This is a genomic window from Paenibacillus sp. FSL P4-0176 (assembly GCF_037975265.1).
Taxonomy (GTDB): Bacteria; Bacillota; Bacilli; order Paenibacillales; family Paenibacillaceae; genus Paenibacillus; species Paenibacillus amylolyticus.
On record NZ_CP150242.1, the window covers coordinates 7,146,910 to 7,204,580 of the forward strand.

General features: G+C 44.6%; 43 protein-coding genes (2 of these 43 only partly in view). 8 read left to right on the forward strand and 35 right to left on the reverse strand.

The genetic code is table 11. The annotated features are described in order from the left end of the window. A protein-coding gene (locus MKY95_RS32545; protein ID WP_339196177.1) for an ATP-binding protein crosses the window boundary here: on the forward strand, nucleotides 1–742 show its final stretch. It extends 2,339 nt beyond the left edge of the window; only the last 742 of its 3,081 coding nucleotides appear in the window; its start codon lies beyond the left edge, outside the window; the stop codon is at nucleotides 740–742. 247 nt (nucleotides 743–989) lie between these two features. On the opposite strand, the gene MKY95_RS32550 is transcribed toward MKY95_RS32545, so the two are convergent. The 10 genes from MKY95_RS32550 to MKY95_RS32595 all read right to left on the reverse strand — a co-directional run bounded on the left by MKY95_RS32550 (nucleotide 990) and on the right by MKY95_RS32595 (nucleotide 11,488). Next, a complete protein-coding gene (locus tag MKY95_RS32550; protein ID WP_076252082.1) occupies nucleotides 990–2,495 on the reverse strand; it encodes a malate:quinone oxidoreductase in 1,506 nt (501 codons plus the stop codon). A 379-nt stretch (nucleotides 2,496–2,874) separates the two neighbouring features. Then, the gene (locus MKY95_RS32555; protein ID WP_339196179.1) at nucleotides 2,875–3,834 is read right to left on the reverse strand and encodes a dipeptide/oligopeptide/nickel ABC transporter ATP-binding protein; all 960 of its coding nucleotides are present in this window, start codon (nucleotides 3,832–3,834) and stop codon (nucleotides 2,875–2,877) included. Continuing rightward, the gene (locus tag MKY95_RS32560; protein WP_339196181.1) at nucleotides 3,831–4,631 is read right to left on the reverse strand and encodes an ABC transporter ATP-binding protein; all 801 of its coding nucleotides are present in this window, start codon (nucleotides 4,629–4,631) and stop codon (nucleotides 3,831–3,833) included. Before MKY95_RS32560 ends, MKY95_RS32555 begins: the two co-directional genes overlap by 4 nt. Then, nucleotides 4,628–5,482: a nickel transporter permease gene (nikC, locus tag MKY95_RS32565; RefSeq protein ID WP_036671814.1), complete on the reverse strand. Its 855-nt coding sequence runs from the start codon at nucleotides 5,480–5,482 to the stop codon at nucleotides 4,628–4,630. Before nikC ends, MKY95_RS32560 begins: the two co-directional genes overlap by 4 nt. Further along, a complete protein-coding gene (gene nikB, locus MKY95_RS32570; RefSeq protein WP_036671816.1) occupies nucleotides 5,479–6,426 on the reverse strand; it encodes a nickel ABC transporter permease in 948 nt (315 codons plus the stop codon). Before nikB ends, nikC begins: the two co-directional genes overlap by 4 nt. Further along, nucleotides 6,426–7,976 (reverse strand): nickel ABC transporter substrate-binding protein, encoded by a 1,551-nt coding sequence (nikA, locus tag MKY95_RS32575; protein ID WP_084650330.1) that lies wholly within the window; start codon nucleotides 7,974–7,976, stop codon nucleotides 6,426–6,428. Before nikA ends, nikB begins: the two co-directional genes overlap by 1 nt. A 236-nt stretch (nucleotides 7,977–8,212) precedes the next feature. After that, the gene (locus MKY95_RS32580) at nucleotides 8,213–8,734 is read right to left on the reverse strand and encodes an SUKH-4 family immunity protein (RefSeq protein ID WP_339196185.1); all 522 of its coding nucleotides are present in this window, start codon (nucleotides 8,732–8,734) and stop codon (nucleotides 8,213–8,215) included. A 105-nt stretch (nucleotides 8,735–8,839) separates the two neighbouring features. After that, nucleotides 8,840–9,250 (reverse strand): hypothetical protein, encoded by a 411-nt coding sequence (locus MKY95_RS32585; protein ID WP_036671821.1) that lies wholly within the window; start codon nucleotides 9,248–9,250, stop codon nucleotides 8,840–8,842. A gap of 28 nt (nucleotides 9,251–9,278) precedes the next feature. Then, nucleotides 9,279–10,499: a WXG100 family type VII secretion target gene (locus MKY95_RS32590; protein WP_339196187.1), complete on the reverse strand. Its 1,221-nt coding sequence runs from the start codon at nucleotides 10,497–10,499 to the stop codon at nucleotides 9,279–9,281. A 185-nt stretch (nucleotides 10,500–10,684) separates the two neighbouring features. After that, the gene (locus MKY95_RS32595; protein ID WP_339196189.1) at nucleotides 10,685–11,488 is read right to left on the reverse strand and encodes a DNA-binding protein; all 804 of its coding nucleotides are present in this window, start codon (nucleotides 11,486–11,488) and stop codon (nucleotides 10,685–10,687) included. 165 nt (nucleotides 11,489–11,653) lie between these two features. Here MKY95_RS32595 and MKY95_RS32600 point away from each other — a divergent pair, with 165 nt between their 5' ends. Together MKY95_RS32600 and MKY95_RS32605 are read left to right on the forward strand one after the other, a co-directional pair. Continuing rightward, nucleotides 11,654–11,992 (forward strand): helix-turn-helix transcriptional regulator, encoded by a 339-nt coding sequence (locus MKY95_RS32600; RefSeq protein ID WP_339196191.1) that lies wholly within the window; start codon nucleotides 11,654–11,656, stop codon nucleotides 11,990–11,992. Between the two features lie 31 nt (nucleotides 11,993–12,023). Further along, nucleotides 12,024–12,725: a hypothetical protein gene (locus MKY95_RS32605; RefSeq protein WP_036671826.1), complete on the forward strand. Its 702-nt coding sequence runs from the start codon at nucleotides 12,024–12,026 to the stop codon at nucleotides 12,723–12,725. Between the two features lie 194 nt (nucleotides 12,726–12,919). Here MKY95_RS32605 and MKY95_RS32610 read toward each other — a convergent pair whose 3' ends face one another. The 6 genes from MKY95_RS32610 to MKY95_RS32635 all read right to left on the reverse strand — a co-directional run bounded on the left by MKY95_RS32610 (nucleotide 12,920) and on the right by MKY95_RS32635 (nucleotide 21,981). Next, nucleotides 12,920–14,890 carry a hypothetical protein gene (locus MKY95_RS32610; protein WP_339196193.1) on the reverse strand — a complete coding sequence of 657 codons (1,971 nt, stop codon included), beginning with the start codon at nucleotides 14,888–14,890 and terminating at the stop codon, nucleotides 12,920–12,922. An 84-nt stretch (nucleotides 14,891–14,974) separates the two neighbouring features. After that, entirely contained in the window at nucleotides 14,975–16,669 is a 1,695-nt protein-coding gene (locus MKY95_RS32615) for a diguanylate cyclase (protein ID WP_339196195.1), read from the reverse strand. 334 nt (nucleotides 16,670–17,003) lie between these two features. Continuing rightward, complete coding sequence (locus MKY95_RS32620) at nucleotides 17,004–17,774, reverse strand: AAC(3) family N-acetyltransferase (protein ID WP_339196197.1); 771 nt, start codon at nucleotides 17,772–17,774, stop codon at nucleotides 17,004–17,006. A gap of 160 nt (nucleotides 17,775–17,934) precedes the next feature. Beyond that, nucleotides 17,935–19,353 (reverse strand): L-arabinose isomerase, encoded by a 1,419-nt coding sequence (gene araA / locus MKY95_RS32625; RefSeq protein WP_017691494.1) that lies wholly within the window; start codon nucleotides 19,351–19,353, stop codon nucleotides 17,935–17,937. 314 nt (nucleotides 19,354–19,667) lie between these two features. Then, entirely contained in the window at nucleotides 19,668–20,363 is a 696-nt protein-coding gene (locus tag MKY95_RS32630) for an L-ribulose-5-phosphate 4-epimerase (protein WP_036611813.1), read from the reverse strand. A 1-nt stretch (nucleotide 20,364) separates the two neighbouring features. Beyond that, complete coding sequence (locus MKY95_RS32635; protein ID WP_339196199.1) at nucleotides 20,365–21,981, reverse strand: FGGY-family carbohydrate kinase; 1,617 nt, start codon at nucleotides 21,979–21,981, stop codon at nucleotides 20,365–20,367. A 434-nt stretch (nucleotides 21,982–22,415) separates the two neighbouring features. On the opposite strand from MKY95_RS32635, the gene MKY95_RS32640 reads away from it, so the two are divergent. Continuing rightward, nucleotides 22,416–23,507, forward strand: a complete 1,092-nt coding sequence (locus tag MKY95_RS32640; RefSeq protein WP_339200078.1) for a GntR family transcriptional regulator — start codon at nucleotides 22,416–22,418, stop codon at nucleotides 23,505–23,507. A 154-nt stretch (nucleotides 23,508–23,661) separates the two neighbouring features. Here MKY95_RS32640 and MKY95_RS32645 read toward each other — a convergent pair whose 3' ends face one another. The 6 genes from MKY95_RS32645 to MKY95_RS32670 all read right to left on the reverse strand — a co-directional run bounded on the left by MKY95_RS32645 (nucleotide 23,662) and on the right by MKY95_RS32670 (nucleotide 33,340). Then, nucleotides 23,662–24,429, reverse strand: coding sequence for a leucine-rich repeat domain-containing protein (locus tag MKY95_RS32645; RefSeq protein ID WP_339196201.1), 768 nt, complete (start codon nucleotides 24,427–24,429; stop codon nucleotides 23,662–23,664). A gap of 22 nt (nucleotides 24,430–24,451) precedes the next feature. Continuing rightward, the gene (locus MKY95_RS32650) at nucleotides 24,452–26,398 is read right to left on the reverse strand and encodes a hypothetical protein (protein WP_339196203.1); all 1,947 of its coding nucleotides are present in this window, start codon (nucleotides 26,396–26,398) and stop codon (nucleotides 24,452–24,454) included. Between the two features lie 359 nt (nucleotides 26,399–26,757). Continuing rightward, nucleotides 26,758–27,897: a 5-methyltetrahydropteroyltriglutamate--homocysteine S-methyltransferase gene (locus MKY95_RS32655; RefSeq protein ID WP_339196205.1), complete on the reverse strand. Its 1,140-nt coding sequence runs from the start codon at nucleotides 27,895–27,897 to the stop codon at nucleotides 26,758–26,760. Between the two features lie 192 nt (nucleotides 27,898–28,089). Next, nucleotides 28,090–29,943 (reverse strand): hypothetical protein, encoded by a 1,854-nt coding sequence (locus MKY95_RS32660; RefSeq protein ID WP_339196207.1) that lies wholly within the window; start codon nucleotides 29,941–29,943, stop codon nucleotides 28,090–28,092. An 11-nt stretch (nucleotides 29,944–29,954) separates the two neighbouring features. Further along, complete coding sequence (locus MKY95_RS32665) at nucleotides 29,955–32,246, reverse strand: glycosyltransferase family 2 protein (RefSeq protein WP_339196210.1); 2,292 nt, start codon at nucleotides 32,244–32,246, stop codon at nucleotides 29,955–29,957. After that, nucleotides 32,246–33,340, reverse strand: a complete 1,095-nt coding sequence (locus MKY95_RS32670; protein WP_036611825.1) for a bifunctional glycosyltransferase family 2/GtrA family protein — start codon at nucleotides 33,338–33,340, stop codon at nucleotides 32,246–32,248. The genes MKY95_RS32665 and MKY95_RS32670 overlap by 1 nt, the downstream gene beginning before the upstream one ends. Before the next feature lie 287 nt (nucleotides 33,341–33,627). Here MKY95_RS32670 and MKY95_RS32675 point away from each other — a divergent pair, with 287 nt between their 5' ends. Then, on the forward strand, nucleotides 33,628–33,756 hold the full coding sequence (locus MKY95_RS32675; protein WP_339196213.1) for a hypothetical protein: 129 nt from the start codon (nucleotides 33,628–33,630) through the stop codon (nucleotides 33,754–33,756). Between the two features lie 37 nt (nucleotides 33,757–33,793). Continuing rightward, nucleotides 33,794–34,516, forward strand: coding sequence for a YheC/YheD family protein (locus MKY95_RS32680; RefSeq protein ID WP_036671837.1), 723 nt, complete (start codon nucleotides 33,794–33,796; stop codon nucleotides 34,514–34,516). Between the two features lie 84 nt (nucleotides 34,517–34,600). Here MKY95_RS32680 and MKY95_RS32685 read toward each other — a convergent pair whose 3' ends face one another. The 8 genes from MKY95_RS32685 to MKY95_RS32720 all read right to left on the reverse strand — a co-directional run bounded on the left by MKY95_RS32685 (nucleotide 34,601) and on the right by MKY95_RS32720 (nucleotide 47,442). After that, nucleotides 34,601–34,942, reverse strand: coding sequence for a hypothetical protein (locus MKY95_RS32685; RefSeq protein WP_051447236.1), 342 nt, complete (start codon nucleotides 34,940–34,942; stop codon nucleotides 34,601–34,603). Between the two features lie 257 nt (nucleotides 34,943–35,199). After that, nucleotides 35,200–35,760 carry a DUF4303 domain-containing protein gene (locus MKY95_RS32690; protein WP_339196215.1) on the reverse strand — a complete coding sequence of 187 codons (561 nt, stop codon included), beginning with the start codon at nucleotides 35,758–35,760 and terminating at the stop codon, nucleotides 35,200–35,202. A gap of 28 nt (nucleotides 35,761–35,788) precedes the next feature. Further along, nucleotides 35,789–36,067 carry a hypothetical protein gene (locus MKY95_RS32695; protein ID WP_339196217.1) on the reverse strand — a complete coding sequence of 93 codons (279 nt, stop codon included), beginning with the start codon at nucleotides 36,065–36,067 and terminating at the stop codon, nucleotides 35,789–35,791. A 12-nt stretch (nucleotides 36,068–36,079) separates the two neighbouring features. After that, nucleotides 36,080–36,514: a hypothetical protein gene (locus MKY95_RS32700; RefSeq protein ID WP_339196219.1), complete on the reverse strand. Its 435-nt coding sequence runs from the start codon at nucleotides 36,512–36,514 to the stop codon at nucleotides 36,080–36,082. 519 nt (nucleotides 36,515–37,033) lie between these two features. After that, nucleotides 37,034–37,579, reverse strand: a complete 546-nt coding sequence (locus MKY95_RS32705; protein ID WP_339196221.1) for a 50S ribosomal protein L25 — start codon at nucleotides 37,577–37,579, stop codon at nucleotides 37,034–37,036. A gap of 502 nt (nucleotides 37,580–38,081) precedes the next feature. After that, nucleotides 38,082–38,858, reverse strand: a complete 777-nt coding sequence (gene srtB, locus MKY95_RS32710) for a class B sortase (RefSeq protein WP_339196223.1) — start codon at nucleotides 38,856–38,858, stop codon at nucleotides 38,082–38,084. A gap of 22 nt (nucleotides 38,859–38,880) precedes the next feature. Continuing rightward, nucleotides 38,881–44,931 (reverse strand): SpaA isopeptide-forming pilin-related protein, encoded by a 6,051-nt coding sequence (locus MKY95_RS32715; protein WP_339196225.1) that lies wholly within the window; start codon nucleotides 44,929–44,931, stop codon nucleotides 38,881–38,883. A gap of 387 nt (nucleotides 44,932–45,318) precedes the next feature. Next, nucleotides 45,319–47,442: a 5'-nucleotidase C-terminal domain-containing protein gene (locus MKY95_RS32720; RefSeq protein WP_036611844.1), complete on the reverse strand. Its 2,124-nt coding sequence runs from the start codon at nucleotides 47,440–47,442 to the stop codon at nucleotides 45,319–45,321. A 592-nt stretch (nucleotides 47,443–48,034) separates the two neighbouring features. Between MKY95_RS32720 and MKY95_RS32725 the strand changes: the two genes are divergently transcribed. Beyond that, nucleotides 48,035–48,661, forward strand: coding sequence for a hypothetical protein (locus tag MKY95_RS32725; protein WP_051447237.1), 627 nt, complete (start codon nucleotides 48,035–48,037; stop codon nucleotides 48,659–48,661). 56 nt (nucleotides 48,662–48,717) lie between these two features. Here MKY95_RS32725 and MKY95_RS32730 read toward each other — a convergent pair whose 3' ends face one another. The 4 genes from MKY95_RS32730 to MKY95_RS32745 form a co-directional block, all read right to left on the reverse strand. Further along, complete coding sequence (locus tag MKY95_RS32730; RefSeq protein WP_036611847.1) at nucleotides 48,718–49,833, reverse strand: response regulator; 1,116 nt, start codon at nucleotides 49,831–49,833, stop codon at nucleotides 48,718–48,720. Then, entirely contained in the window at nucleotides 49,830–51,560 is a 1,731-nt protein-coding gene (locus tag MKY95_RS32735) for an ATP-binding protein (RefSeq protein ID WP_076252125.1), read from the reverse strand. The genes MKY95_RS32730 and MKY95_RS32735 overlap by 4 nt, the downstream gene beginning before the upstream one ends. A 164-nt stretch (nucleotides 51,561–51,724) precedes the next feature. Beyond that, the gene (locus tag MKY95_RS32740) at nucleotides 51,725–54,100 is read right to left on the reverse strand and encodes an S-layer homology domain-containing protein (protein ID WP_268748586.1); all 2,376 of its coding nucleotides are present in this window, start codon (nucleotides 54,098–54,100) and stop codon (nucleotides 51,725–51,727) included. Nucleotides 54,101–54,500: 400 nt separating this feature from the next. Further along, a complete protein-coding gene (locus tag MKY95_RS32745; RefSeq protein WP_051447239.1) occupies nucleotides 54,501–55,865 on the reverse strand; it encodes an extracellular solute-binding protein in 1,365 nt (454 codons plus the stop codon). 161 nt (nucleotides 55,866–56,026) lie between these two features. Here MKY95_RS32745 and MKY95_RS32750 point away from each other — a divergent pair, with 161 nt between their 5' ends. After that, complete coding sequence (locus MKY95_RS32750; protein WP_036611854.1) at nucleotides 56,027–56,218, forward strand: hypothetical protein; 192 nt, start codon at nucleotides 56,027–56,029, stop codon at nucleotides 56,216–56,218. 130 nt (nucleotides 56,219–56,348) lie between these two features. On the opposite strand, the gene MKY95_RS32755 is transcribed toward MKY95_RS32750, so the two are convergent. Beyond that, nucleotides 56,349–57,671: the final stretch of an Ig-like domain-containing protein gene (locus tag MKY95_RS32755; RefSeq protein ID WP_036611856.1), read on the reverse strand. 4,968 nt of this gene lie beyond the right edge of the window; the window shows 1,323 of its 6,291 coding nt (coding positions 4,969–6,291); the start codon falls outside the window, past its right edge; its stop codon occupies nucleotides 56,349–56,351.

Genomic DNA, 57,671 nt, shown 5'->3' on the forward strand with positions numbered 1-57,671 from the left:
AGCGGATGTATACGCCGGATTCATGGCCGGTGCTACGGACTATGTCACCAAGCCCGTGGATGCCGTTGAATTAAGGCATCGCATCGGGTCTCTGATCGTACTGAAACAATCCATTGATGAGCGACTGCGCATGGAGGCTGCTTACTTACAAGCACAGATTCAGCCCCATTTTCTTTTTAATACGCTCAATTCAATCATGGTTCTTAGTGAGATGGACACGGAGCGAATGCAGAAACTGGGCGATGCTTTTATCGAGTACCTTCAGACCAGTTTTCATTTTGTTAATTCGGAGAAAATGGTTGAGGTCACTCATGAGTTGGATCTCTCCCGCGCCTATCTCTACATTGAGAAAGAACGATTCATGAATCGGTTGAACGTCATCTGGGATATTCCCGATGATCTTGATCTATCCTTGCCGCCACTCACCATTCAACCGCTCATTGAGAATGCTGTTCGACATGGTATTCTCAGCAAAGTGGAGGGTGGAACCGTGCATATCCGAATCATCAACCAAACAGCGTCCACCCTGATCGAAATCGAGGATGACGGTGTGGGGATGCAGCCCGAGCAGATCGAACGGGCACTAGCGTGGCCCAAGAAAGGTCCCGGTGGAACTGGAGGCATTGGATTAACCAATACACATCGCCGGTTGACCCAGATGTACGGACAAGGTTTGACCATCGTCAGCTCGCCGGGCCAAGGTACGAAAGTTTCCTTTGTCATCCCTTTGGACCGCAGTTGAGAGCCTGAGCATTAAGATCGTTCTATAACTCTACAGCGGCATATTATTCGATCCATATCCGTTTGCTCTGTGTAAGGTCTACGGGGAGCGCTGTGATAGCGGATATGTTCAAGTTCAAGTTCAAGTTCAAGTTCAAGTTCAGGTTCTGACATACCAAATAAACCAAAAGAGAGCTAAGCACGGGTTTCGACCCGGCTTAGCTCTCTTTTCTATGACTTCATTATGATCTAACACAATAAGCTAAACGTTATACGTGCAGGACATGTTTTTCATCCGATAATCCCAGTGCCTTGGCTGTTGAAGAATGAACCTCTTTGAGAAGATCCAAGTTCTCCACAAGGGATATGCCGTAGGAAGGAATCATTTCCTTGATCTTTGGCTCCCATGCCTCCATATGCTGCGGGAAACACCGCTGAAGAATCTCAAGCATGACCTGAACGGCAGTGGATGCACCCGGTGATGCACCTAACAGAGCCGCAATCGTTCCATCTGCAGACGTGACCACTTCCGTACCAAATTGGAGCGTACCCTTGCCACCCTGAACGGTATCCTTGATCACCTGCACACGCTGCCCCGCCAGAACCATATCCCAATCCTCGCTCTTCGCACCCGGAACAAAGTCACGCAATTCTGCCATACGTTGTTCTTTGGATAACATCAGTTGTTGGATCAGGTACTTGGTCAAAGAGATTTCTTTGACACCTGCTGCGAGCATCGTAAGCAGATTATGCATCTTAACAGACGTGATTAAGTCGGCATTGGAACCCGTCTTCAGGAACTTCGGTGAGAATCCCGCAAACGGTCCAAATAACAGCGACTTTTTATTGTCGATAAATCGAGTATCCAGATGCGGAACCGACATCGGCGGAGCTCCTACCGAAGCTTTGCCATATACTTTGGCGTGATGCTGTTCCACGACTTTTTGATTTTTGCACACCATAAAGATCCCACTGACCGGGAATCCGCCGATATGTTTACCTTCCGGAATGCCCGTCTTCTGGAGCAAATGTAGACTTCCGCCGCCCGCGCCGATGAAGACAAATTTTGCCTTATGGCGTTCAACTGCACCACTCTTCAGGTTTTTCACGGATAATTCCCATTGTCCATCACTGGTGCGTTTCATATTCTTCACGCTATGTTGGTAGTGGACGCCCACTTGTTGTTCCTTCAAATGTTTGATCAGCATACGCGTTAAAGCACCAAAGTTAACGTCCGTACCGGAGTCAATTTTGGTCGCTGCAACAGGTTCATTACTGGTACGATCTTTCATCATCAGCGGCATCCATTTCGCCAGCTCTTTCTTGTCATCCGAGAATTCCATGCCTGCGAACAACGGGTGATTCGACAAGGAGTCATAACGTCTTTTCAAAAACTGGACATTGCTCTCTCCATGTACATAACTCAAATGAGGAATCGGCATGATGAAGTCCCGCGGATTACGAATCAGACGGCTATTGACAAGATAGGACCAAAATTGCTTTGAGATCTGAAATTGTTCATTCACTTTAATCGCTTTGCTAATATCTACGGTTCCGTCTGGTCGTTCAACGGTATAGTTAAGTTCGCACAATGCAGCATGCCCGGTTCCGGCATTATTCCATTCGTTGGAGCTTTCCTCTCCTGCAGTGGCTAGCTTTTCGAAAACCTTAATATTCCAGTCTGGTGCCAATTCTTTTAGCAAAGTTCCCAAAGTTGCACTCATAATTCCGGCACCAATCAAGATAACATCTGTACTCGTTTGTCCCTGGCTCATGTCTACCGTCCTTATATCCTATATTTGCCAAAAGGATGTAAGCGTTATCGATTTGGCATTTGCAGCAAGCCCATTCTTGAACGGGATCGCACCTTCTCTGAATGATTATAACCTTGATCTAGTGTATCAATAATATAGAGCAATTTAAATATGCAATTTCAAGATATTTGCTATTCCATCAGTATACGCTAGTTTACATCGGAACGTTAGCCCGGTTATAGGCCTGAAAGATATATTTGTTCAAAACAAAGAAAGGAACCCGGTTTTAGGGGGACTTTGGATGATCAAATGGATGCACTAAAAGCCGCTCTCGAATCTCTTCGTAAGGCGGCTTCATATATAAATTAACGATTACCACCCCCGGCGTCTCCGGGAGTACTCAGAAGATTGAAATCAATTCCTTTGTATAGGGATGGCGTTCTTCAGCGAACAACGCATCTGCACCAAAGCGGTCAACGATCTGACCTTCCCGCATAACGATGATGCGCTGGCTCATGCGATGTACCGCGGCCAAGTCATGCGAGATGAACACGTATGACAGACCAAGCGACGTTCGGAGATCGGTGAGCAACTGCAAAACTGCTCCTTGCGAGATCACGTCCAGGCTGGCCGTTGGTTCATCCAGAACAACAACGTCCGGTTCAATGCCAATAGCACGTGCAATCGTGACGCGCTGACGCTGTCCACCACTTAGCTCATGGGGGTAACGTCCAGCCAAATCGCTAGGAAGCTCCACCGCTTCAAGCAACTTTTGGACGTAAGCCTCCTTCGACGTATAGGTAAAGTGGGACAGCTCGGCGTTCCGTCCAAGTTGTTCGTACGGATCAATCAGCGAATCAGCAATCTTGAGCTTCGGGTTTAGTGCAGCCATTGGATTCTGGAAAACAATCTGAATCTTCCGGCGATGAGGTCGCAACCGTCGGCCGCTCAGCCGTGCAATATCCTGTCCACCCAGTGTAATCGAGCCTGTATCTGCATCCTCAATCCGTAGCAGACAGCGGGCGAGCGTACTCTTGCCGCACCCGCTCTCGCCAACTAGGCCAAGACATTCGCCGTGGTTCAGGGTGAAGGAAATATCGTTCACAGCCGGTCGGTCTGCACCCGCATACGTTCGGCTCAGTTGTTCCACGTGAAGCACAGGATTGCCAAGGGTGCTGAGCGATGAAGCATTGTCTGAACCGGCATTATCTGTATCCGCATGATCTGAATTTGTAGTATTTTTGACTGCATTGTCTGTGTCTGCATGGTTTACCTCTTTTACAAAATCGTGGCTTCGCACACCAGATTCTTCTTCGGACTGCACAAGTCCACGGCGTTCAGCATCTGTGGTTTTCTTCATTCCGTTCCTGCCTCCTTCAATCCCGACTTCAGTGAGCGACTCAGAACGGGGGCCGCATCAATTAGCTGGCGCGTATATTCATGCTGGGGATGGTCAAGAATGCGATGTTTCCCGCCAGATTCGACGATCTGCCCTTCCTTCATCACAGCCAAGCGGTTGGCATAGCGACGTACATGGCGCCAATCATGTGTGATAAACAGAATGGCACATCCCGTCTCCGCTTGTTTGCGTGCCAGCAGTTCCAACACGCGATGCCCAGACACACTATCGAGTGCCGTCGTTGCCTCGTCTGCAATTAGCAGACGAGGAGACAGCATCAGCGAGGTGGCAATCGAGGCCCGCTGAAGCTGTCCACCGCTCAACTGGAACGGATAGCGGCGCAGCAATTCAGCGCCAAGGCCAACCGATTCCAGCGCTTCCTCCGCTCGTTTCTTGCGGATGGCAGAAGACTTTTCTCCATGTACCTTCTGGTATTCATCAAAGTGCCCACCAATGCTGCGAAAGGGCGTAAATGCTCCCTGATAGTCTTGAAAAATATATGAGATGCGGCTTCCCCGCAGGGCGCGCATCTCCTTTGGCTTCCGTTCGAGCAGGTTGCTACCTTCGAACATGACTCGCCCCGACGCATGCAAGTTGGGCGGCAGCAGACGACCAATCGCTTGCGAGAGCAAGCTTTTGCCACTACCACTCTGTCCAACCAATGCCATGAACTCGCCTTCGCGAACAGCCAGAGAGACTTGATTTACAATCGTACGATCCCGACTGGAGATGCTCAGTTCCTCAATGGAGAGAATCATGGCTGCACCTCCTTCTTCACGTCAAACCGGTCTCTTAGATAGTCGCCCAGCATGTTGGCAAGCAGCACTACCGAGACAATGGCAAGACCCGGATAGATCATCAGCTCCGGCCGAGACTGGAAGTAAGGCCGTGAGTCGTTCAGCATCGCACCCCATTCAGGTGTTGGCGGCTGTGCGCCAAGGCCGATGTAGGACAACGAAGAGATGAGCAGGATGATTTTGCCCAGATCAAGACTGGCCAGCACGAGCACATGGCCTGCGATATGTGGAAGCAGATGTTTTCTCATGATACGACCATCCGACAATCCGTTGGTACGGGCAATCCGAATGTAATCCTTTTGTGACTCCGATAAAACCGTACTTCGAACGAGACGCGCATAGCTGACCCACTTTACGATCACAATCGCCAATACCAGATTACCGATTCCCGCGCCAAGCAAGCCACTTAGCACAATCGCCACGATGGTATCAGGGAAAGCGAGAAAAGCATCAGCGATGCGCATGAACAGCTTATCGACCCAGCCACGTTTGTATCCTGCTATCAGTCCAAAAGGAATACCGATCAGCAGTGCAGCACCGAGTGCCAGCAAGCTATAACCAAGCGTTTGGCCGCCACCAAGCAACAGACGTGTCAGTACATCGCGGCCCAGATGGTCGGTGCCGAACGGATGGAGAGCACTTGCACCCTGCAATCGTCCGCGCAGATCGGTTAAGGTATGATCATGCTTCAGAACTAAAAAGGCATACAAGGAGGCCGCGATGACCAGCAGGGCAAATAGCAGACCAATGATCGCCTGCCAGCTATGTTTTTTAGATTTTGTAGTTGGAATGGGTAGGGGTATGGTTTTCATCGGTGGGCCTCCTTTTCCTTGAGTTTCATTTCGGGATTCAAATAACGGTACGACAGATCAACCGCCGTATTCACGAGGAATACCACGATGGCCATGATCAGAATGTAACCCTGAATCAGTGGATAATCACGCTGGCGGATGGCGTCGACGACAAGCTTGCCAATACCCGGATAAGCGAACAACACTTCAATTACAACAACTCCGCCAATCAGGCTACCGAGACTGACGCCGAATACTGTAATGACAGGCGGCAGACTGTGCCGGAAGGCGTGAAGCATGAAGATCCGGCCTTCGGATAACCCTCTTGCCCGGGCGGATCGAACGAACTCCTGGCTAAGAGAATCTAGCAGGCTGGAACGCAAAAGACGCACATAAACGCTGGAGATGGCAAGTCCCAGCGTCAGAGATGGCAGAATAAGCGAGGTGAATCCATCCCGGCCCATGGTTGGCAGATTGCCGAAGCGTACGCCGAACATGTCGATCAGGATTAGACCCAGCCAGAAACTTGGCACCGCCGCACCCACAATGGAGAGCATCCGGCTGCCGCGGTCAATCCAACTGCCACGATGGAGTGCAGATAGCGAGCCGAGCGGGATAGCTATAACAAGCATGACCAGCAGTGCGCCAATCGTCAGTTCAGCCGTAGCAGGCAGCGCACGCAGCAGGGTCTGCATAACTGGCTGGCCTGTTGAATACGATACGCCGAAGTCGAGACGAACAAAATCGAGCAACCAGTTGCCGAACTGGACAGGAAGCGAATCATTGAATCCCATCTCCTCGCGTACAGCTTCGACCTGCTCCTGACTAACAGACAGTTCGTCCACATTCAGGATCGTCAGCACGGGATCACCCGGAGCCAGACGAATGAACAGGAAGCTCACAAACATAATGAACAACAGAAAGATAAATACTTCAAGGAACTTCCGAAGCAAAATGCGAAACATTACATCACATCCAGCTTATTGGTAATCATGTAATATTCACTGCGAGTGGTAACCCAGTTCTTGATCTTCTTGCCGTTGTAGGCAACGATCGTACCTGGATGCAGCACGAATGAATTCAGTACGTTATCATGCACATAGTTGGCTGCCTTCTCGGCAAGCTCTGCGCGCTTCTCCGGTGCAACTGTGAGATTCAGTTCGTCGATGATCTTGGTCAGCTCTGGATCTTCCGATCCGCTGAAATTAAGGGCACCCTTCGGATGGTATGTTGCATTCAGGTAATAACCAGCATCTCCACGAGGGGCCGTCAAATTACTGTACGTTGCAATATCCCAGTCGCGATTAGACGCCATATAATCTTCTGGCGTGTCAATCTGACGAATCTGTACGTCGATACCGATCTTCTTCGCATCAGACTGGAACACTTGAGCGATCAGTGGTAGATCGGCACGAGCTGAATATGTCAGCAACGTCAGCTGCAATGGTTTGCCATCCTTGGTCATCACGCCGTTTTGCTGCGTGTACCCTGCTTCGTTGAGATATTTTACAGCGACATCAGCTCCGGATTCCGTTGCTGTATCCGTATAGGTTGGTGCAAATGGCAGCGATGGCAGGAACGGCCCGATGGCTGCTTCGCCATAGCCGAGCAGGATCGTGTCCACGATACCCTGACGATCAATCAGCGCGTCCAGCGCACGACGAACATTAAGGTCCTTCATACTCTCCCGCTGCATGTTCATCGTTAGCTGATGCACGCGGAATGTCGATGTGGACTCAACCTTCATGCCGTCCATCGCTTTGAGCGATTCGAGGCTTTCGACTTCCGGACGGTATACGATATCTACCTGCCCAGATTTGAGCGCTAGTGTACGGGCATTGGCATCTTCATTGAATGAGAACGTGATGGAATCCAGAGGCGATGCTCCATCCCAATATTCATCATAGCGATCCAGTTGCAGCTTGCTGCCTGGGGTAAAAGAGGTCAGTTTGAACGGGCCCGTACCAATGGGCTTGTTCACAATGTCCGGCTCACTCACGTCGATAATCGCCGTGTTGGGGTTCACCAGTTCCGAAGCGAACTCCGGGAACGGCTGAGTTGTAGTGATCTCCAATTTGTCGCCCTCGGCTTCAATCGTATCAATCTTCAGCGCGTTCTGGATGGCTACATTCTCTTCCAGTGCCCGCTCAAGGGATGCCTTAACGGATTCACCCGTCATTGGCTTGCCGTTCTGGAATGTCACATCATCTCGCAGGTCGATCGTCCAATGCTGCCCATCTTCGCTCTCCCAGCTCTCGGCGAGCCATGGAGCAACCGTCAAGTTCTCTTCATCGAGACGAACCAGCGTTTCCGTAATGCCCGCGCGCAGCGGCACATAGCTGGAATCCACATGTGGATCTAGCGAACTGGTGGAGAAGTTATATAGGAAGTGAACATTTTTATTATCGGTGGATGGTTGCGCAGCGGGACTGGACTCAGATGATCCGCAGGCGCTCAACAGTCCAGCGCTCAAGGCCAAGGAGACCAGCGCTAGCAGTGGCGTTTTTTTATTCAAGGTAATGCCCCTCTCTCTTAATCGTAATCATTATGATCTAAACAATGAGTATTATCATATCGTAATGATTACGTTTTGACAAGAGTTATGTTAGTGTTAGAACGAGAAAGAATCCGACTCTCGGATGAGAGCGGATTCTTCATGTTTTTTGTTACATATGAGGGCTTTATTATGGTTTATTTCCTTTGCGATCCGCGATTGTTTAGATGTAGAACCATGCAGGGTTTCTCGAAAAGTTACAATCCAGTTTCGTAGTCTTCCAGCATATGTGACCAGTAACCTTCGACATTATTCATTGCTATCGGATCAATCTTCTCAAAATAACCACGAAGTGCTCTAGCATACTCATCTGAGGTATATGTACCTTCCAGTCTCATTTTAGTTGCCAGTTCACTTCTAATTAGATGAAACAAAAAGAAGGTTCCCAAATTCTTATTGAGCATATATACGTTGGAGTTATCCAGTGATGATGTTGTGAAAAACATATCGCTCCCTTGTTTTAGATAGAGACCATACGAGTCACGCATACCATAACTTGCGAAGTGACCAATCTGAATATATTCCTCTCTTTCAAAAACTTTCACTTGGAAAGCTTCAGATTCATAAAAGGAAAAATCATCATATTGTTCTGGAACTCCTATGTCGATTAAAAAATGAGCATTCTCTTCACTTATGCCCAAATCTTTTAGAATAGTAAAGTCATAATTAATTATTTCCGTGTCATAGTAGTCCTTTATCTCTACGATATCAAAATCCATGCTCTCATTCCTCTAAGAGTTACGTACAAAGTAACGACTAAATAACGCAGCCCTAACAACTGCGTTATCGTTTGATGGTGAATTTTTTCATTCTACCTATTTCATCTATTTTAACCCCTTAAGAAATTCCTCTAATATTTTTTGGCTGGCAGTGCCTGCTCCTGAAATTGCATTATGCACACGATCTAATATCATTGGATGATTTATAATTCGTTGCTTATGTTCAGTAGATGTGTAACTTCTTAATGTATCTATACATATTTCAAACAACTCGCTGTCTTCAACAGAAAGTAGAGAAAGCAGGATTTCAAATTCTTGTGTGTGCTGTGTACTATCTAGACAGTAAGCCAGCTTTTTCTTCCAGTACAGTGGTTTATTCAACACCTCAATGGTTAACTGATCCCAATCACTTTGTCCGAAATCCTCCAATATTTCTGCTGCTATAATACAACCGTCATCATACCAGGAATCAACTGTGGTCACAGCTGATAAAAGATTATCTAATTGTTTGTACATATTTTATAGTTACCTTTCATTTTATAAGTTAGAAACCTGCTGGTTGGGGTGCGTTTACATCACCTGTAGGATAGGCGCTACTAACTTCATCCCCATTTTTAATTACATCAACTTCTACACCATCAACCTTCTCACGATGCCACGTAGCCCTATCTCTTATTCTTGATGATATGGCGGGCGTATCTCCAACATCTTTTATACTTCCAATAATCTTATCTTCACTCCACCAATTTGGAAACAAAGTACTATGCTTAAGTTTAGAAATATTTCCATCTTCGAATTGTTTAGTAAAGAGAACATACTTAGTTCCATCCGGATTACTTCTTACTACTTCTACAGCATAACTATTGTTGCTATTGTTTATATTGGGTGAGTGTCCACCTATCAAACTATTTTTTGGGACTTTTCGCTGCCCTTCCAATATTTTAGATTCCATTTCTGAATTGATAATAGTTTTTGGAGTCGCTCCCAAGCTGTTATCGGTCTGAGTATTCTCAACTCTGGATTCAGTCTTCTTTATATTATTCTGAATCTTAGATGCCAAGCCAGTTGACGAAGTTTTAAACGGTCCTGAACGTCCCGGCATACTTCCTCGAACCATCTGAATCGCCATGAATATCTGACTAAACTTCAGAGAGGTCACCATCATCTGAGCATACTTATCTGATACAGGCTCTCCCGTCGTAGGATGAATGCCCATCTCAAATGCCTTGATCTGTAACGCAAAAATATCTTCCCCAGGCGGTTCAACGTTCACAGCTTGCATGCGATTAAAGTCTAGATTTCCCTGATCCCTCTGATAAGCCTGAAGAGCAGCCTGATCCGCAACACCATTCTCGTTGACAGGCATCCATACCCACTTACCGAACATATTGATTTGAGCCATCCGATAGCCCTTATCACCCGAACCTGAATCACCTGATGATTTGGTCATCATAGCTGCGGCACCGACTGCTCCAAACGCACCACCCAGACTTACCTTTTGAGCATCTGCATCTTGGAAACGCGTGGCGATATCCTTCAATTCCTTGGATGTATTCACCATACTCTCCAGCGCTTTATCCAGTATAGGTCGTGACTGCTCGAACTCATAGTAAAATCGCTCCTGCGTCGCGCCCATCCACATCATCTGAACGAACATGATCTGTCTCGTCAGATCACTTCGTATACTCTCCAACTGTTGTCTGGCTTGATCCACCTGATTTGATACGTGATGTAGTTGTTCAGGGGTAACTTTGATTGTACTCATACGTTTCTCCGCTCATTCGAAATAGGATTATCCTATGTTAGCAGAAGTGTAATATGTAAACTATCCGGCTAACATCCTGATTTCACCATGATAAAAACACAAGCTGTGCTCCTCATCGGTGCTATGGTCCTATATGCATATACCCACTTCAAGGCATATCCTACCAGTTTCAGTAAATACCTCTCCTACTTCATTTCCTCCAACATCACCCGATATCGTCCAATCTGCTCCGCTGTCGCCTCTTCCCGCAATACTTCCAACAATGCCATGCACTTTATAAAATACCGATCCATCCCAAGCTTATCCGTTAACTGAATTGCCTGCAAAATGAACTCCACGGCCTCCTGTGGTCTTCCCATCCACTGTTCATACAAAGCCCGCTGATAACAGTAACAGTACATATCAACGTTGTTTGAAGAATCCATTTCTCTACCAACACCCTGTATCTGATCCTCGAACACATATAAAACCCGATCAATCTGCCATCTATGCCGCACTGCTGCTTCCGTAATCACTTTCAGACCTACCAACCATTCCTCCGGATGCTCAAGCAAAAAGTTCACAAACTCCTCCAGCAGTTCCACCTGCCCGGCTTCAATCTCAAGAGCATACCGATTTACCTGTGCCTTATGCCTGAACTCCTGCACCGCCTGCATGCCTACCTCATCCAGATCCTCCATCCATCCCAGTTCTGCATATTGATCGATACATGCCCTCGCCTGATCTACCTGTCCCATCTTCTGGTGAGCCATACCCCGCATCAAATGGCTGAACCCGTAATAGTAGACCAAGGGCCGCTCGATGTGTATATGTGGTGCAGGCACTCCCTTTGACCGATACTCCTGCCGCTCTTCATGGATAGACTGAACACATTGATATAACATGTCCGCCCTCTCCATCACCTTGCTCCAATTTTCAAAAGCCACAGCCATCTCCAACATTTCAACAATGATGTCCGGTTTGAGTGATTTTAGGATAGATTTTCGCAAGGATGATTCCTCCTTAATTATCCATTTTCTTATAATTGTATAGATAAATCAAAAGAAGATCAACATAAATCGTACTTATAAGTACTTTTATTTAACAATACAGTTTGCACATATTAGTCTGTAAGGATTCTATAACCTCTTCTAACCTTAAGTGGAGGTGATCAAATGAGTTTACCAGAGGACGTAGGAAACCGAATACGTGAGTTAAGAAAGGCAAAAGGCTGGACTCAGGAACAACTGGCGGAAGCAGCAGGTCTTCATTACAGCTATATTGGTGGAGTTGAACGGGGAGATCGGAATATTTCACTTGAGACTTTGGAGAAAATAATTAACGCATTCAAGGTACCAGCTGTTGAGATCTTTAAATTCGAGGAGGAGACAGATTATCGTAAAGCATTCGATGAACACATTACATTAATTTCAGCTCTGGATGTCGAAGAACTTCTATCTATAACTAAAATAAACAGAGAAATCATCACTAATTTTAAAAAGATTAGTAATTAGGTACTTTCAACAATATATAAGGAGTATTCTGATGCTAGAACTTATATTTTCAATTGTATTGATTGTAATAGGTTTGGTACTTCCATTTTTATTATTCCTAGTAGGTAAGCATTTTAGTAGTTATAAAGAAGAAGTTCTAATTTGGACGCTATTCTACTTAGTATCCGCTGTGATCGGGCTTTACCTAATATCAAAAGGAGTTTTATTGAATTATTGGCTAATACAGAATGGACAACTAATAGGGTATATTATATTCCTATTGAGTATTCTTCAAATAACACTATTAATAATTTATATTATTTACCTTTTTTCTAGATGGGCTATTAGTTTCATTAAGAACCCCAACCCTTGGTCAAAGATAGGCTTACAAGCGAATGTTACACTACAAATAATGTTCTTAATTTTATTCTTGATAATGCCAAGTATGATGTTTTCACTTTTGTATAATATCTGGGCTATTACATCTGATCAAGAATACATTATGGATACTTTTGATGCCTTTTTCTATACTTTTTCGATAAATTTTTCTCTACCCCTGACAGGTGTTTTTGTTACTTTTCAACATCAGGTTAACAGTACTGGTTTATTAAGGACAATTCAGATTTCACAAATTATAACCTCAAAAATAATCGAGTTTGGAGTAATTGGTTACATAGCGGCAAACTTAGGATATCTCATTTCTTCAGAAAAAAACTCGATTCAAAACAGAAAGAGAATTAGAAATCAAAAATGAATGTGCAACCTCTCATATTACACAAATATCGGATTTTAATAATTTAATCACAAAATACACAACCCTAATTCAAGGCTTCTTTTATCTGAATTGAAAGCGATATGTAAACTATTAGAACCCTCTGAATTAGTACAGAGGGTTCTAATAGTTTTTTATATGAGTAGATTTTATTAAATTCAAGACGATACTTCCTGTTAATTTTCATTATTATATAACTCATTTAGTTCAGTTGAATTAACATAATGTCTTTCTGCTAAATCTGCAGTGAACTTATCAATTTCTTGTCCTATATGCATTGTACTTTGAACTTGGAAAAGTCTGGTCAAAATGATATTCCCTAATTCAATTGTTTGTTCAGATATAAATTCTTCCATTATCTCTACTTGAGGAGGATTTTTCAAAAACTCAAGTATCTTCCCAGTAGTAATTTCACCATTATATATTTCATACTTGTTTGAGTTAATTTCACTAAATTTATCCTTATTCAATAATTTCATTGATGGCTTACTCCTACTAATGAATGTATTAAACGAAGATTCATCTACAATATACACACCATTTATATATAATGGTGCTCCTACCATTGAAGTTGTAATTATTAATCTATGTGTGTTTAATATTTGTTCATTATCGTTTATTTTCAATTGATCTTTTACATAATCTAAATGTTCCACAAAATAATCTGCAATTCTATTTATTTGAGATGTTTCTTCATACAATTTGTATAAATGATTTGCATGTTGTCTTGTAGTGTAGGGTTGCACGTGGGACTTACATTCAACAAAGAACACATCTGAACCTATTTTAAATACTACATCACATTGGTATTCTGTCTCATTATCTCTTTTATATAAGGACCCTGTTTTGATATTCCTCATCTTTAAACCTACTTTAGTTCGTTCTTCAAATCCAGTTCCTCTAAATGATAATTCTAACTTCCTATTAAGGAAGTTAGATGCCAATGCACGAGGAATATCACTGTTTACTAATAAAGAAGGTACTACAACAAATAAGTCATCAAACTTTATAAAAGGGGTATCTGTGATATCCTGTGAATTTTTACTGAAAATGAATCCTTCAAAAATTACGCTGAATTCAGATTTATTGAGACCATGTCTTGTAAAAAATTCTTTCCATTGTTTTTTAGTTTTACTTAAACAGTACTCCTTTAAACTATACTTTTCTTCGTTTCGTTTTTTTAGAAATCTTTGGCACTCTTCTACCAAAAGTTGATATGCCGATAACCATCTATGAAGTTTTACATTATCAACAGTTTCTTCGAGAGTAACTGTTCCAAATAATAAACCAGATACTAAATACGTTATTTTATTTTTTTGTTCTTTTAAAAGCTCTTCTTTGGCTTTTATATCATTTAATTCATATTTAGAAACTAACTCTCCTAAAATTGAAAATTCCCAACTGTCCTTTAAATTTATATATCTGGCGTTAGATACTATATTATTCAATTGAAATTCCTTGTCTTCAATATTTACTTTAAAGATTTCAAGTTCAGAATATTCATCAATCTTAACAGAAGAGTACTTCCATAGATTAATGATATTATCAATCTCAACCCAGAAAATGCTAAAATCAATGTGCTTGTTAGATATGTCTAATAACGAATCTGAAATATTGTTATTATGACGACAAAAATCAATATTGTTATACATAAAACTTTTTAGAATCATACCTGTAGACTCTACTGCTGAATCAAATAAACCTACTCTTGTTCTCCAAATTTCAGAATCAAATTGCTCACTATGCAATGAGCTTAAAAACCTTTCTAGAGATAACACATATGAACTGACCATATTGTTAGGATTAAGCTCAACAAATCGATTAAAATATTCATCTTTCTTTTCATTAAACTGAACTACTAATTTATACAGTTTATTTGCTTCATCTATTAATTTATTTAATTGTTCAAATTCATGATTATTCAACCTCTTCCTCAGATGCTCAGTAACTTCTTTAATTAACTGATTTTGCTTATCATTATTATATAAATTTAAGTATAGCCCTGAAGATTTTATAGTTGTTAATAAATACTTGATCCCTTTTAACTCATACACTTCATCTAGAAATCTAATAAATTTCTTATTACCTTTCCTCATAACATTCTCTATTTCGTGTATGTTAAACCTTTGGAAATCATTAAGCGCCATTCATCTCACTCCTAAAACAAATTAATTACTATGCTTCGTTCGCCAACTCAAGAGGGAGAGAGTATATATCTCAATCCTTATAACTCAAATAACTTCCCGCTCAAACTCAGCAAACTCCACTCTGTTCCGCCCATTCTGCTTCGCCTGATACAACGCCTTATCCACCGCAGCGAATAACTGAGTCAAATACCCCTCCGGATTGTCTGGCACATGCACAACTTCAAAGTCCTCAAAGGAAAGAATCCCAATACTAATCGTAATCGACACCTGCATAATTTCGTGATCCACCATAATGTTGTTAGACTCCACAGCTGTTCTCACGCGCTCTGCGATTTGGTTCGCCAAGTCATGCTCCGTATGCGGAAGGTAGATCATGAACTCTTCCCCGCCATAACGCGTCAGGATATCGGTACTGCGAATCGATTGTTTGACCGCCTCCGCCGTGCGAACGAGCACTTCATCCCCGATGACATGTCCATAACGATCATTGATGGCTTTGAAGTAGTCGATATCGAGCAACAGGAGTGAAAATGGTGTTTTGTATTGAATATTGGTAATGACCTCGTGATTCAGATGTTGGGTCAGATAACGACGGTTGTAACAGTTGGTTAAACTGTCCGTCAGCGCGAGTTCCTCCAGTTTGCGATTGGCCTCGGATAACTCCTGACGGATCAGGTCCAGCGCCTGATTTCGCTCCTGAAGCGTTACGTTCTGGCGATTCATCTCTTTCACGTAGAAACGCTCCTGCGAGACGTCCTGGAACGTGAGAATATGACCGATCGGCACAAGAGCCGAATCCACAATCGGAGACGATTGCAGGATATAGTGCCGGATATTGTTGTCCCGCTCCACGATCACTTCAATGTGAGAGAGGGTATTTTCTTTTTTCTTATAGTGATTCACGAACTCCCGGCAGCTGCCCACAACATGAACAGACTCCAGAAAGGCTTCCATATCAAAAGAATCCCCCACATGCAGATCCATAAAGGATCGAGAGGCTTTGTTCGCTTCAACAATGACTTCATTCTCATCCAGTACCAGGATGCCATATGGAATGGTATTGATTACATCCTCATGGGCGATGGAGACCAGATCGAACACATTGTATCTTTTGATCACATAGACAAAGAACAGGTTCGATAGAAAGATCCCCAGCGAAGTCATGCCAGGAATGATCGGCAACCAACGGGCTAGAACGACATTCAGAATCGCATCAATTGTTGCAAACACAGCCAACACCAAGATACCCAACAGGGTGATTCTCACCTGTTTTTTGATCATGGCAGACGTCTTCGAAGAATACACCGCCCGGAATAGAACCACGAGAGAAGTCAAGAAATAGCTCACCAGAATAGTCATCACAACCCAGAACCAAAGGCCGTAATCCCGCTCGATGTACCCGCCCTCCAGTGGAATGACGAACTCGTTCCATGGATTAGCGACCACACCTATAGCCCCGATCACCGCAGGGACAAATAGCAAGAAGGTTCCTTTTGCACTCAGACGCTCTGAATAACCGGTAATAAAGATCGTCAGTAGAAGCCACCCGCTCCCAAGCAAGGAGACCGCAACGAAAGATAAGGTAACGTAGAACAATTGCAGACCGGAATCATCCGTGAGCGTACTCGCAAATTGACAGAAAGGCCAGAGCATCATCAACCCGTGAAACAAAAAGTACACTTTATGTAAGTTCGTAATTCTAACCGTAGCAAACACATATACACCTACACCAAACAATAGGACAAATAAAAAGAGATCATACCATACTAAAGGGTTCACGAATCTTCTCCTTCTTAGATGCTACAATGACAACGTGGTTGTTCATGATTCTATGTGATACTTATATATAACTTCAATAAACACCTATACAATTCTGCTACGCCAAACTTATTGGTTAATTTAACCATATCTTATCACACCACCATAAGGGTGAGTAGCCCATACACTGGAAGTCCGACCAACCTCTGATCGAAATGCTGATCTATTTCTGATATTTATGAATGCTTTTGAAGGTTTAGAGTACAAACAGGAGAGGAGATCATCTGCTCGGGAGTTATTCAGCTATCATCAAGTGGTCGATATCGAGCCATCCGGCTACCGGACGGCCCTTGTATCATTCGGTTACTGCATGTAGAGGGAGATTGTCCGTGAATAGATCGGGGTTATGCTTGAGCATCTCCGTAATTACCTCTGCTGTCTTAGCCGCATCACACACTCTTACGACCGCATCGCTGAGCTTTCCTGTACGCATCGCACCTTCGCGAACCAATACCTCGTCTACTTTCCAGAAATGCTCCGACCATGGCAACCCACAATGTCTGCGGGATGGTACTGAAATCTGACTTCCATCCGGTAAAACCGTATACAGCATCTCATGCTCGTCCGTCATTCTGCCAGGGATGTCCACCCACTCTTCGACCCCGTGGATAAATGTATTCCGCTTCAAATCAACGCCTACTAACAAGATCGTCGCTTTCCGATCAAGAAGTTTCCCCCATGCTGAACCTCTCGCACACGGTGTATCGAAGAGATGATCATCCTTCGTAAATGCCTCTGCATCCCTTCCCAGTGCCGATACCGAATGCGTAGGGTGCCACGAACGAACTACGCCCGGACGTTTACGAAAAAGTTCAGGCAGAATGCCCACGCAACAGGTAGAATTTTCCACGTGGAACACTGGGTTATCCGCATTAATGGTAGACCACGTATGAGTGGGAAGCACCAACAATCCCTCTTTCATATAGTCGCTAAAGGCATCCAACACTGTGTCTGCTCCACCTTCAACCTCGCCTATACTTTTCATGGAAGAGTGAATGAGCACCGTGCCTTGCCTATCCACACCAAGCTGCTCTAGTTGCTGCATCAAGCTTTCTTTTGTATACATGTCCTTCCTCCTTCATTTCTTATCCCTTTTCGATGAAAAAGCAAATCCTTGCTCAGCTTCACATCATGCTTCTCAGCATAACAAACAAAGGGCCGAGGGTTAACCCCCGGCCACAGAGAAAAAAATTGGTTGAGTTCAGGCAGTAGCTGCCACTCAACTTTTACTTAATAATAACGTACTCCAGATTCACCAGCTTCGCATACGTCACGATCTGATCTGTCGTCAGGTTCAAGGATACAACCGTATGGTGACCACCACCATTTTCGATCCATGCCTTCACTCCATCTTGGAAGTTCGGCTTCACGCTCCACAGAACACGTGCTACTGGCAGATTAGGTGCTGGAACGGTTGGTTCAAAAGCAGATACTTCGTTGATCAGCAGTTTGTAATGTGTACCGAAGTCTGCCATGGATACCACGACACCTTCGCCTGCTTTACCATCGAATACGAGACGTGCCGGATCTTCACGATCACCAATGCCCAGTGGGGACACGATGATTCTTGGTTTCGTGCTGGCAAGTGTCGGATCTACTTCAAGCATGTGAGATTGCAGAATAGCTTCCTGTCCGGCAGCCATCTCGTATGTGTAATCTTCCATGAAGCCTGTGTTCTCGTTATGGGCCATGATTTTCAGCAAGCGATCCAGCGCAGCCGTTTTCCAGTCACCCTCACCGGCAAATCCGTACCCTTGAGCCATCAGGCGTTGCACTGCCAAGCCCGGAAGTTGTTTCATGCCATGCAGATCCTCGAAGTTCGTAGTGAAGGCACTATATCCACCTTCGTCCAGGAAACGTTTGATCGCAATCTCATAGCTCGCTTGCACACGTACGCTGGCTTCCCAAGCTTCCTTGCTGTTCGTGCCGTAATCGAATTCGTAGAGGTCTCCATACTGAGCGATCAAATCATCGATTTCCTGCTCTGTTACAGCGTTCACGTATTGCACGAGGTCGCCAATGCCAAAGTAATCAACCGTCCATCCGAATTGGATCTGTGCTTCCACTTTATCACCTTCGGTTACGCCCACGTTGCGCATGTTATCGCCGAAGCGCGCTACTTTGATGTTAAAGCTTTCATTATAAGCTACCGCTACGTCCATCCAGTCTGCGACCTGCTGTTGCACTTCTGGGCGCTCCCAGTAGCCAACAACGATTTTATTTTGTTTTCTCAGACGGGCATTAATGAAGCCATATTCGCGGTCACCGTGTGCCGCTTGGTTCAAGTTCATGAAGTCCATATCGATGGTTGCCCAAGGAATGCTTTCGTTGAATTGGGTTGCCAAGTGCAGCAAAGGTTTTTGTAGCAATTTTGTACCACGAATCCACATTTTCGCTGGGGAAAACGTATGCATCCATGTGATCACACCTGCTACTTCGTCACGGTAATTGACTTCTTTCATCGTGCTCGTGATTTTATCTGCGCTTACCGCCAGATCCTGCAATACGAGCGGGTACGGCAGTACGCCGCTTGCATTAAGGGCATCCGTAATTTTCTGTGCGTTGGCTTTTACTTCACCCAGTGCTTCTTCTCCGTACAAGTGCTGTGAACCGACCACAAACCAGAATTCTTTTGCTGCTGACATATAATCATCCTCATTTCATTATTTTATAGTTGAACATTTGGGTTTACACTAGAACACTGCGATTGCAGTACCATCTTCCGATCGCTGGTTATCCCCGGATTTCTTTGATCAATTTTAATAAGGATGATATCCGGTTATAAAGGCGCAGTACATCCTTCCGAAGTAGCTTTCTTGCAGAAAGCTTTTAGCTTCGCTTCTACAGATTGGTTCTGCACTCTCCGTTATCGTGTAAAAGTTTGATACAACTTCATTGGTAGTAGTAACAAACAACCTATTCGCTTGAATTATTATCAACCGATCGCTACATAACCTAATTACTTCTGTCCGTAATACGCGTCTTTTCCGTGTTTTCGCAGATAGTGTTTATCCAAAATGCCTTGTGGCAGTTCCTTCGCGAAGTTATTCAATTGCCGCGCGTACAGGTTCATTTTGCACACTTCCTCCAGCACGACACTGTTCACCACCGCAGACTTGGCATCTTTCCCCCACGTAAACGGCGCATGCCCATGAAGCAATACTGCTGGAACAGCCATAACATCAATCCCACGCTGTTCAAACGTTTCAATAATGACGCGTCCTGTCTCTGCTTCGTATCCACGATCAACCTCGTCCTGGTTCAGGAAACGTGCACAAGGCACCGCCCCATAGAACGTGTCCGCATGCGTTGTTCCCATAACAGGTACGTCCAGTCCGGCTTGCGCCCAGATGGTCGCCCATGTTGAATGCGTGTGCACGATGCCGCCAATCTCCGAGTAATGCTTATATAGTACGGCGTGTGTTGCGGTATCCGAGGAAGGTCTCATCTCACCCTCCACCACGTTACCGTCCAGATCGACCACAACCATGTCACTTGCTTTCATCGTATCGTAGCTGACGCCACTTGGTTTGATCACGAACAGACCGCTTTCCCGATCGATTGCGCTGACGTTACCCCAAGTGAATTTTACAAGTCCGTGCTTTGGCAGTTCCAGATTCGCCTGGAATACCTCTTCTTTCAGTTGTTCTAACATGTTATTCCCTCCCGTTCTCTACCAGATGATCCACGGCTGATTGCTCAATCGCAAGTCCACTCCGATAGCGTTCGATAAATGCTTCAAACCCTTTCACATCCGATGCATCCGGCGCCACTTCGACTCCCTCAACATCGTTAAAGACTTTCTGCTCTAGGAACACATCCAGGCTCTCCTCTTCATCCTTGTTGATCATGTACGAAGCCAGAAGTGCCATGCCCCATGCCCCGCCTTCACCAGCGGTAGACATCACCGATACCGGTACGTTCATCGCAGCAGCTACAATCCGTTGTCCGACGACAGGGGTCTTGAACAGACCACCGTGAGCCAAAATGCTGTCAATCGCCACATTCTCTTCCTCCGTCAAAATGTCCATACCCAGCTTGAGTGCACCGAAGGCACTGAACAGATGTGTCCGCATGAAGTTTGCCAGACTGAAGTTGCTTTCCGGGGAGCGGACGAACAATGGACGGCCTTTCTCAAGTCCCGTAATGTTCTCACCTGAGTAATAACCGTAGCTGAGCAAGCCACCACCATCAGGGTCTGCCTCCAAAGCCTTGTTAAACAACATGCTAAACAACTTTCCGTTGTCCACTTCATATCCCATCGCTTGAGAGAATTCACGGAACAATCCAATCCATGCGTTGATATCACTGGAACAGTTGTTGGCATGCACCATCCCTACTGGGCTACCATCCGGCGTGGTGACCATATCGATCTCGGGATACACTTTGGATAATTCCTTCTCCAGTACGATCATCGCAAATACGGATGTGCCGACGGAGATGTTCCCCGTACGTTTTCTCACGCTATTTGTTGCCACCATACCCGTTCCGGCATCGCCTTCTGGCGGGCAGAGCGGAATGCCTGCTTGCAGATCTTGCGAAGGGTCGAGCAGCTTGGCTCCCGCTTCCGTCAATGCACCTGCATTTTCACCAGCGAGATATACCTTGGGCAGAAGGTCCTCGACTTTCCACGGATAACCTTTGCCTGCGACCTGTTCGTTGAACTGTTGGATCATGGATGGGTGGTAGTTATGTGTAGACTCGTCAATTGGGAAAATCCCTGAAGCATCGCCGATCCCAATCGCCTTATTGCCCGTCAGCAACCAGTGGATGTATCCAGCCAAAGTTGTCAGGTGATCGATCTGTGGCACATGCGCCTCTTCGTTCAAAATCGCTTGGTACAAGTGGGCAATGCTCCAGCGTTCCGGAATATTGAATTGCAGAAGTTCCGTTAGCTCTCTTGCAGCTACCCCCGTCGTAGCGTTACGCCAGGTGCGGAAAGGTACCAACAGTTCACCAGCGCTATCCAAAGCGATATATCCGTGCATCATGGCCGAGAATCCGACAGACCCGACCGTGCGCAGCGTGATTCCGTATTTCTGTTCCACATCTTGCTTCATCTCACGATAAGCCGTTTGCAGACCTGTGATGATATCCTCCTGGTTGTACGTCCAATATCCATCTTTCAGGAGGTTCTCCCATTCATAACTACCTGAAGCGATGGTCTCAAAACGCTCGTCAATCAACACCGCTTTAATCCGCGTTGATCCGAATTCTATTCCGAGCGAAGTAGCGCCCTTGGTAATGGCTTCTTTCAAGTCCAATTGACTCATAATCACGTGTATCCCCTCTCCGGTCGCGATTTCACATCCTAAAGGATGCATATATAAGGTGAAGCTCTTACTTATGGCGATAGCTAATAATGAATTTTGTATAGATGCTTCCTGTTGTGTTTTCAAAGAATGCGCTTTCCTTTTCTGACAGCCTTAGTATATTTTTTGTACGTACATTTGTCAATAATATATAATAGTTATACTTACAAAGGACATATATTGTAGTCTATTCAACCATTCAAAGGTCTTATATGGCTATAAATTGGCTATGCTGTAAGGTACACCTCCATTCAAAAAGGCCGGATATGTACGGTTTATTTCGAAAAATGTTCGGTTTTATTTTCATCCTATCTGAATCATGCTAAAATATGTACGTACAACTATTTGAACAACAACGTTGATATAGATGAGTAACGATGAAAGAAGTGGACTACGTGAAGCCAAAATATCAGGTCATCATTGATGATATAAAGAGTCATATCCTCTCGGGGACATATAGCATAGGGGAACAGATCCCCACCGAGTTGGCATTACAGGAAAGCTACACCGTAAGCCGCCAGACGGTGCGGAAGGCTATTTTGGAGTTATCAAACGAAGGATTTTTACGAAGCGAAAAAGGTTCAGGGACCTACGTTAGCAATCAGTATCGCTCTCGATCAGGCGGCAACACATCGAAGAAAACGATTGGTGTGATCACGACATACATCTCGGATTATATCTTTCCGTCCATTATCCGCGGTATTGAGAGTCGTCTGAATGAGGACAACTACTCGTTACTGCTGGCCAGTACTAATAATGATGTAGCGCAGGAGAAAAAAGCCCTCGAAATGATGCTCTCCTACGGCGTGGATGGCCTGATTGTCGAACCGACCAAAAGTAATCTCTACAACCCAAACATTGCATACTACCTGTCGTTCAAAGAGCAGGATGTGCCGTTTACGATGATTAATGCATTTTATGAGGAGCTGGAGGTTCCGTTCTTCTGCCTGGATGACGTGCAATCTAGTTATCTTGCCACTCGGGAATTGATCTCTAAAGGCCATACCCAGATCGGCATTATTGCCAAAATGGATGATCTACAAGGCAAGTACCGGATGAAGGGGTACATCAAGGCGCTGGGTGAAGCGAAGTTACGGTTCCATCCTGAGCAAGTGCTTTCCTTTGATACCGCATCGAAACCAGAGTTATCCTCTAATGTAGCAGCGTATCTGGACGAAAATAGGGATTCGCTCACCGCAATCGTCTGTTACAACGATGAGGTGGGACTGGAGGTCGTGCACGCCTGCAGACAACTGGGTATCTCGATCCCGGATGAGTTATCCATCATTGGGCAGGACAATTCGTACATCGCCAAGAACGCCAACATCAGGCTAACAACGCTAACCCATCCCCAAGAACAAATGGGCCGCGATGCTGCCGACTGGGTGATCAAGAATCTGCAAGGCAAAAAGGATCTGCCAACAAACACCTACTATCAGCCGGTGCTGGTTGAGGGAGAGACGGTGAAGGAGATCGTAGTGGAATAATATTGTTGTGGGACGGGCGTTAAGTTGTTACCGAGCGTTTCTGTCCAACATAATTAAAGAAGGCCGTCAGAATATCTGCGGCCTTCTTTGTTTTTGTTCACTATTAACGAGGGATTACTTCTTCTTACTATATATACATCTTCTCTAATCAAAACTACTTCGCCTGATCCGCTTCTTCTTCTTCGCTTACCAGACTTACAAGGACGCCTTTCTTCTCCAACTTTTTCACAACCTGTTCTGCTCGATCATTCAGCGGATTGTTAGCCAAATATACTTCTGTTAGATGTGGGATGGTTTCGAGCACTGCAATATCCTCAATGAGGTTATCTTCTACATATAGATACTCCAAGGTTGGATGGTTCTTGAAAGGTGTCAGATCTTGAATTTTATTATCATTCATAATGACCCATTCCAACTTTAATTTCTGAAGCGGACTTAGATCGGTCACCTGATTCCCACTGGCGAGTAAACTGGTCAGCTTATGCATATTTTTTAATGGAGCCAGGCTTTTGATTTTGTTATCATCCATAACCAGATTTTGCAGATTAGTCAGACCTAGAAGTGGCGAGATATCTGCAATCTGATTGCCTTCAACAGCTAAGAACGTCAATTTCTTTAACTTGTAGAGTGGCTTAATATTTTTTATATTTTGACCAGGCAAGAATAGATCCGTCATATTAACGGCATGTTCAAGACCTTGCAGGTTAGAAATCTTACTTTTTGTTTCCATAGCATATATGGATTTTAATTTTTTCAAATCGGCAACCTTTATTTCCTTCTTAGCCGACATCTTCAAATCTGCTCGAATAACTTTGGCCAGGACCGGGTCTTTGATAAGCGATGCAGCCGAGATAATAGTGGTCGGTAATAGTACAAAAACCAAACATAAAACGATCATACTTTTGATGAATTGATTACGCATATAGATTCTCCCTTTAAGCATCTTAATTATGGCTCCGTTTCAAGGAGTTGAGGTCAGCCGTAACGATTTTACCTGTATTTCCAAAGACGTACACTTTCCCTTTAAACTCCACCGCATCGTACCAATCGTCTACCGTCAAGACATCCTGCTTGGTCCATTTCTCAGCGTCATCGGAAAGGAAGATGGAACCTTCACTGCCGACAGCAATGAAGAGATTGCCCACGTATGAGATGCCAAAGAATCCAGTGTTCATTCCACGAGCATATAATTCGTCACGGAACTCTGTCCTCGCCCATTTCTTACCGTCCTCTGAAGTCAAAATAACCGCACTCTGTGCATTCCCATAGTAACTGGCAGTGGTCACGACAAATTTTCCGTCACCCCATACCACATCGAAATTATGTCCAGGAAACCGTGCCGGGATTTCGTTCCACTTCAGACCATCCTCGGAGACGAGCAAAAGCCCTTTTTCTCCAACGGCTACCAGTGTTGTGCCGTTTGATGCCATCGCATTGATTTTTTTCTTTACATTAGTGTTTAGGGTCCTCCACGTCTTCCTATCCTTGGAAGAAAGAATCGTGCCGGCCTCACCTGCCACGTAATACGTATTATTGGCATACAGCACGCTCGTAAGTGATTGAGTTGTCGGGGATTTAATGTCCTTCCACTTTACCCCATCAACAGAGGACATCATCTTCCCGTTATCTCCTACCGCAAAAAAGTCCTTCCCTGACCATACAACTCCCCGAAGTGGATACGCTTGATCCACATAAGAAGATTGCCATTTGCCAGCCGTGTTCATCTTTGCAGAACCCTGCGAGCTGACGGAAAGGAAGTTAAGCTTGCTACGATACCCACCCACCAGCACCAGCCTATCCTTGCTCACTGCTGCTTCATATACGTTACTCGGAAGCACAAAAGGATATCGTTTTGTCAGCTTCCACTTGCGCCCATCCGCAGATGTCTGAATACCAGCATCCGTAATCGTTATATACTGTTTACCGTTGTGAATGGTAAAAAACGGGTTCTGCTTAGGGCTAGTTGCAAACCCAGCATCGCTCCAGCTCTTACCATCCTTGGATGTCCAGTTGACCTCCTTCAGGACATGATTGGCTTTATTCACATATTCAAAACCAAAAATATAAAACCTGTCCTTTGCCCAGTACACCTTGGACCAAAAGACTTTGGACGATACGTATGTCCATTTCAGTCCATCCTTCGAGGTCATGATCGTTGCATCCCCTACAGCAACAAAAGCTCCACCGCCATAGGTCATATCCCAAACTTGCTCATAATTAGGCTGATTGGTCTTCACCTTTTTCCAGGTGATTCCGTCTTTGGATACCGCTACGACTCCGCCTTCATAACCTTGAGCCACGAAGGTATTATTGCCCCATGCTACGGCTGTAAAATTGGTGGAGATCCCTGTTTTTCGCTCGGTCCACGTTAATCCATCCTCTGAAGAGAAAATCTTTCCTTCATATGTTGTTCCACCAACTGCAATATATCGTTTCCCGTTCCATACGGCGTCTTTTAAAAATCTTATATGTATTGAATTATTTAACTTCTCCCATGACAGACCATCAGTGGATGTCCATACGGTTACGATATCTGCTTCCTCACGAAAACCCATGAATTCTGACTTTCCATGAATAATCAAACTAAAATCTACTGGATTCCCGGTATAGATTGTCTTCCATGTAACTCCGTCCTTAGAGGTTTTCACATAACCTCCGGCAGCTGGCATCATATAAATCCCTCCACCATAGGCAATGGAATGGGAAACTCCACTATTTAACTCATCCAACGAAGACCAATTAAGGTTCAACTGACTTTTTACTACAGCATCCTCAATGTTCGCATCTTCACCCTCTGCCTGGGCAGGATGTACAGAAATTAGGGAAAACAGCAGAATCGTAGTTAACAGCAGAGGTATTACTTTTAGTGAAAAAACTAGTGTGCGACTCATAGTTATCTCCTTACATTATTTAATACTACAAATATACCATGATCTGGAATGTAATACATGGATATTATCTTCATCCTAATTTAATAGAAACCCTATCGGTCTCATCCTATAACTATTCCGTTAAGAACGGATAATGGACTACTTCATCAAGGAATGTAACCCTAATATAATATGGGCTGATCCGTTATTCTCATCTCTACCCATGGCTTCACTCTCTTGGCTGATATGGGTTCTGATCAAACATCCACTCAAAAGTGAGGATACACCAAAAAGCCATACGGATGATGGTCCGTACGGCTTTTTAGCGATTTTTTCTTATACATAAACACATGCGTAAATGATGAATGACGCTGCAAATGTTACTTCCAAAGCTCTTCAGCAATTTCCTTAATGAAGGCAAGTTTGCGCCATTGCTGTTCCTCGGTCAGATGGTTGCCTTCTTCCGTGGAAGCGAAGCCGCATTGCGGGCTCAGGCAGATTCGATCCAGATCAACATATTGTGTAGCTTCCTCAATCCGTTTCAGGATGTCATCCTTGTTCTCCAACTCTCCGAATTTGGAAGAGAAGAGGCCAAGTACAACCTGCTGATTGTCCTTCAGGAAACGAAGTGGCTTGAAGTCACCAGCCCGTTCCGTATCAAACTCCAGATAGAAACCAGAGTAGTTATCGATGCTCAGTAGTGTCTGCGCAATCGGCTCATAACCGCCACCGACTCCTGCAAATGTCGAAACATAATTACCGCGGCAGACATGAGTGGTTACCACGAGGTCTTCCGGCAGGCCAGATACCACTTCTTCGTTCAGTTTTGCAAGTTCGTTTGCGTACTCTTCCACATTAACGCCAATCTGTTCCATCACTGTGATGAACTGTTGGTCACACAATGCACCCCACGTGCAATCATCAATCTGGATGCTGCGGCAGCCGGCTTCATAAAAGGCCAGGATGGATGCTTTGTACGCCCCGACAATGTCCGAGAGAAGCTCTTGGCGGTTCGGATAGATGGCCTGCGTGCTTTCCTTGTTATCTGCCCGGTCCAATTCGAATAGGAACTGGGCTGCTGCTGGAATGGACTGACGGGCAACAACGTCTTCCCCAGCCGCTTCTTTCAAGAAGGCATAATGCGCTACAAATGGATGACTGCTATAGCTGATTTTGCCGCTCAGACGAGCTGTTTCCGGTCTGGATGTCGCACCGTTGAATCGGTAACCTTCCTCAATGATTGTCCGCTCTACACCATCCAGTCCCCAGAAGAAGTCCAGATGCCACCAAGAGCGGCGGAATTCGCCGTCCGTTACAGCCTGAAGTCCAACCTCTTTTTGCTTCTGTACAAGTTTCACAATCTCGGCATTCTCCACTTCATTCAACTGTTCCGTGGTAATTTCGCCGTTCTGGTATTTTAATCGGGCATCCTTCAACGCACTCGGGCGCAGGAAACTGCCAACAATATCATATCGAAATGGAGTGACTGTTCGTTGTTTAGGTTCTGTTTGTATGCTCATAGTTTAATCTCCCCGTTTATCATTATAGAATTAAATATAACATATCCGATCGGAATAGCTGTTCTACGAAAGAGTTATAGCCCGCTATAGGTATTAGCTATAGCGGGCTATATTTAAGGAGACTCTATATACAATCATGTATTCCATCTATCCTGACCTGATGCTCAGAACAGGATCTCAACAATTGTGATCTCACGTCAAAGTAAGAACGATCTGATCCCCGGCACGGGTGATTTTGTAGATCCCCTCTTGCATGTCGATGCCATAATGCTTTTTCAGCAACCACTTGGCGTTGAGATCGGTCTCGACGACCACTAGATAATCATAGCCGCTTAGAAGGTTATCCATATTATCCTCATAGAACAATACAATCCCGTCCACATGAGGAGCATACAAGAAATACTTCCCTACATATTGCATGTAATAGTTCGTGACTTGTTGGTCCCTGTCTGAGGCGTAGAAGAGATATCTGTTATTATCCTCTTGCCCACCTGGGTACCACCGATCACCAGTAACCGCATGAATCTTGTAAGGGAGCGTTGTATCATAACTTTGGGCGATAGACACGATACCATTATATTCGGACAAAAGGATGGTGGCCGCAACCGCCATACAGCCGATAATGCCTTTTTGATAATGACCTTTTGTCTCAACCGTCTTAAAGGATTGATAATCAGGCACTTCACCAATCCGATAGTGAAATGATCGCTCCAGGTCGATCGCAGCACACAACACTAGCCCACCGGCGAACAGCACCACGATACTGGACGCATAACGCTCAAATCCAGCCAGGACAATTGCTTCATCCAATGGCATGGAGAAGAGATACAGGGCCAGGATCCCTGCGTAATACAGTAACAGAACAACGTCCAGTGCAATTAGTGCTTTCCACAAGTTCCACTTCTTCTTGAGCACGACAATGGCAAATACAGAAGCTGCGATTGCGATAAGCTGGAAAATAACAATGCCGATCACTGGCCGTGTTGTCAGATCCGTACTGGCCTTGAGGAAAGTCCACAGAATCTCACGCATCTGCTCTGGCGTTTTGCCCGCCTGTATCCCCGACGTTGCCACATCGAACTTGTTATCAATCCCTTGGAACACCGTTGCCATTCGCCAGCTCCAGCTGAAGTAGGGAATCAGCGCACCGCAGATCGTACCCACTACAGCGAGCGCTGTTTTCCAACTGAACTTTTGTTTATGTTTTAGCCATGTATACACTAGGAATATCAGACCGATCGCGGCGAAAATAATACCCGTGCTTTTGATAATGGTCAGTAATCCCGCAAGCGGAAGAACAACAATACATGCCTTTTTGATCTCATTACGATATTGGTAGATCACTGCCAAGATCGCGAGCGCGTAGATCGGAAGCAAGAAATCCACGAGCAGGTTGGTGATCCGAATCGTAAGATTGAAAAACGAAAGTGTAGATAACCCGAGTCCAAGAAAAGCGTACAGAAGAAAGCGTTTCTTCTCCGAAAAAATGCCAAACATGGCATAAAAACAGGAAAAGATAAGCAATCCCTGTGCCAAGAGCATTACGGACTGGGAGTGCCCCATGAAGCGACAGACATAATAAATAAACGACGAAGTCCCCAGCGGATAGTTTTTAAAATCAATCAGGTTGGAGTCTGGCGTCGGAAAGGCATCTGTACTCAACATCTGCTTCAATACGATAGCCCAGTGGGAGAAATTATCGTAATGTGTTAATTGGTTCTGAAAGAGCACCAGCAAGAAAACAAAAGTCCCTGCCAGGAATGAAAATTGGAATATAGAAAAGGACATACGTAATGATGCCCCTCGGCGCAGCCTGAGAAACAACATTCCCCCATATAAAAGCAAACCTGCAATCAGGATGACAAGGCTGCCCGTAAAGAGCTGACCTGCCAAGCCAGCGAAATATACGATGCAGGCAATCGAGGAAAACACAAATACAGGGATAAACTCCCACCGTAGTGCAAATGTCTTCCGAACAAACTGCATATAACCAACAAAGGAGATTATCAATAAAACTCCCATCACAAAATGAAGCACAATGAGCATCTCTATCTCTCCTAACCCTCTCTGGTGGCACGATCAGAATGTGGCTGAATCAAATCCGTCAGCAATTGGTCGATCAGGCCCTTCTCCACAATATCATCGATATTCTCCACCGAGAGAAGCACTTCGCGCTCACGGGCTGTCGTTTTTCCCGTATGTTGCAAAATGACTTCAATATTACTCTTCGTATAAAAAGTAACGACCGCTCCTGCCGCAATATCACCATGGAAACCCGTCGCGGAGAAGAAACGATAATTGAAGCTGCGCAGCGTACAGCTAGCATCATTGGTGAAATGAACTGAAAGCTGAAGGGAAAGCCGCGGCATTTTTCGCTGATCCGATCTGGGTTGAACAATCCTTTTTTTCACATTACGTAACATATCGTCATAAGCCGTATCCCACAGATTCATCTGCTCTGGCAACGAGTGTTTACGGTCGTAGATGATTTGCATGTATTGGCGGTTATCATTCTCATCAATCGGCTGAACCGTTGCGGAGTAACGCCAGCCCTCTCCATCCTGTTTCACATAAACGATGACTGCATCGAGATTGGCCTCATACCGGTCGGTTTTGACAACCAAAGAGATGATCTTCTGCTCAGCCAAATAAATGGGATATGGGACATAGAAGGCAATACCTTGCTCAGATACATCCACCGTCTTGGCCTGATAACGCAGATTGTTGGCTTGGTCGTGAATCGTGACATCTTCCTGCGCCCGAATCCGTTCTGTCTCCCGATACGCACGGCGGCCGATCATGAAGAAGAGGGCATAACACAGCGCAATCATGTTATGAATCAGCCAGAAAATAATGATACTGCTGAAGAACAGCGCAATGCCGTACTTGCCATTCACATACCGAATCACGGCTGCAATGGAAAGCAACAGCAAGAAGATATGCGGAAGTGCATATAACAGAGCAGACATCCATTGTCGACCGCTTGCTCTGCTTTTGTTGGTGACCTTGAATTTTTTCTCGCGAATTCCCAGCGTCTCCAGGAGAACCGGCCAGATCAGATAAGGCATAAATATGGTATCGATAACCTGACTCCATCGCTGATTCCGAATATTACTGGACAGATATCGCATGGATACACTATAGAAGAAATAAGATGGAAGCCAGAATATTAGGATTTGCCAAAAGGTTGTATTCACAATCTGGAAGTCGAACAACGCAAACAAAATAGGTGCCAAAATGAAAATCAACCGATTAAAGAAGGACCACCAGTATAAGAAACTGCTTAAGTAGGTCACTCTCGTCCAGAAAGGGAGCTTGCCAGATAAAGGTGCACGCGTATTCTGCAGGCTCTGAATGATACCCCGTGCCCAACGAATTCGTTGTTTAATCATGCTCTTCACTGTTGTTGTTGTCTGCCCGGCAGCTTGAACCTCTTGAGTCGCATAGGTAATATAACCTTCCTGCTGCAAGCGGATGCTTGTCTCAAAGTCCTCGGTGATTGTATTGAGCGGAAAACCTCCGATGTCTTCCATACCCTGCCGGGAAATGATCGTATTACTTCCTGTATAGGCTACCGCATTGGAGGCATTACGCAGGATGTTCACTTCTCTGGAGAAGAAATCCTGTTCATTCGGAATACCTTGCTCTGCATACAGGTTAAACTGGAATAGATCTGGATTGTAGAAGCTTTGCGGGGTCTGCACCAGACCAAGCTTGAACTTAGGGTCCATCTCGTCCTCTCGGCGAGGACGCCATACCTCATTCTCCTTAATAAACGTGGAGAGCATGAAATAGGGTACCGTTTTCATCAAAAAGGTGTGCTGTGGAATCATATCCGCATCAAACGTTGCAATGAGCGGCGAAGAGCTTTTGCTCAGTGCATTGTTCAGATTACCAGACTTGGCATCCTTGTTTTCGGGGAACCCCAGATACCCCACGCCAAATTGTCTGGCAAGCTCCTCCACCTCAGGTCTTGCTCCATCGTCACAGAGATAGATATGAACCTTCTGCTTGTCCGGGTAATCCATGAACGTACAGGCATTAACGGTTTTATATAACAGATCAACAGGCTCATTATGCGTAGCAATAAATACATCCACATCCGGATAATACTCCGGCGGAACGATTGGGAAATCGAGCTGTGTACGTTCTTTTTGCATCTTTTGAAAGAATAATTCAAAGGTTGTCAGTACGGTGACCGTTTCAGCCACAATCAGCAGCATACCAAAAATGACGTTCAGTACGCCCTCACCCCATGGCAACGTAAAGAACGTACGCCATACCAAATAAATCGACATCAGGATCATCGTGATGACAAAAAAGATATTCTGCCTTTTTTCGTTTTGCACTACAACTGCTTCCTCCTTGCTGCAAATACCCATCTTCGCTGCAATTGGAAACTGAGCAGGAACAGCAAGGCATCACAGACGAATTTCGCCAATTTCTCATCTACGAAGAGAACGGTATGGAATATATAAACACCGGTACTGGACAGCAAGATCACTACTCCGCATAACGTTAGATAGCGCCATAGACTGCCCTGGCTATCCTCCTTGCGGAATACAAAGTGTCTGTTCAGTACATAGTTGACCACAATGGAAATAACTCTCGCAATCACGGTTGCAAGCAAAATTCTTAAATAGTGCTGCTCACCCAACACGGGCCGCAACGCGTCGATCAAAAACCAGGCGATACCCAAATCAACAACAGAACTGGCCACAGATGATGAAATGAACCGCAGAAAATTGGAGAACAACACACCCATTACTCGGGCACTATCCTGGATTGCTTTAAAATGAGTTCCCGCATTGCCATTTTCATAAATGACTTGGATTGGCATCGTATGAATCGGTATGCCAGACTGAATGCACGAGATGAGCATCTGCAGCTCATATTCAAATCGAGTGCCGCGAACATCCTGCATAAACGCAAGTAACCCTGGACCGAAGGCACGAAGCCCAGTCTGGGTATCTGACAGTTTTTTACCATAGAGCATGGCAAAAATAAAGGAGGTCATTCGATTGCCTAACAGGGACTTTGGGGGTATATTCCCCTCGCTGAAGTTTCTTACCCCGAGCACCAATGAGTCCGGATAAATCCTTGCTTCTTGGGCTATGAGGTATACATCCTCAGCTGCGTGTTGTCCGTCTGAATCAGCGGTTACGACGAAGGAAGATGCGTCGAATTGCTTCCCAATATACTCAAATCCGGTCTTGAGTGCCGCACCCTTCCCCTGATTTTCCGCATGTGTTAGCAGAGCACAACCATTCTCACGAAGCTCCTCGAAAATCGACTGGTAGGCCTCACCCGATCCGTCGTCCACAATAACAATATTGGTCAATCCATACTCTCGCAATTGCCGTACATAGGTTGGAAGTCTCTCATCCGGTTCAAGTGATGGAATGAGGATGATCGCTTCGCCGTTTTGTTTACCTATAATCATCCTGATAAGCCTCAATTCGACATATTTCAACAAATTTTTTTGAATATTGTGAGTATAACATCGAAAAGTCATACAGTAAACGAATAATTTATATATATATTGGTAAAAAAGTCGCACTTTTTTATAAGCTAATTTATAGGTAAAAAGTACTAGTGGAAGGTCAGTCTAGTACTACTCAAACCATTTCACATTTGGCTCTTGTTTCAGTACATGTACCAGCACGGCATGCCGTTATCCACGGTGGTGATAGAAGTGAGCCTGCGTATCCAGAAGCACTCAAAGCGTGAATGAGCGCCTTCCCAGAATGCAGTAATTTCCGCAAAAGTTCATCTTCTGTCTCCATCGACCGATTGGACATGCATCGACTTACAAATCTGGACGAATGGTCACTTATGCGAATCACGAATTTGAATTAGAATTACCATAGACGATTAAAAAAAGGCTGTGATTCCAATGTTATTCGAAAGAGACAAATGGTTGCAGTATGGCATTCTGCGCGATGAGCCCTCTCTCGCTGAACGGTTGCCAGAAACACAGTTGCTTGAGAAGGATACGTTAACGAAGATGCTTCTTCAGTATCCCAGCGTTGTACTGAAACCTCGTAATGGCAGTTACGGAAGGGGTATCCTGTTCATTAAACGAAGCGGTGCAAATGCTTATCGTATTCAAAATGAAAATAACACAGTCACCATGAGAGACAACGAGCAGTTACTGGAATGGTTCGAACAAACAATCAAAAGTGATGAATATATTGTCCAAAAGCGTCTGCAGCTTGCTCAAATTAAACACAGGCCGTTCGACATTCGGATCATGGTTCAGCGCAAAAAGAGTTCCTCGTCCACTTGGAACGTGACAGGTTCCTATGCTAAAGTCGCTGCACAAGGATACCAAGTCACCAATGTGAATAACCGCCCCATTCCCGTTTTTAAAGCACTGAGACTGGCTCGAATTGGAGATCGGCGCTTACTTGTCAGAGCGGAACAAGTTGCACGATTAGCTGCCAAACGATTGGGAGAGCATTACCCTATGCTTAGACAAGTCGGGTTCGATATAGCCATCGACAAGAAACGGCGAATTTGGATTATAGAAGGCAATTATCAACCAGCCTTACGGCCTTTCCGACTTTTGAAAGATTCCTCGATGCACCGCAGAATATTATGGTACAAAGAACATTAAAGCAAAAGAAGACGACCTGCCTGCTAGCCCGGGCAAGTCGTCTCTTCATGTTTCGTACCTAATCTCGATATTAACCCTCTTCGGTTATTTCCGGCATTTTCTAATCGCACTTGTAACACGTGTCACTCGGAACTGATTTACCCCTACCTGTATAATGGCGAACTGGCTGTACGAAGTACCAGAAGAGGTATACGGTTCAGCCTCAATATTTCCACTCGGTGTTCTAACTGTCGCGGTGATTCTAGTTACCAGGCACACACCACGGCCGGAAGATCTCCAAGTCTCATCACGCTGAACACTATATCTATCGTTGCTACAAAAGATGGATGCATACTCCACTACTCCACTCGCATTAAACGAAGTCGAGTTATAGATCTGAACAGGGTCATAACCACCTCTAGGTGCTCCAGGTCTTCTATTTCCCATTCTCAAAACCTCCTTTTTTATTGATAATCTATTAAATGCAATTAAATAGTTTTGGTGAGGTATAAATGTGGACAAGGCAGAAAAAGTGTGTTTGTCCGAGGGTCGCAGACATAAAAAAGAACCACCCTTTCATGTGCAAAGGTGGTTCGAGAATTATAGTCCTATTATCATAATCATCTTATTCAGCCAATTGAGCCGAAACGGTACATTATAGAAGGTCAAATAGAAGGTCAAAACTCCCTAAATTGCAGATGCTTCTATTCTGCCGCCTCCGCCAACCATGCTTGCATAGCCGGAGATTCCGCCCGATTCAAACGTAAGGCAATTTCGGTATTGATCTCATCCGGCGGCATGACTTCAACAAGGGCACATACGGACTCTCGCGATTGATTTAAGGCAAATACGCCTTCATCATCGAGCATTTTCATCGCCAGCTCCATGGCGTTCAGCCTCACATCCAACTCGCGCTTCCAATCATCATTCTCCAGTTCCGCAATGAAAGGACGCTCGTTATATCGTTGTTTGACATCGGCAAAGTGATCATCCCCAAAACAACAATAGGGCGAATCCGCATACGACCATTTGATGAGATCCGCAATCGTGGATACCGGCGTATCACTTTCCTCTGCTTGTCTAGCCGATTCCAACGCCAAAGCTTCCCACGACCATGCAGAAATGCTTGGCGCATGTCCTTCGCCAGTAGTGTATAACGTACAATAATAGTAACGTTCACCATTTTCAAAAAGAGTACAAAAAGACGTTCTGGCGGCAGCGGCGATCTCTATGGCCAGCGTCTCTATTTCTTGCATTGGCTTCATGAATAGAGTTCCCCTTTCCATTCGTTGATCATTTGCCCCTTCGATATGAATTGGCTATTTGGACTAGATACCAGACACCTGCACCCACAAGGGCAGCAAACACCAGATTGATACAGCCGAACACGATGAGTGACTTTGCTTGGCCTGGACCGATCTGGAAAGCCGTAACAAGCTGGAAGACAGCCGGTAGCAGAAACGCCAGCCAAGAGATGGTTATAAGCTTTTCTGTTCTGAAGCTCCACCACACTGCTGAACATGAGGCAGCGAGCATTACCCAGGTACAGATAAGCTTTAGGGCGAACATCATTTTGTCCCCCTCCTATTTGCCATGAATCACAAGTCCATATTTACTGAATATCCACGATTGGCTCAATTCGTGCATTGCATCATGACTTATACGCACAGAGGGCTTTTGCTCCTTCATCGCATCTGCATCAAGGGCTGAGAAGCGAAGGGGTTTGGTCTTTTTTTTGATAGAGTCTCTTATTTCATCGAAAAACGCATAGGTCAGCGGCTTATGGTCCCGGATATCCTCATACATATAGTACTTTCCTTTTTCATCTTCCACATTAACTTGAAAACCTTTCGGAAATGAAATCAAGATACACGGCAGTTCATCCTCTGCCCATTGTCCGTGATATGGAAAAGAAACCCCTTCATTTCTCACAAAAAATCCTGAACTTTCTTGATCCGATGCAATAGAAATAGAGTAAACAAAGAAGGGATGGATGTCATCTCTCTTTTCTCCTGCCACAAAATACTGATAGAACGTCTGATACTCCTCGTACACCTGATTATAATCATGCTCTGTTCGGGCAGCATTGGTACGATGGAATTGCGCTTGCCGATGCTCCAAAAGCTGCAAAAGGCTTTTAAACTCTTCAGGAGTGATGAAGAATCTCAGTTTATAGAATCCGCTATTCTTTAATTTGTCCATTTCTTTTCGCTCACCGCCCTGTTTAGAAATGTTATGCCATTGACCTTAGCAGTTCGGGTTCAACTATATATGTATCTTATTTCCATTATAGTGATTACCTTTCCTGAGTCTACCTACTTTACACCTGAATTTTGCGAATGAACTTTGAAAGGGTAGCGAAATATCAGGATCATTGCGCCTGTACGCGAGCAAAAGACATACGTGAGGTGAATTCCAGACTACCCGCCTTGTGAGGATGGGAGCACGCCAACATCTCGTAATCAGCACAAATTAGCCGTACGGATGATCACCCGTACGGCTAATTTTGACTTATTCAGCTTTGCGAATTTGGAATTGTTAAGGTTTAACTACAGAGAGAAGAGACTCATTCCCCTCAGAGATCACCGTCACATCTGGAGCAAACGTTGCATCACTTACATGTAGCGTTTCTCCAAGTTCCATAGCACTAATGTCAAATTCAATCGACGTTGGCAAGTGTCTCGGCAATGCCTCCACTTCAATAGAAGATAATTGAACTTGCACGACTCCGCCCTGTTTTGTACCAATCGGTGTGCCGTTGAACTTGACAGGAATTTTAGTACGCAGGATCTCATTGGTCTGCACCTGCTGAAAATCCACATGAAGTAAATCCCGTGTAACTGGATTACGCTGGAGATCTTCCAACAATACAGTCAATGAGCCTTTCTCTTCAAACTGCAGTTCGATAAAACCAGACGTACCCTGCTTCAACCATTTTTGAAATTGTATTGTTGGAATATGAATCATTTCATTCTCCGTATTTTTGCCAAAAACAATACCTGGCAAACGCCCGGATTTACGTAAATCCCTAAGTCGGGATGTATTTAATGGAATGCGGGTCTCCGCCTGAAAACTAGTAGTCATGCTATGTTCGCTCCTCTTTATTAAATGATATTTTCACATTTTTCATACTCATCCAACCATCCCCTGTTGGGGCTAAAGAGAGAAACATAGCATCACCACCTCCATATACGATCCAATTGATTTTAAAATACATTTAATGTAAGCACCCATAATATACATGAAGGCACTCTACTCCGAAGAGTAGAATGCCTATGGGATGCTTCAACCCTATCATAGAAACATAGATTTGTCGATTTAACCCCATAATATGATCAAAAGCGTCTCCTTCCAGTCCGCGTCGTTGATCAGCATAGAGACCAACCCAACGATGGAGTGGCCTTCATGTCCTCATCTCAAATGTATACATCCTCGATACTCGTTGGATTCGTCAGAATTTATCATTCTGCGTAATTCCTCAATCCACATGTCCATGAGCACCTTATTTCGGGGACAAGAAAAATCGCGTCCTCTAAGGAGAGAACGCGAGATAAAGCAGATTGATTTTGTGTTTCAGAATCGTCAATTAACGCTTTCGAGCCACCACCGCTAACCTACCGTTTTCGGTTGAATACTCGCATGTGGACAGCACAATAAGCTTGTCACCATACTGTGCTGTTACACCTGTGTCATAAAGAGAGAGTTGTTTGATATTCTGAACATATGAATCGAACTCGGCGGGCGTACTTACATTCTCAATCTGGTAGTATTTAAACACGTCGTCCGATTTGCGATAAACTTTTGACAGAATAACGGCAACAATCTCATACTCTTCCTTTTCGTAAAGCGTGCTGAACTGGAACGTCGCATGTTCTTGATAAAAGCTTTCGTTCCTGTACTTCATTAAATCTTTAAACATCCAACCACTTTTCATGTGATGTCCATGAATCAGCAAAATGTCCGAATTGTTGGTCGTACTAGACTCGTCCAAAAAAGGAAGACCGCCTTGGTTTTCTTTTCTATCGAAATCATGATTGAGATAGTACTCCGAATCCTGTGGGCTCTGCATGACTGGGTACTCAATTCGGGTACCGTCAATCTTCAGCCAGCCGACGATGTCTGAGTTCCTCTCGTAAAGATCTCGAAATTCGGGAAGCATAACCGGCTCATTGCCTTTATTGAACAAAAGGGAAGGGAATGCATCCCCTCCACCTTGTTCTGATCCTTCTTTCCAAACCTTTGTTAACTCTTCGATTTTCTGCTTCTCGGCATAATCTCGCAAGAAAGTCCTCGCAAGACTGACAAGTGAAAATACCAACACAAGCAAGGAAACAGCGATAAGAACTTTTTTAGTTTTGCTCATTTTTCTTACCGCCTTCCCTCCATTACTGGATGTGCTTTTTCTTCTTGTACCCGAGTAGACAGAACCCGATCGTCATTAAGGACATCAGCGCCAAAACCATATACAAGAATGGCGATTCACTGTTATCTCCAGTTTTCGGAGCATCGTCCAACTCGTTGCTATCGTTCTTAAGCTGATCGTTACCATTGCTTGGTTCAGGCGTTACGGTGCCTGGTTCAGGCGTTACGGTGCCTGGTTCAGGCGTTACCGTGTCCGGATCTGGCGTTACCGTGCCCGGTTCAGGCGTTACAGTGCCTGGTTCAGGCGTTACGGTGCCTGGTTCAGGCGTTACAGTGCCTGGTTCAGGCGTTACCGTGCCTGGTTCAGGCGTTACCGTGCCTGGTTCAGGCGTTACCGTGCCCGGTTCAGGCGTTACGGTGCCCGGATCTGGCGTTACTGTCCCTGGACCAGGCGTTACGGTGCCGCCTCCGTTGTTACCATTGCCGCCACCAGAACGAATTGGCTTCATTGGCACATCGTACCTGACAATGTCAAAATCGACTGAAATGGTACCACTTGTGTGCGTTTCGTATCCGTCCTTCGTTACGATCAGATAGTAATCCGCTTCTGGAAACACCATGTACGCATAGAAGCCATCTGCATCACTACTCTGCTCCGGGCTCTCGTTGTCGTACGGCGGGAAATTTGGAACCTTTGGAAGCGTTACTTTCGTACCCGGAATGCGGCCGTTATCTCTATTCCGCTGCGTATCCGCATAATACAGTGTAACTTTGGCTCCATCAATTTTCTTGCCAGTGACGGCATCTCCTGTCGTTTCATCATAGACCGTACCGTAAGGGTCGACTAACTCCTCTGAAATATTCAGCTCTCCGTTAGCTTTAACGTCAAGTTGCGCCACTTTGAGGAGCAATTCCTCGCCGGTCTCAGCTTGATAGCGAACTTCCATTGTGTACGTCTGCTCGCTTAGCCCTTCCACAGAGAAAGTTCCATTCGTAGCCATAGGGAATGCTTTAGGTTGGCCGTTTTCCTTAATATAAATGCCATCCTTGTCTTTCAAATAGATATGCATCTGGCTAGTCAATAAATCGTTGAATAGCACTGTTGTTCCATCCAGTTGTTTAAACAGAATGATCCCCACGGCCGTAATGTCCGCTGGAACAGTCTCGTCCGTTACACTTCTGTTCACATTTGCTTTCTGCGTAAACTCAACAGGTACATCCTTACCGCCTACCCGATACATCTTCGTATATCTGATCGTATAGTCGGTATCCGCTACGGCTGGGATTGAATATTCACCCTTCTCATTCGTCTGCGTCTGAATCTCTTCGCCTGTCTTCAGATCGGTTACCTTAATCGGTGCATTCGGAATGACTTCTCCTGTGTTATTGTTACGCAACACGCCTTCCAGATACGGTCGGGTATTGACAAAATGTGCTTCAGACCATTTTTTCTCTGGAATAGTGCCAATGTGAATGAGACTCTCTGGATCAGTCACATAGCCATCTTGCGTATAATCATCTTGGGTCACTTTGTACTGAAGATTGGTTGGAAGCCCTTGGACAATGAACGTCTGGCCATCTGTAAGCTCAAAGCTCTCACCGCTCTTGATCATGCCCTTGCTGCCGGCTGACTTCTCATAGACGTAGGATTCGTCCGATCCCTCGCCAGTGAAGGCAACCGTGTACTTAAACAGCTTCTTCTTGTCTTCATCTTTGCCTTTAACTGTGTTGCTGATTAATAGGCCACCCTTCAAAACTCGCACGTTCGTGAATGGGGCATCTTCATCAATGCCTTTCATGACTCCGGTATAGAACCGTTCCTCAGGAGTAGTCATGTATTCATCGGTTGTGTAATCTTGTTGGGTAACTGTGTATTTCAGATTCTTAGGTAGACCCAAAATATCCAGTGCCTCTCCATCCTTAAGGCGGAATTTACCGCCGGACTTGATCGAACCTGTGCTGCCGTCCGTCTTCAAGTAAGAGTAACTTTCCTCTTTGCCTGTATCCTCAAAGTTGACGGTGTACTCGAACTCCTTCGTTTTATCGCCGCCGTTGCCCATGACCGTATTGCTGATGGTCAGCTTGTTAACGGTCCGTTCATTGATGAAATCCGCCTTGTGATCACCTTTATTCACGATTGAGCCAGACAGCTCTCTCGTACCCGGTATCGTCGTATAACCGTCAACGGATGTATAATCAGCCTCGGTTACGGTATAGACCAGATCCGCAGGCAAGGCTGGGAACGTCACAGATTCCCCGTGCTTAAGGGCAATCTTGCCTCCGCTCTTGATCGTGCCAAACGTATCATCCGACTTCTTATAGGTATACTCTCTGTCCTTACCTTCGCCGGTGATGGTCACGGTGTACTCGAACTCTTTGTCCGGATCACTGCCGTTGCCTTCCACCTTATTGGTAATGGTCAGCTTGCCTTGGGCCGGTGTAGGCACGATCAGTGGATTATCAGAGGTTAATTTCACCCCGTCTACCCAGATGGGCTTCCCTGGCGTATTCCCTACATATACTTGGTATACTCTTGTAGTTGGCAGCCAAGTATTGGTGTCAATATAGGTTTCTTTCAGCTCATAATACCCTGGATCAGGGAATAGCAGATTAAGTTTCCCTCCGCTATCGGTTTTTCCTTTGGTGATTATAGTTCCGCCGTCTTTCTTATAGAGTGTAAACTCTACGTCTTTTAGCGGATTGCCATTGGGATCTACCTTTTTCAGAGGCAACAGAGCATTGGAACTTGAACTGCCGGCCACGTCCGAACTGTCCAGCGTGCTTTCGCTTCTGGCACTGACAGATTTCAGATTGTCATCGCCCTCCAGTTTTACCTCGTTGCCCATTTTCTCTCCAGCTTTCGCTTTAGATGGATCAACTTCTGTTTGGTACACAAACTGGTAAAACTGATTAGGGTCGTCCATTTTAAATGTTAGAACCGTAGTACCTTCTACGCCCGGTGCAACTTCTACTTGAACTTCAGCATTCGGGTCGCTTAGGTCCAGTGCTACGCCATCTCGTTCCAGAGTGCCGCTTGCAGTCAATTTAGCAGGATAGACTGCCATACTAGGTGATGTCAGCACAAGCTTTCCGTTTTCTTCATAACGCAAATTCATGCCTGCACCCAAGGTATCCTGCAAATAAACACCCTGCTTCATGTTAAATGGCGGGGTATAGTTCACCGTCCATTCCAGCACTCCTGGAACTGGCTTAGTTACCGACTTTCCAAGGGTCTGAATAGGTACAATAACTTTGCGCTGTTCGGTGACAACCTTCTCCACTCCACCCCATGTCATATGGAGGTCGGCTTTGTTATACAGCACCTGCTTGTCTGTGCCGTTGATAGTGTATTCCTCTAAATACTTCTGCAGAGCATCATTGGAAGGTCTTGCCTTCACCAGAATGATATAAGGACTTTCCAACTTAGAGAAGGTGAAGGTACCCTCGTTTCCAATGTGTGAAAAATGGACTACATGAGAACTAGTACCTGGTTCAATTAGAGTTCTAGCATCGTTTCTAACACCATATTCATTGCCTGAACCATTGTTCGAAATTCCTTTCCAAAGCTCAAAATCCTTAGTTTCAGAGAAAGGAACAAATTCCCACCCTTCGGGAAGTGTATCCACTAGCTTAATATTACTAATGACTCGATTACCGCCATCCTTAGCCATTTCTTCTGTGTTATATCCAGGCATATTAACCCCTAAACGGAATGTGACCGTCTTGGTTGTCCTGTCATAGCCAGAAATCGTCCATGCTTCATTGTTATCATCTCTAATGTAACTGCTAACATTATTCGGCGTCACATTTTCAAAATTACCATCTACTTTTAATGGCCTCGAAGCAAAGAGCATATCCTTGTTCAACATACGCAGGTGTAGGTTGGCACTACTATTTGCTTCTTTTACGGTTTCGCCATCAATGAGCAAAGCCCGATTCGAGCTTATTTTCCCTGCGTTAATTTCCTGTCTGAAGAGAATGTTCGGGTTGGTCTCAAGTGCACGGAAGCTGAAGGATGCCGCTTCTTCGGTGTATCCGGTCACCTTGATCAAATCCGCCACCACTTTACCGTCCACGGTTAATGGAATAGCTTTCATCGTCAATCCGGTTGCATTCGACTTCATAGTTCCCGCTTTGTACTGCTTCCAAAGCTGCGCAGAAGTGATATTTGCTTTAATTTTCGCAATTGTATCCGCACTCACCTCGCTGGTTTCATCTACAGCGTTGTCCAAGACGTTCAAGTCACCGCCATGCACAAGGACATCGTATATTGCCGCGTTAGGTAAGGCATACTGTGGTGCTAGATTAACGGTCCACGTGATACTGCCCAGGTTATAATCCTCGGTTGATACTGCGCCTGTTTTTGTAAACGTGTGTGCGCCAATGCTGACGACTGCCTCATCTGTCACCGCAATAGGTCTTTTACCCGTCATTACATCGTTGTTCTGTATAACACCTGGTGTATCCAAATTCCAGTTGGCACGAGGGTCAATTTGGAAGCTGGAACCACTTATTGCCTTGCTTTTAATCAACAATTCGACTTTTCCGTTAATATCCCCGAAGGAATAAACGCCGTTCGAATCTGGTGTAATTGGCGTTTCTTCAGATACAGCGCCATCTACCCATGTCTGCCATGCAGCCGATTCAAATTCCAGCCCAGCCGGTAATACATTTGTGATGGTAAAGTCCTTTAACCCTTTTTTATTATATTGGTTAACCGCGATCTTCCATGTAATGGTTTCATTCGCATGGTCATACGAAGCGCTGGCTTGAATCCAGTCGGGAGCAAAAGAAATCTCCTGACCTGCCTGTACCAACATGTTGTTGTCCTGTCTCAGTTCCACTTTGCCATTCATGTCCCGGTAGCTGCGACCAAGATTGTTTGGCGGATTCCGATGTTCGTAATAATAAGCTTCCTTTGGAATCCATGTTTTATATTCAACCTTTGGATCTAGACCTGTTCCCTGCGGAAATATGTAAGTCAGCGATCCGTCGCCCCCAATGACTGGCGTTACATTTTGGCCGTTTACTTTGAATGAACCCTCCTTATAGATACCACGGACATTTCCAAAACCCGTATTATAAGTGGCTGGATTCGTATAGAATGTCTTCCCGTCTAACGGCAATTTGACTGTTTTATCAAACTGATCGAATGCAGAGACGTTTGACTCCCAAGTAATTGCACCTTCAACCAATTGCGCTGGCTGAATCCCGCGGTAACCATACTGATCCCACCTGATCATTCCAGGCGAGCTTAAAGTAATGTTATACTCTGCTGTAACATCTGGGTTCTCTAGCTGATATGCACCACCAAAGATGTTGATCGGCTTTTTATCGCCATACGCTAGTCCCGTTATATCTGCATTGGCAGTAGATTCAAAGCTGAAGGCAATACCTCGTCCAACACCATTGAAAAAATTATCTTCACCGTTAAATACAATCTTGATGCTATTTGGAGTGAAATAGGCGGTACCCAGCTGTTTTGTACCTGATTCCGTCTGTGCATTCAAGGTTTTAGTAGCTGTTGGCAGCACCACTTCCTTGAAGTAATCTTCTCTTTTCAGCTCGATCCAGTCACCCTTTTGGATGTATTTCTCAGGATCTGCATTAGTTGGATTTGGGTCATCACCATTCACTGGTACCTTGAGACCTTCCGATTTGAGCGTAAAGGGCTGTCTACCCTGAATAATACCGTTTGGATTAATAACAGCATTCCCCTGTGTCACTTCCAGCGGAAAGGTTGAATTAGATTCCATAAATACCGCTGTTTTGTCCGTTGGGACTGCCGCCATCGCTACGAAATTATTCGGTTTGTCGTTCACTGCCTCTGGTACCGAAAGCGGTTCCTCTTGCACTGCCTCAGGTTCCGAAAGCGGTTCGTCGTTCACTGCCTCAGGTACCGAAAGTGGTTCGTCGGCACTCGGTGAGTCAGATTCAATGACCGCTTCCATTCCGGAATCGGTTGGCACACTCTCCGCATATGCGGCGGTGGAGTATATCACTGTCTGCAAGACGAGCAGCATTGCCAGAAATAAAGACAATAACGGTTTACCTATATTGCGTTTTTGTTTCAAACGAAAATCTCCTCCACTTCTAAAATTTTTGCAACAACCAAAAACTTTTTCCCTTTCCTTTGGCCATTCCATCCTTACAACAGAAACTGATAAAATTCATCAAGTTCATATGGCTTGCCTTACCATTTTACTTTAGAGCCCTTACCAAATTCTGAACACTAAGCGGTAACCAGAGCATAGAGCCAATTCAGACATGGATTTTTCCATAGAATCATGGATTTTAAGCATAAAAAAAACATCCTAAATTGGGATATGGCATTCTCCTGGATAAACCCTTTTCACCAATTAAAGAACTACTTGATGAGAGGGTTTATCCGTAGAGGAATGCTCATTCGCCCGATAGGATGTGTTTCTCTGTTTTAATATAAAGTTTGAATAAGTTCTACATTATGAAGCTTTTGCTGCAACAGCTTTTTCAATTAATGCTTTTGCATCCTTAGTAGTCAGACCTAGTTTAGGTTGAAGTGATTTTTTATCTGTTCCAGCAAAAATACCTTTGTCAATCAATTTTGCCATAGGTTTAATTGCATAGGCAGACACGGATTTACCATCTTCGAAACTAGCAATAATTGTAGCAGCGTCTTTATCAGTCGCTTGATCTTTTACCAATTTAGCAAGAATGGTAGCAGCTTCTTCACGTGTGATATCCCGATCAGGATAGAAGTTTCCACCATAACCTTGAATGAATCCAGCATGCGTAGCTTCAGCAATCGCATCTGCATATGCAGCATTAGCCGCAACATCTTTGAATGCAGGTGCTGTAGCTACTTCGTTAAGTTTCAACATGTCGACCAGAGCACTTACAAATTCAGCACGAGAAATGACTTCTGTTGTTACAGGTGTTTCTGTTGGCTCGGTAGATGCAGCCAGGTTTGTGATACGTCCTTCATTTTTAGCTTCGATGCTACCGCCTTTATACGTGTCTACGATGTATTGGTAGAATACATCCAGATCGATAGGACCTGCCAGGGATGATTTAGCATCCAGCAGCACTTTATAGTTATCTCCACCTGCAGCCATAAAGTTGTTAACTACAGCCGTATATGTTTTTGCAGGATCAATCGTTGTTCCATCTTCAAGACTGAGACCTGTAACGCGTTCTGCGACCGGCTTATTGAAATCTGCAGTGTATTTCAAACCAGAGATTTGGAGTGTTTTGGTATTAGGTGTACCGTCAGCATTGATACCCCATTGCTGCTGCAACAAGGTTTTAACCTGTTCGCCAGTCAGCTCAAGTTTTACTAGAGTATTACCAAACGGTTGGATTTTGGCAAGATCAGCAAAGGTCACATCGCCTTGTGGCAGATCCGCACGAATACCGCCTGGATTCATAAATGCAAAGTCAGCTGCACTTGCCTCATCCCCAAAGTCTGCTTCACGCATTGAATCTGCAATGAGGTTGCCTAGAGGGGCTTCGTTATTATAAGCATCTGTACGGGTAACAGAACCATCCGTTGTACCTACTGGCTTCGTCAGCTCAGGATGCTTGTCTAATGATTTTTTAATAATAGCTAAAGATTCAGGGTCTTCTTTTACACCCTCTTGGAAAGTCGTTGTAACAGTCGCTGATTTTTCAGTTACATCCCCGGTAGCAGGGTCAATCATCAGCTTGATATCTTCAAACGCCGTACCATATGAGTAGGCTTGCACAATCAACTTTCCGTTCACTTCACCGTTAGCCAAAGCATGATTGTCACCTGCAACGATAACGTCAACAGGGGAGTCCGCCGGTAAAGCTTTTGCCAGATCAGCTGCTTCTCCAGTGGTTACGCCTTCTTTGGTTGTTGCTGGATCATGTGCCAAAACAATGATCGTTTCTACACCTTGGTCTTGCAATTCTTTAGCATATTTATTAACGGCTTCCACTTCTTCTTCTGCGCTCAAGAAACGTACGCCAGCTGTCCCCGATGGAGATACTTTGGCAGGTGTGGATTTCGTCACTAGTCCGATAAATCCAATTTTAACTCCGCCCACTTCTTTAATCACATACGGCTTAATCAATGTTTTTCCTGTGGCAGTTTCAATCACGTTTGCATTGACGTAATCAAATTTTGCACCGGCATGTGTTACCTTACCTTCTTTTGGATCAAGGCCACCAAAGATCTGTGCCTTTAAAGCAGCGACACCTTGGTCGAATTCGTGATTCCCTAAGGAACCTACATCAAAGCCCATCATATTCATCCATTCCATGGTAGGCTCGTCACGATCCAAAGATGAGGCTGGAGCAGATGCACCAACAGAGTCCCCATTATGGAAGAGTAGAGAGTATTCATATTTGGCTTGAGCTTCTTTGAGATAGGTTGCTAGAATTGGAGCCGTTCCTGCCTTCTTATCACCCACGATTGATGTGGTATCTAACTGACCGTGGAAATCATTGATTCCAATCAAGTGTACTTCTACATCGTTACCTGCGGCAGAGACAGAACCTGTTGCGCCCAATAGTTGCGTGAGTAATAGTGCAGCAGTAGCTACACGCAGTGTGCTTTTACCCAAAACTTTTTTCCAAAACATGAATGAAAAAACCCCTCTCCAATTTTAGATCCTGAGATATTTTACCATAGTTCAATTCATAAAAATCATTAAATATATAAAATTGATGTAAAAATTTTGGGAGATTGATAGAGGAGATGAATACCTATGTCTCGAGCTGCACCAAAGTTAGTGTTTGGCTTCAATTTATTCAAGCGAATAATAGGTTTTTTTCTAGCTCAGGAGACGAGAAGTTATAACGCATTGGTTGTAAGTAATAGATTCAAAATTTCATATAGAAAAATATGGCTTTTATATTTTTTGTTGCTATAATGGAAAATAAAGTATGTATTTTCACTTGATGATATAACTCCTCTACTAAAAAACACTTAGCTTCCATCTCCTAAAACACACACATCCCATTACATAATATGTATCAAAGATTTTCACACTTCTATTCAAGGAGGTGACCGTTGGGAGCATTTTAGATCTTAGTTCCCGTTTTACACCAGATGGGGACGTGTTACCTCACCGCTCCTGACTGAATACAACGCAGAAACATGCAATAGCTGTAAGGATTTGTTGTTCTATGCATTTAACTTTAACCATTATAAGAAAAATAGGAGCGTGTCCAATGAACAAACGACTTTTTCCCAGATCTTTTCGAGTTCTTATGGCTTGCTTGTTGATTCTTGCATTTGCCGTACCAGCAACAGCTTCTGCTGGCTATCTTGGAGATAAACTCACGATCGGCCAAAGCATGGCAAAGGGTGACTATCTCACCTCCCAAGATGGCAGGTTCTCAGCCATCTGGCAAAATGACGGGAATTTTGTTATCTATCAAAATGGTTCTTCTCTCTGGAGTAGCGGAACTAGTAATAGTGGGGCTCTTTCATTCAATTTTGAATCACAGTATGGGAAACCTGTCATCTATAAATATGGCATGAAATATCAAGACGTTTACCAATATGGTTATCGTTATGGTTTCAACCCGGCTACAGGTAAATTCGAATATTACACCGGTTGGGGATGGGATAAAGTTTTGATGATTGATACTTCTGTACAGGTAGCTGCTTGGTCTCCCAATACCACCTCATGGATTCCAGGTCATCACGGGAGCAGCTTACCGGCTAACACAACAGGTGATACACTGGTCATGCAAAGTGATGGGAATTTAGTTCTCTATAACACAACCCTGACCAATAGCAATTATCCGAACAGTTGGATTCCTGTCTGGGCTTCCAATACGGGCGGGCGTTAAAATCAGATAGAGAGCTGCATGATGCGCGGCTCTTTTTTTGTTTATTCAGAAGGATATCATTGATATTGTTCATATTGCTGTTGAATAGACAGCGAAGGCTGTAATCCAAGTTCATGAAGCAGTAATTGCGTATATTGCTCATAGTGTTTATGTAGTGATTTTCGATCTCCCATGGCTCCCAATATACTTAACAACAGCAATGTTGACTCTTCCTCAAACTCATTGCGGGATACAATTCTTCTGGCAATGCGTGCTGCTTCATTATATTGATTCCGTTCCAGCAACCAGCTTGCAAGACGCTTGGCATAGGAAACGTACACAATTAACAATCTCTCACGTTCCCCTGTCGCCCAATCAAAAGATTTACCCTCAAACAACTCGCCTACGAACTGTTTCTCTAACGCTATGGCCGCTTTTTCATTAGTTATATTGAATTCGAATAACTCCAACATGGTCTGTTCGAATCGAATAAAATCAACATCGGCTTGATCTAAATCTACCCGATATTGTTCTTGTGCTGATAGGATCATCTCCTTGAACCCATGCTCGGATAACACCTTTCTAAGCTGATAGACAATCGTATTCAAGTACACTTCCGCCTGCTTGAGAGGCCTCCCTGGGAAGAGATCCTCCAGGATTCGGGATTTGGCTACACTTCGACCCTGATGAACAAGCAGATAGGCAAATAGCTCCATGCTTTTCTTGGATTTCCATTTTACTGCACCCGCTTGCTTGCTGCTAGCCTCGAAGCAACTCAGTCCATGAACCGTCAGCCGATTAGGCACAAGGTCGTCAGCAAGATTAGAAGAAGATCTGCGTCTGCTGGCCGCCCTAGTGAGCGTCTGAGCCAGTCGCATTCTGGAAATCGGCTTAACCATGTAGTCCAACGGATAAACATCGTAAGCGTGAATCGCATATTCTGCATGCGAAGTGGTAAACACAATGTCAAGATCATTACAAACTGAGATCAAGCTGCGTGCAAGCTCTAATCCATTGTCCGTAGCAATCTGGATGTCCAGGAATGCGAGATCCACTTCCCTGTTCTTAACGAAATCGAGTGCCTCTGCCGCATTCTGAAAGCTTCCGACAATCTCCACATCTTGCATATTCGACAGCATCCGCTTCATTGCCAACAGCATGGCAGGCTCATCATCAACGATGAGAACTTTCATCTCTCTGTTCCGCCTCTCAAAGTGAAGTGAAATACGCTTCCTTGTCGCACCGTGCTTTCTGCCCACATATCTCCACCACTTAGTTGTACGAACTGTCGACTTACGAGCAGTCCAAGCCCTGCCCCTTTTTCACCTAATGTACCCGCCATGGAGTTGAGTTGCTTCTCGTTAAATAGCTGACGAACTCGCCCCTCTTCCATACCTACTCCGTTATCACGAACGGACACGATCACCATGTCTCCTGACAACTGAGCGTACACTTCGATTAAACCACCCAATTCGGAAAATTTGATGGCGTTGGTTAATAAGTTACGAATAATTAAACCAACTGTTTCCCGGTCTGCATATACATGGGTGCCTATAGCAATCTTATTCATCACGCTGATATGTTTACTCTCACTTTTAATGTGTAACATATGACAACAGTCCTCAACAACCTCCGAAAGCTCCAGTAACTCTGGACGAAGTGTCATGTCTTCAACCTGACTGCGAAACCACTCCAACAAGTTATTAGCCATTCCAAGTGTATTACGAATCTGGTCACCCAGCTGCTCAATGATCTCCTGATGATCCGCAGCGAAGGATTGCCTGTCCGCCTCCAGTAACTCCACGAGTTGAAACTGCAGCGCTAGCGGACTGCGAATATCATGCGATATAATTGTAAACAGTTGATCCTTCAACTGGTTCAACTGTGCCATCTGCTCCAGATGCCGTTGTTTCTCTGTAATATCAAAAATAAGAGAAATATTACCCTGTGCCTTACCCAGTGTATATAATGGATATACGTTTACACTATATATTTTTCTTTCTCCATCCAGCCACTTATCAATCTCTACACTGCCCGGTTGCATAGACTTGCTCAGCTTATACCATTCTGGCCAGGATGCTAGGATTTCCGATATATTCCGACCCGAAATATTGGTATAGCCCAACTCTGAGAACCATTGTGAAGCTCGATTATTGTTATCGATGACCTTTCCCGAACCATTCACAATCACAATACTCTCCTGCAACGTATCGAGCACAATATTCCTGGCAATCGGAACGGTAGAGAAGAACTTAATCCTCAGAATAATCACCAGCATAATTGTCCCTGTAGATCCGCAATAAACTGTTAATGGAAGTAACCATGATGACCACTCAGGCTTCACAAATTTGATAATCTCCAGGACAAACGGTAATGTAGCCAGAAGGAGAACCCACATTCCCGGCTTACGATAATCACTCCTAATATTCCTTACATACTGAAATAAATAGTAGAGGCATATAACCACTGCACTATAGCAAATGAGGCTGAATGCTCTAGAATAGAGGGTTTTTGTTGTGACTAGGTGGCCATTATAAAGCTCAATCGTCAGATATATAATATGAAAGTTTGGGTCAAGCCACATAAGCAACGACCACGATACAAATACGGCAAACAATAGGATCTTCCATTGGTTCTTCAGCAGCTTGTCTCGACCGACTAAGTGATAAACGAATAAGATCAAGAAAGGGACCATTACATTTTGGGTCGTATTCTGAATATTGCGAAAAATTAATTTAGTCATAAATACATCGCTATGTCTCTCCAGAATGATACTGCTTGAGTACATCATTCGGCATACGATCAAACCTACGAGGTAGATTACTCCGCGCTCTCGTCTAAACCCGTACACAGTGAGTAAGATGATACCCGTCATGATCAATGAAACAATCATCAGGATAAGTTCTACAGTGGAATTCATACATCAGGTCCCTTTATATTTAAATTAAGAAAATAGACACCTTATGCCTTTTCTATCCATAATAGTAGAGGGAATTATGGATTACAAGCATATCTCCTATCAGGCTTCAACAAAAACTGACCCCTGTTGTCATCTAATGACATCAGGGGTCAGTCCTTTATTGCTTAATGTATAGATTTCCAAAGTCGCAAGAGTACAACCGCAGCTTCGGCTCTTGTTGTTCGTCCCTCCGGAACAAATCGATTACCCGCTTGCCCTTTCAGAAGTCCGTGCTCCTGAGCAGCTTCGACATATGCCTTGGCCCATGTTGGAATGCTTGTATTATCAGAGAAATAAGAGCTAGCCGTACGATCAGCATTCCACTTCATGGCCTTGGAGACCATCGTAGCCATCTCTGCACGGCTTACCGTTTGCTTCGGCCGTAATGTTCCATCGGGATATCCTTGCAGAATTCCCTCGGCTACGGCTGTCTGGATCGTCAGGTGTGCCCATGCCGGGATGCTCTCTGCATCGCTGAAAGACACCTCACTTGATTCGTTACGTATCGGGATCTGAATTGTCCGCATCAGCATAACGGCGAACTCCGTTCTTGTTACGTTGCCTCTTGGTACAAAGGTGTAGGCATCTATCCCCTCCACAATACCCAATTCTGCTGCCTCGCATATATCTGATGTTGCCCAGTGATTCTCGATATCCGTGAACCGACATACCGGAGCTGAAGGAACATGATGTTCATCATGGGTCATACGGTTAATGGTGACGGTATACGTCTTGATCGTTCCATCCTCAGCTTGAACCGTAAGGGTTAATACATTAGCACCCATCACCAAAGGAACAGTCGTCATCTCACTTATCCGTTCTCCCAACAGCTTCACAACCGCCTTGGGATGGGCTGAAGCTACTTCCAGTTCAACCTGCGCAGCGTCTGTTTCTACTGTATACGTCGTAGTCCCCGACGTGAACTTAGGAGATAATTCCAATGTCTTTCCGGAATTATAAACATTTATTTTAGCTAAAGCTGCCTGGTTAGATCGGGATGGGGTTACCGAAGGCCCAACAGGTGAACTACCGCCTTGATCTATTGGATTCGGTGCTGGTACCGGCATTGTGTTATCCAGTAGAAAAGGATTGGAAATCGCATCCGTAACATTCCCTACGTTGTCTGTTGCGCGAATGTGTAAGTACCAGTTGCCATTTCCGCTAGTCTGACTCAAGTTATCACTGTTGCTGAAGGGCAACCAGCCACCTGTCGGAACGACGGTACTTTGCGTCCACACATATTGCAGTGAATGATCATCTATTCCGCTTTGTAGGTCGCTGACCGTTACGATACTCGCTGCAGTTTTCGCTGCCACTACACCACCATTCGTACCAAACTGCACTTCCGGAGGCGTTGAATCGATCGCCAGCGTAATGGTATACGTTTTACCGGGTAACAAGTAGGGCTCCACGCGAACAGGAATAACCGTATCCGTGGTTGCTCCCGCAAAGTTTATCATCTTCGTGCTACCTGACGGCAGCAGCTCACCGTTCACATACATAACTGTCTGGTCAGTGCTCTCGAGTGTCGGCGTTACATCTACACTGGACAGCGATTGACCGTCGTAATAATACGTGTAGTCCATGACTGAAGGATCAAAGGATTCTGTGAAATCCCCTTCCTGTAGCTTAAGATCGCTCAGATTGGCATTCCCAGGTACATTCATTTGTCCATCCTGATTATATCCCCAGGTAATTACGGTACCATCTGACTTTAAGGCAAGCGAATGAAAATGACCTGCAGCGACCGCTACTACTCCTTCTAAGTCGGCTGGTACATTGGTTTGACCACCATTATTGTATCCCCAGGCAACCACTGTGCCATCTGACTTTAGCGCTAATGAATGATATTCTCCTGCAACAATCGCCACTACTCCGTCTAAGCCCGATGGCACATTGGTTTGACCGTCCTGATTAGATCCCCAGGCAACCACTGTACCATCTGACTTTAGCGCTAGTGAATGAGTTTCTCCTGCAGCGATCGCCACTACTCCGCTTAAGCCTACGGGCACATTGATTGCACCACTATTATTGCCTCCCAAGGCGACCACCGTGCCATCTGACTTCAGTGCAAGCGAATGGATGTTTCTAGCAGCAATCGCCACTACTCCGTCTACAACCACTGGTTCATTGGTTTGACCGTTGGAATTGTTACCCCAGCCGACAACCGTGTTGTCTGACCTCAGTGCAAGCGAATGGTTGCTTCCTGTAGCGATAGCCACCACATCATTCAAGCCCGCTGGCACGTTTAGTTGACCAACGCTATTGTTACCCCAGCCGACAACAGTACCGTCCGATTTCAATGCAAGTGTATGGAAATATCCAACATCGATTGCAACAACTTCACTTAAACCTAAGGGAACGTTTAGTTGACCAAAGTCGTTTCTCCCCCAGCCGACCACCGTGCCATCTGACCTTATCGCCATTGAAGCAAGACCTCCTGCGTCTATTTTATCCGCTTTAACAGGTGAAGAAGGATCTGCAGCATAAACTGATCGCACCTCGAATGGAACGATTATGCTGAACAACAATACGAAGCTTATAACAAGATAAACCGTCTTTCTCCAATTAAACGATAACAATATGTATTCTCTCCTTCATCCCTTTGATTCAGGCAACGCCAGAGCATACTTTTTGATCAGATCCGAGAGTCATCACCTTCTATGGATATTAACAGAGCGCTATGAAAGAATAATGAAAGAAAGTAGGATGATGGAACCAACTCGCTATATTTGTGATAAGGTTCAGCTTTAATTTTACATACTGCAAGGTGTGCTGATAGACTCACCACTTAACAAAAAGAGGTCAACCAGTAAAAATGGCTGACCTCTATACATAAATATCGTATGGACTATTCCGCTCTCTATATTTCGGGGAAATAAAATATCTCTAGAGAGTCTATTACTTTGCCGTCTGAGCCTTCTTCAATTTATCAGCAACGGCTTGAGTGTTGGATTGAATAGCTGCAGTTGCTTTGTCTAATGTTTTCTTCCCGTTTACTACCTGTGTCAATTCTTTCAATACAATTGATCGAAATCTCAATTCAAAATTTGGTGACTTGTTCATAAGAACATAACTTGTTATCGATGAATCCAGATTAGGTTTTAATTTATAGAATGCATCCAACTTGTACCCTGAGTACTCCTTAATCATGCGAGATAGAGGAGCACCGATACTATTGTTCGAGTTCTTGGGTTTATAGTATTCATTAGCGTAGTCATCTCCATTGAAATATTTGATGAAATCCCAAGCTGCATCAACATGAGATGCGTCTGCTGGAATCGCAAATATCTCATTAACATACACGTTCCCTGTTGACTTTCCGTCCTTAGCGGCAGGGCCGGCAGCAATACCAAGCGTGAAAGGTTTATAATTCTTCATACCTTTTTTGGCTGCTTGCAGGGACTGTAACTGACTAATAGAGGCTACTTTCATAGCTGATCGTCCCATAATGAACGAACTGCTTTCCAAGTAACTTTTGCCAGACAGACTAATCATTTCGTCAAGTACCCCGAACTTCGTTGCCTTGCTCGACAGACGATAGGCATTTTTCCACGCAGCTGTATTTGCAGTAGCCTTTAGGGTATTTGGATCCAAGTACGTTAATCCTTCTGTTCTGGCGATATCCATTACCAAATTGCTTGATCCAAAGGAGCTTAGGCCCCAGATTCGGGAGTTCTTATCTCCCTTAGTGGGGAATTTCTTAGCAAGATTCAATATCTCTTCCCATGTCATCCCATCCGTTGGAGTTTTAACATTGTACTTTTTAAATAAATCAGCATTATACAGAAGAGCGTAGGAATCCGCTTTTGGGCTTAATCCATAAAGTTTGCCACCACCTTGTTTCTTCAATTCATCAAGCAAGCCGGGGTATAACGTTGTCGTGTCATACGTATCTCGCTTAATTAAAGGTTCTAAATCGACCAACTTTTTATCTTTAGACATTTGTTGGTATTGGTAAGGGGGGAGCATCACAAGATCGGGTGAATACTTATTGATAGCCCCGCTGTAATCCTTAATCGCTTCCATACCTCCAGGTGTAACTACTTCGATATTTACATTCGGGTACTTCTGACTAAACAGATCTCCATATGTCATTTTGAAATCATTTTCATTCCAGTACAATACTTTTAAAGTACGTGTAGAATCTGCCCCGTTGTCCGAATTTGCAGAAACTTGCTTGCCTGTGCTAAAAACTGTTGAAATACCGATTAACATAACACTTAGACTAACAAGCATGGCCTTCTGTAATACCTTATGCTTCAAAAATAAAACCTCCACTCATGTATTGTTCAAACGATGATTCGCTTGTGTTGTACTCAGTATAGAAGTGAAAGCTTATCATCTAACTACCGAACTTCTTATCATTTCCTTAAATCGTCCTGACGTTATTCAATGCATAAGAAATATCGCTTATAATTATCGTGATGCTCTTCAATTTTTATTTTATCGAGAATTCTCCACCTCCAGACCAGTTCCTGTTGAAAGTCAACGTAAATCAGTTAGTTCTGTCCAATGGCCCGGATCAGCAGAATCTGCTCACTGGAGACTGGAGCTTCGAAATTCCTGTGAAGAAAAATTATGAGCAAAAAAACAACGGTCAAAGCGAGCCCTTGTAGAATTCACCAGACAGACCTAGTACGTTTCACATCAGCTTTAAAAAAACCTGAGGGACCTAGTTAGGTCCCTCAGGTTAGTTTGAGATAAATTGCTTATACTTTTAAGCTTGAGTGTATTGATAGAGCGAGATTACCACAGATCTTCCGGGATGTACTTGATCATCGTTTCGGAGCCATCTTCATTGATCTTATACGTATGGGTTCTTGTGGCTTCCTCGACATGTCCATATGACCATTTGTCCAAACGGTTGTCCGGATATGAAGGTTCTGCTCCAGTCAGAGGACCTCTATACAGCATCCCATTAATCATCTTAACGGCTTCCTCTCGGGTAATCTGACTTCCAGGTTGGAAAGAAGCATCCTTATACCCTGATACGATACCAAAACGGAAAACTTCATCGATAGACTGCTCTGCCCAGTTCCCCTCAATATCTGTAAACGAGCTAATTCTCAAGATAGGGTCCATCTTCAGCTCTTTGGCAACGCCGAGATAACGCGCAATGGCTGTCGCCAGCTCTGCTCTTGTAATGGGCTGATCCGGTCTGAATGTATGATCCGCATAGCCTTTGAATATCCCTTTATTTGCAACAGCTTCGATATAATTGGCACCCCAGTAATCCGTAGCGACATCGCTGTACAGCTTGATTTGTCGAACCTCATCTTGCAAATGAAGTGTACGGGCAAAAATAGCTGCAATCTCTGCACGAGTGATGAGCTTTTCAGGTTTCACATTACCGTCTGGGTACCCCATAATATATCGATCATGTTTGTGCTCATAACGGTTAGAGTACAACATCACTTTAATCAAGGACGTATCGTCCTGCGTATTCACAAGCGTAAGCTTATGATCTGAGCCGATCACAGCCGTAACAGAAGCATAGTTCTCGCCCTCGGTCATTTCGTTAACCTTTAGTTTAAACGTCAGTTGGCCTCGTGTGTCTCCTGCCAGCTTCCCAACATTCCATTTTATTTCTTGGCCGGTAACGACGCCGCCGTTAGCATCAACTAAACTCATTCCGGCCGGGATCGTAGCTTTAACATACAAGCCATCAGCCTCAGTCAACGTTTTATTGGCGTAAATCACCGTGAAGGTTAGAATATCATCTTCTCTGCCCTTCATTTTGTCCACAAGGATAGCTGTGGCAAAGTCAATGGGCTTGGTCGTTATGGTCTTCGGTGGTGCAGGCTCAGTCGTTGTGACTGGTGGCGCTACAGGATCAGTCGTTACAACTGGAGATCCCCCTCCGTTGGATGACGGCAGTGGCGTCATGCTAAAGTCATACAGTACGATCTCCGTACCTACATGAATTAGTGGCTGCTTCGTATCGACAACTCTGCTGTCGAAATCCTTATATCCTGCCTTGGTCGCGGTTAAGTAGTAGTCCGTATGAGGAAATACCATGAACGCATACTGCCCAGTCGCATCACTCGTCTGCGGGTTCGCGTTATCCGC

Coding starts and splice junctions, on each gene's coding strand:
- MKY95_RS32550 (WP_076252082.1), bottom strand. CDS start 2,495: ATGAGCCAGGGACAAACGAGTACAGATGTTATCTTGATTGGTGCCGGA.
- MKY95_RS32555 (WP_339196179.1), bottom strand. CDS start 3,834: ATGAAGAAAACCACAGATGCTGAACGCCGTGGACTTGTGCAGTCCGAA.
- MKY95_RS32560 (WP_339196181.1), bottom strand. CDS start 4,631: ATGATTCTCTCCATTGAGGAACTGAGCATCTCCAGTCGGGATCGTACG.
- nikC (WP_036671814.1), bottom strand. CDS start 5,482: ATGAAAACCATACCCCTACCCATTCCAACTACAAAATCTAAAAAACAT.
- nikB (WP_036671816.1), bottom strand. CDS start 6,426: ATGTTTCGCATTTTGCTTCGGAAGTTCCTTGAAGTATTTATCTTTCTG.
- MKY95_RS32580 (WP_339196185.1), bottom strand. CDS start 8,734: ATGGATTTTGATATCGTAGAGATAAAGGACTACTATGACACGGAAATA.
- MKY95_RS32585 (WP_036671821.1), bottom strand. CDS start 9,250: ATGTACAAACAATTAGATAATCTTTTATCAGCTGTGACCACAGTTGAT.
- MKY95_RS32590 (WP_339196187.1), bottom strand. CDS start 10,499: ATGAGTACAATCAAAGTTACCCCTGAACAACTACATCACGTATCAAAT.
- MKY95_RS32600 (WP_339196191.1), top strand. CDS start 11,654: ATGAGTTTACCAGAGGACGTAGGAAACCGAATACGTGAGTTAAGAAAG.
- MKY95_RS32605 (WP_036671826.1), top strand. CDS start 12,024: ATGCTAGAACTTATATTTTCAATTGTATTGATTGTAATAGGTTTGGTA.
- MKY95_RS32610 (WP_339196193.1), bottom strand. CDS start 14,890: ATGGCGCTTAATGATTTCCAAAGGTTTAACATACACGAAATAGAGAAT.
- MKY95_RS32620 (WP_339196197.1), bottom strand. CDS start 17,774: ATGTATACAAAAGAAAGCTTGATGCAGCAACTAGAGCAGCTTGGTGTG.
- araA (WP_017691494.1), bottom strand. CDS start 19,353: ATGTCAGCAGCAAAAGAATTCTGGTTTGTGGTCGGTTCACAGCACTTG.
- MKY95_RS32630 (WP_036611813.1), bottom strand. CDS start 20,363: ATGTTAGAACAACTGAAAGAAGAGGTATTCCAGGCGAATCTGGAACTG.
- MKY95_RS32635 (WP_339196199.1), bottom strand. CDS start 21,981: ATGAGTCAATTGGACTTGAAAGAAGCCATTACCAAGGGCGCTACTTCG.
- MKY95_RS32645 (WP_339196201.1), bottom strand. CDS start 24,429: ATGCGTAATCAATTCATCAAAAGTATGATCGTTTTATGTTTGGTTTTT.
- MKY95_RS32650 (WP_339196203.1), bottom strand. CDS start 26,398: ATGAGTCGCACACTAGTTTTTTCACTAAAAGTAATACCTCTGCTGTTA.
- MKY95_RS32655 (WP_339196205.1), bottom strand. CDS start 27,897: ATGAGCATACAAACAGAACCTAAACAACGAACAGTCACTCCATTTCGA.
- MKY95_RS32660 (WP_339196207.1), bottom strand. CDS start 29,943: ATGCTCATTGTGCTTCATTTTGTGATGGGAGTTTTATTGATAATCTCC.
- MKY95_RS32670 (WP_036611825.1), bottom strand. CDS start 33,340: ATGATTATAGGTAAACAAAACGGCGAAGCGATCATCCTCATTCCATCA.
- MKY95_RS32675 (WP_339196213.1), top strand. CDS start 33,628: ATGAGCGCCTTCCCAGAATGCAGTAATTTCCGCAAAAGTTCATCTTCT.
- MKY95_RS32680 (WP_036671837.1), top strand. CDS start 33,794: ATGTTATTCGAAAGAGACAAATGGTTGCAGTATGGCATTCTGCGCGAT.
- MKY95_RS32685 (WP_051447236.1), bottom strand. CDS start 34,942: ATGGGAAATAGAAGACCTGGAGCACCTAGAGGTGGTTATGACCCTGTT.
- MKY95_RS32690 (WP_339196215.1), bottom strand. CDS start 35,760: ATGAAGCCAATGCAAGAAATAGAGACGCTGGCCATAGAGATCGCCGCT.
- MKY95_RS32695 (WP_339196217.1), bottom strand. CDS start 36,067: ATGATGTTCGCCCTAAAGCTTATCTGTACCTGGGTAATGCTCGCTGCC.
- MKY95_RS32705 (WP_339196221.1), bottom strand. CDS start 37,579: ATGACTACTAGTTTTCAGGCGGAGACCCGCATTCCATTAAATACATCC.
- srtB (WP_339196223.1), bottom strand. CDS start 38,858: ATGAGCAAAACTAAAAAAGTTCTTATCGCTGTTTCCTTGCTTGTGTTG.
- MKY95_RS32720 (WP_036611844.1), bottom strand. CDS start 47,442: ATGTTTTGGAAAAAAGTTTTGGGTAAAAGCACACTGCGTGTAGCTACT.
- MKY95_RS32725 (WP_051447237.1), top strand. CDS start 48,035: ATGAACAAACGACTTTTTCCCAGATCTTTTCGAGTTCTTATGGCTTGC.
- MKY95_RS32730 (WP_036611847.1), bottom strand. CDS start 49,833: ATGAAAGTTCTCATCGTTGATGATGAGCCTGCCATGCTGTTGGCAATG.
- MKY95_RS32735 (WP_076252125.1), bottom strand. CDS start 51,560: ATGAATTCCACTGTAGAACTTATCCTGATGATTGTTTCATTGATCATG.
- MKY95_RS32750 (WP_036611854.1), top strand. CDS start 56,027: ATGCTCTTCAATTTTTATTTTATCGAGAATTCTCCACCTCCAGACCAG.